The organism is Herbaspirillum frisingense GSF30 (genome assembly GCF_000300975.2).
Classification (GTDB): domain Bacteria; phylum Pseudomonadota; class Gammaproteobacteria; order Burkholderiales; family Burkholderiaceae_D; genus Herbaspirillum; species Herbaspirillum frisingense.
In genome coordinates, this window is the sequence record NZ_AEEC02000002.1 from 55,900 (window position 1) to 112,214 (window position 56,315).

Annotated in this window: 54 protein-coding genes and 1 tRNA gene (2 of these 55 only partly in view); 34 read left to right on the plus strand and 21 right to left on the minus strand. The window is 61.6% G+C overall.

Features of this window, described 5'->3' with window-relative positions; all coding sequences use genetic code 11:
- Positions 1-2,571, minus strand: partial view of an autotransporter outer membrane beta-barrel domain-containing protein gene (locus HFRIS_RS01640; RefSeq protein ID WP_152486610.1) — the 5' portion only. It extends 756 nt beyond the left edge of the window; only the first 2,571 of its 3,327 coding nucleotides appear in the window; its start codon is at positions 2,569-2,571; its stop codon lies beyond the left edge, outside the window.
- 241 nt (positions 2,572-2,812) lie between these two features.
- Between HFRIS_RS01640 and HFRIS_RS01645 the strand changes: the two genes are divergently transcribed.
- The 7 genes from HFRIS_RS01645 to HFRIS_RS01675 all read left to right on the plus strand — a co-directional run bounded on the left by HFRIS_RS01645 (position 2,813) and on the right by HFRIS_RS01675 (position 10,311).
- Positions 2,813-3,508, plus strand: a complete 696-nt coding sequence (locus tag HFRIS_RS01645) for a hypothetical protein (protein ID WP_006461473.1) — start codon at positions 2,813-2,815, stop codon at positions 3,506-3,508.
- Positions 3,509-3,520: 12 nt separating this feature from the next.
- Entirely contained in the window at positions 3,521-4,378 is an 858-nt protein-coding gene (locus HFRIS_RS25775; RefSeq protein ID WP_081626812.1) for an OmpA/MotB family protein, read from the plus strand.
- Positions 4,362-6,125, plus strand: coding sequence for an RNA-directed DNA polymerase (locus HFRIS_RS01655; protein ID WP_081626813.1), 1,764 nt, complete (start codon positions 4,362-4,364; stop codon positions 6,123-6,125). Before HFRIS_RS25775 ends, HFRIS_RS01655 begins: the two co-directional genes overlap by 17 nt.
- A 2-nt stretch (positions 6,126-6,127) precedes the next feature.
- Positions 6,128-6,862, plus strand: coding sequence for a hypothetical protein (locus HFRIS_RS01660; protein ID WP_152486611.1), 735 nt, complete (start codon positions 6,128-6,130; stop codon positions 6,860-6,862).
- A 284-nt stretch (positions 6,863-7,146) separates the two neighbouring features.
- Positions 7,147-7,803, plus strand: a complete 657-nt coding sequence (locus HFRIS_RS01665) for a hypothetical protein (protein ID WP_006461477.1) — start codon at positions 7,147-7,149, stop codon at positions 7,801-7,803.
- Between the two features lie 351 nt (positions 7,804-8,154).
- A complete protein-coding gene (locus tag HFRIS_RS25125) occupies positions 8,155-8,751 on the plus strand; it encodes a hypothetical protein (RefSeq protein ID WP_152486612.1) in 597 nt (198 codons plus the stop codon).
- 135 nt (positions 8,752-8,886) lie between these two features.
- The gene (locus HFRIS_RS01675) at positions 8,887-10,311 is read left to right on the plus strand and encodes a PIN-like domain-containing protein (RefSeq protein WP_006461479.1); all 1,425 of its coding nucleotides are present in this window, start codon (positions 8,887-8,889) and stop codon (positions 10,309-10,311) included.
- Between the two features lie 113 nt (positions 10,312-10,424).
- Here the strand turns inward: HFRIS_RS01675 and HFRIS_RS01680 are convergent.
- A tRNA-Phe gene (locus HFRIS_RS01680) sits at positions 10,425-10,500 on the minus strand.
- A gap of 85 nt (positions 10,501-10,585) precedes the next feature.
- Between HFRIS_RS01680 and HFRIS_RS01685 the strand changes: the two genes are divergently transcribed.
- Entirely contained in the window at positions 10,586-11,818 is a 1,233-nt protein-coding gene (locus tag HFRIS_RS01685) for a UbiH/UbiF family hydroxylase (RefSeq protein WP_006461480.1), read from the plus strand.
- Positions 11,819-12,001: 183 nt separating this feature from the next.
- Positions 12,002-12,769 (plus strand): DsbC family protein, encoded by a 768-nt coding sequence (locus tag HFRIS_RS01690; RefSeq protein ID WP_006461481.1) that lies wholly within the window; start codon positions 12,002-12,004, stop codon positions 12,767-12,769.
- A gap of 69 nt (positions 12,770-12,838) precedes the next feature.
- Here HFRIS_RS01690 and pth read toward each other — a convergent pair whose 3' ends face one another.
- Positions 12,839-13,417 (minus strand): aminoacyl-tRNA hydrolase, encoded by a 579-nt coding sequence (pth, locus tag HFRIS_RS01695; protein ID WP_006461482.1) that lies wholly within the window; start codon positions 13,415-13,417, stop codon positions 12,839-12,841.
- A gap of 222 nt (positions 13,418-13,639) precedes the next feature.
- Between pth and HFRIS_RS01700 the strand changes: the two genes are divergently transcribed.
- From HFRIS_RS01700 to HFRIS_RS01710, 3 genes are all read left to right on the plus strand, one after another.
- Positions 13,640-15,991 (plus strand): Tex family protein, encoded by a 2,352-nt coding sequence (locus HFRIS_RS01700; RefSeq protein WP_006461483.1) that lies wholly within the window; start codon positions 13,640-13,642, stop codon positions 15,989-15,991.
- A gap of 297 nt (positions 15,992-16,288) precedes the next feature.
- Complete coding sequence (locus tag HFRIS_RS01705) at positions 16,289-16,732, plus strand: hypothetical protein (protein WP_006461484.1); 444 nt, start codon at positions 16,289-16,291, stop codon at positions 16,730-16,732.
- A gap of 70 nt (positions 16,733-16,802) precedes the next feature.
- The gene (locus HFRIS_RS01710) at positions 16,803-17,222 is read left to right on the plus strand and encodes a hypothetical protein (protein WP_152486613.1); all 420 of its coding nucleotides are present in this window, start codon (positions 16,803-16,805) and stop codon (positions 17,220-17,222) included.
- 174 nt (positions 17,223-17,396) lie between these two features.
- Here the strand turns inward: HFRIS_RS01710 and HFRIS_RS01715 are convergent, their stop codons facing one another.
- The 8 genes from HFRIS_RS01715 to pilM form a co-directional block, all read right to left on the minus strand.
- On the minus strand, positions 17,397-18,146 hold the full coding sequence (locus HFRIS_RS01715) for a DUF5610 domain-containing protein (RefSeq protein WP_006461486.1): 750 nt from the start codon (positions 18,144-18,146) through the stop codon (positions 17,397-17,399).
- A gap of 470 nt (positions 18,147-18,616) precedes the next feature.
- On the minus strand, positions 18,617-19,768 hold the full coding sequence (locus tag HFRIS_RS01720) for a deoxyguanosinetriphosphate triphosphohydrolase (RefSeq protein WP_006461487.1): 1,152 nt from the start codon (positions 19,766-19,768) through the stop codon (positions 18,617-18,619).
- Between the two features lie 2 nt (positions 19,769-19,770).
- Entirely contained in the window at positions 19,771-21,579 is a 1,809-nt protein-coding gene (gene aroKB, locus HFRIS_RS01725) for a bifunctional shikimate kinase/3-dehydroquinate synthase AroKB (RefSeq protein WP_006461488.1), read from the minus strand.
- A 210-nt stretch (positions 21,580-21,789) separates the two neighbouring features.
- Complete coding sequence (locus HFRIS_RS01730) at positions 21,790-23,835, minus strand: type IV pilus secretin PilQ (protein ID WP_006461489.1); 2,046 nt, start codon at positions 23,833-23,835, stop codon at positions 21,790-21,792.
- Positions 23,832-24,518 (minus strand): hypothetical protein, encoded by a 687-nt coding sequence (locus tag HFRIS_RS01735; protein WP_006461490.1) that lies wholly within the window; start codon positions 24,516-24,518, stop codon positions 23,832-23,834. Before HFRIS_RS01735 ends, HFRIS_RS01730 begins: the two co-directional genes overlap by 4 nt.
- Positions 24,515-25,093: a type 4a pilus biogenesis protein PilO gene (gene pilO / locus HFRIS_RS01740; RefSeq protein ID WP_006461491.1), complete on the minus strand. Its 579-nt coding sequence runs from the start codon at positions 25,091-25,093 to the stop codon at positions 24,515-24,517. Before pilO ends, HFRIS_RS01735 begins: the two co-directional genes overlap by 4 nt.
- Positions 25,090-25,665, minus strand: coding sequence for a PilN domain-containing protein (locus HFRIS_RS01745; RefSeq protein WP_006461492.1), 576 nt, complete (start codon positions 25,663-25,665; stop codon positions 25,090-25,092). Before HFRIS_RS01745 ends, pilO begins: the two co-directional genes overlap by 4 nt.
- Positions 25,662-26,561: a pilus assembly protein PilM gene (gene pilM, locus HFRIS_RS01750; protein ID WP_006461493.1), complete on the minus strand. Its 900-nt coding sequence runs from the start codon at positions 26,559-26,561 to the stop codon at positions 25,662-25,664. The genes HFRIS_RS01745 and pilM overlap by 4 nt, the downstream gene beginning before the upstream one ends.
- Positions 26,562-26,904: 343 nt before the next feature.
- On the opposite strand from pilM, the gene HFRIS_RS01755 reads away from it, so the two are divergent.
- Positions 26,905-29,220: a penicillin-binding protein 1A gene (locus HFRIS_RS01755; protein WP_006461494.1), complete on the plus strand. Its 2,316-nt coding sequence runs from the start codon at positions 26,905-26,907 to the stop codon at positions 29,218-29,220.
- Between the two features lie 124 nt (positions 29,221-29,344).
- On the opposite strand, the gene HFRIS_RS01760 is transcribed toward HFRIS_RS01755, so the two are convergent.
- From HFRIS_RS01760 to HFRIS_RS01775, 4 genes are all read right to left on the minus strand, one after another.
- The gene (locus tag HFRIS_RS01760) at positions 29,345-30,532 is read right to left on the minus strand and encodes a serine hydrolase domain-containing protein (protein WP_006461495.1); all 1,188 of its coding nucleotides are present in this window, start codon (positions 30,530-30,532) and stop codon (positions 29,345-29,347) included.
- Positions 30,533-30,570: 38 nt separating this feature from the next.
- Positions 30,571-31,329: a 7-cyano-7-deazaguanine synthase QueC gene (gene queC, locus HFRIS_RS01765; RefSeq protein WP_006461496.1), complete on the minus strand. Its 759-nt coding sequence runs from the start codon at positions 31,327-31,329 to the stop codon at positions 30,571-30,573.
- A gap of 119 nt (positions 31,330-31,448) precedes the next feature.
- Complete coding sequence (locus HFRIS_RS01770) at positions 31,449-32,219, minus strand: DUF3108 domain-containing protein (RefSeq protein WP_006461497.1); 771 nt, start codon at positions 32,217-32,219, stop codon at positions 31,449-31,451.
- A 196-nt stretch (positions 32,220-32,415) separates the two neighbouring features.
- Positions 32,416-33,558 carry a DUF3108 domain-containing protein gene (locus HFRIS_RS01775; protein WP_006461498.1) on the minus strand — a complete coding sequence of 381 codons (1,143 nt, stop codon included), beginning with the start codon at positions 33,556-33,558 and terminating at the stop codon, positions 32,416-32,418.
- A 123-nt stretch (positions 33,559-33,681) separates the two neighbouring features.
- Here HFRIS_RS01775 and HFRIS_RS01780 point away from each other — a divergent pair, with 123 nt between their 5' ends.
- The 4 genes from HFRIS_RS01780 (at position 33,682) to rfaE2 (ending at position 37,533) form a co-directional block, all read left to right on the plus strand.
- Positions 33,682-34,995: a branched-chain amino acid ABC transporter substrate-binding protein gene (locus tag HFRIS_RS01780; protein WP_039874083.1), complete on the plus strand. Its 1,314-nt coding sequence runs from the start codon at positions 33,682-33,684 to the stop codon at positions 34,993-34,995.
- A gap of 29 nt (positions 34,996-35,024) precedes the next feature.
- The gene (locus HFRIS_RS01785; protein ID WP_006461500.1) at positions 35,025-35,915 is read left to right on the plus strand and encodes a PhaM family polyhydroxyalkanoate granule multifunctional regulatory protein; all 891 of its coding nucleotides are present in this window, start codon (positions 35,025-35,027) and stop codon (positions 35,913-35,915) included.
- A 138-nt stretch (positions 35,916-36,053) separates the two neighbouring features.
- Positions 36,054-36,908, plus strand: coding sequence for a diiron oxygenase (locus HFRIS_RS01790; protein WP_006461501.1), 855 nt, complete (start codon positions 36,054-36,056; stop codon positions 36,906-36,908).
- Between the two features lie 142 nt (positions 36,909-37,050).
- A complete protein-coding gene (gene rfaE2 / locus HFRIS_RS01795) occupies positions 37,051-37,533 on the plus strand; it encodes a D-glycero-beta-D-manno-heptose 1-phosphate adenylyltransferase (RefSeq protein ID WP_006461502.1) in 483 nt (160 codons plus the stop codon).
- Between the two features lie 96 nt (positions 37,534-37,629).
- Here rfaE2 and HFRIS_RS01800 read toward each other — a convergent pair whose 3' ends face one another.
- Positions 37,630-38,145 carry a copper chaperone PCu(A)C gene (locus tag HFRIS_RS01800; protein ID WP_006461503.1) on the minus strand — a complete coding sequence of 172 codons (516 nt, stop codon included), beginning with the start codon at positions 38,143-38,145 and terminating at the stop codon, positions 37,630-37,632.
- Between the two features lie 100 nt (positions 38,146-38,245).
- Positions 38,246-38,533: a DUF2946 family protein gene (locus HFRIS_RS01805; protein ID WP_244436246.1), complete on the minus strand. Its 288-nt coding sequence runs from the start codon at positions 38,531-38,533 to the stop codon at positions 38,246-38,248.
- 346 nt (positions 38,534-38,879) lie between these two features.
- On the opposite strand from HFRIS_RS01805, the gene HFRIS_RS01810 reads away from it, so the two are divergent.
- From HFRIS_RS01810 to HFRIS_RS01825, 4 genes are all read left to right on the plus strand, one after another.
- Entirely contained in the window at positions 38,880-39,860 is a 981-nt protein-coding gene (locus HFRIS_RS01810; RefSeq protein WP_006461505.1) for an ABC transporter substrate-binding protein, read from the plus strand.
- Between the two features lie 130 nt (positions 39,861-39,990).
- On the plus strand, positions 39,991-40,962 hold the full coding sequence (locus tag HFRIS_RS01815; protein ID WP_006461506.1) for an ABC transporter substrate-binding protein: 972 nt from the start codon (positions 39,991-39,993) through the stop codon (positions 40,960-40,962).
- A gap of 129 nt (positions 40,963-41,091) precedes the next feature.
- On the plus strand, positions 41,092-41,985 hold the full coding sequence (locus HFRIS_RS01820) for an ABC transporter permease (protein WP_006461507.1): 894 nt from the start codon (positions 41,092-41,094) through the stop codon (positions 41,983-41,985).
- A gap of 1 nt (position 41,986) precedes the next feature.
- Positions 41,987-42,781 (plus strand): ABC transporter ATP-binding protein, encoded by a 795-nt coding sequence (locus tag HFRIS_RS01825; protein WP_006461508.1) that lies wholly within the window; start codon positions 41,987-41,989, stop codon positions 42,779-42,781.
- A gap of 72 nt (positions 42,782-42,853) precedes the next feature.
- On the opposite strand, the gene HFRIS_RS01830 is transcribed toward HFRIS_RS01825, so the two are convergent.
- Positions 42,854-43,336: a tRNA (cytidine(34)-2'-O)-methyltransferase gene (locus HFRIS_RS01830; RefSeq protein WP_006461509.1), complete on the minus strand. Its 483-nt coding sequence runs from the start codon at positions 43,334-43,336 to the stop codon at positions 42,854-42,856.
- 58 nt (positions 43,337-43,394) lie between these two features.
- Positions 43,395-44,282 (minus strand): ComF family protein, encoded by an 888-nt coding sequence (locus tag HFRIS_RS01835; RefSeq protein WP_039873970.1) that lies wholly within the window; start codon positions 44,280-44,282, stop codon positions 43,395-43,397.
- A 102-nt stretch (positions 44,283-44,384) separates the two neighbouring features.
- Between HFRIS_RS01835 and HFRIS_RS01840 the strand changes: the two genes are divergently transcribed.
- From HFRIS_RS01840 to HFRIS_RS01870, 8 genes are all read left to right on the plus strand, one after another.
- A complete protein-coding gene (locus HFRIS_RS01840; RefSeq protein ID WP_006461511.1) occupies positions 44,385-45,335 on the plus strand; it encodes a methyltransferase domain-containing protein in 951 nt (316 codons plus the stop codon).
- 452 nt (positions 45,336-45,787) lie between these two features.
- Positions 45,788-46,258: a DUF2244 domain-containing protein gene (locus HFRIS_RS01845; protein ID WP_006461512.1), complete on the plus strand. Its 471-nt coding sequence runs from the start codon at positions 45,788-45,790 to the stop codon at positions 46,256-46,258.
- Between the two features lie 22 nt (positions 46,259-46,280).
- Entirely contained in the window at positions 46,281-47,441 is a 1,161-nt protein-coding gene (coxB, locus tag HFRIS_RS01850) for a cytochrome c oxidase subunit II (RefSeq protein ID WP_006461513.1), read from the plus strand.
- An 18-nt stretch (positions 47,442-47,459) separates the two neighbouring features.
- Complete coding sequence (gene ctaD, locus HFRIS_RS01855; protein WP_006461514.1) at positions 47,460-49,088, plus strand: cytochrome c oxidase subunit I; 1,629 nt, start codon at positions 47,460-47,462, stop codon at positions 49,086-49,088.
- Between the two features lie 39 nt (positions 49,089-49,127).
- The gene (locus HFRIS_RS25670; RefSeq protein ID WP_006461515.1) at positions 49,128-49,238 is read left to right on the plus strand and encodes a cytochrome oxidase small assembly protein; all 111 of its coding nucleotides are present in this window, start codon (positions 49,128-49,130) and stop codon (positions 49,236-49,238) included.
- Positions 49,235-49,807 carry a cytochrome c oxidase assembly protein gene (locus tag HFRIS_RS01860; RefSeq protein WP_039873973.1) on the plus strand — a complete coding sequence of 191 codons (573 nt, stop codon included), beginning with the start codon at positions 49,235-49,237 and terminating at the stop codon, positions 49,805-49,807. Before HFRIS_RS25670 ends, HFRIS_RS01860 begins: the two co-directional genes overlap by 4 nt.
- A gap of 28 nt (positions 49,808-49,835) precedes the next feature.
- Positions 49,836-50,066 carry a DUF2970 domain-containing protein gene (locus HFRIS_RS01865; RefSeq protein ID WP_006461517.1) on the plus strand — a complete coding sequence of 77 codons (231 nt, stop codon included), beginning with the start codon at positions 49,836-49,838 and terminating at the stop codon, positions 50,064-50,066.
- 169 nt (positions 50,067-50,235) lie between these two features.
- Entirely contained in the window at positions 50,236-51,096 is an 861-nt protein-coding gene (locus tag HFRIS_RS01870; RefSeq protein ID WP_039873976.1) for a cytochrome c oxidase subunit 3, read from the plus strand.
- Positions 51,097-51,179: 83 nt separating this feature from the next.
- On the opposite strand, the gene HFRIS_RS01875 is transcribed toward HFRIS_RS01870, so the two are convergent.
- The gene (locus HFRIS_RS01875) at positions 51,180-51,380 is read right to left on the minus strand and encodes a twin transmembrane helix small protein (protein ID WP_006461519.1); all 201 of its coding nucleotides are present in this window, start codon (positions 51,378-51,380) and stop codon (positions 51,180-51,182) included.
- Positions 51,381-51,485: 105 nt separating this feature from the next.
- Between HFRIS_RS01875 and HFRIS_RS01880 the strand changes: the two genes are divergently transcribed.
- From HFRIS_RS01880 to HFRIS_RS01900, 5 genes are read left to right on the plus strand one after another with little or no spacing between them, the layout of a single operon-like run.
- Complete coding sequence (locus tag HFRIS_RS01880) at positions 51,486-52,208, plus strand: SURF1 family protein (protein ID WP_006461520.1); 723 nt, start codon at positions 51,486-51,488, stop codon at positions 52,206-52,208.
- Positions 52,195-52,821, plus strand: a complete 627-nt coding sequence (locus tag HFRIS_RS01885) for an SCO family protein (protein WP_006461521.1) — start codon at positions 52,195-52,197, stop codon at positions 52,819-52,821. Before HFRIS_RS01880 ends, HFRIS_RS01885 begins: the two co-directional genes overlap by 14 nt.
- A gap of 41 nt (positions 52,822-52,862) precedes the next feature.
- A complete protein-coding gene (locus HFRIS_RS01890) occupies positions 52,863-53,999 on the plus strand; it encodes a COX15/CtaA family protein (protein ID WP_006461522.1) in 1,137 nt (378 codons plus the stop codon).
- A complete protein-coding gene (gene cyoE / locus HFRIS_RS01895) occupies positions 53,996-54,889 on the plus strand; it encodes a heme o synthase (protein WP_006461523.1) in 894 nt (297 codons plus the stop codon). The genes HFRIS_RS01890 and cyoE overlap by 4 nt, the downstream gene beginning before the upstream one ends.
- A gap of 4 nt (positions 54,890-54,893) precedes the next feature.
- Positions 54,894-55,484: an SCO family protein gene (locus HFRIS_RS01900; RefSeq protein WP_006461524.1), complete on the plus strand. Its 591-nt coding sequence runs from the start codon at positions 54,894-54,896 to the stop codon at positions 55,482-55,484.
- Between the two features lie 90 nt (positions 55,485-55,574).
- On the opposite strand, the gene rpoH is transcribed toward HFRIS_RS01900, so the two are convergent.
- A protein-coding gene (rpoH, locus tag HFRIS_RS01905) for an RNA polymerase sigma factor RpoH (protein ID WP_039873983.1) crosses the window boundary here: on the minus strand, positions 55,575-56,315 show its 3' portion. 159 nt of this gene lie beyond the right edge of the window; the window shows 741 of its 900 coding nt (coding positions 160-900); its start codon lies beyond the right edge, outside the window; the stop codon is at positions 55,575-55,577.

Genomic DNA, 56,315 nt, shown 5'->3' on the forward strand with positions numbered 1-56,315 from the left:
GGCGCCGGCACGCGCATCCTGCCGGCCCCAGGCGCCCAGGCCTTGCAGCCAGACACGGCTGCGGGCAGCCGCTTCACCGGTGGAGATGCCGCTGCCGCGCTTGCCATCCATGCCGGAGGTGCTGGCAACCTGGCTGTCATTGCGGGCGCTATCGATGCGCCCGGACACCGCCGAGAACACGCTGCCCATGGCCACCTGTGCCGCCTGCTGGCTGGCACGATTGGTCTCGGGCTGCAGTTGTCGCACCGCGCTGCGATAGGCGCTTGCAGTGGGCAGCGCATCCAGCGAGGCCAGCAGCGATTGCACCTGCGCGTTGTTGCTGTTGTTGCCCAGTGCATCCAGGGCACGGCCCAGCGGACTGCCGGTGACATCGCTGACGCTGCTGGTGCGCTGTGCGCTGAGGATCAGCTCATTGCCACTGAGCTGCAGGCTGTAGTTCAGCGTGGCCGTGTTGGCCACCTGGAGTTGCGACACATCGGCCGACACACCGCCGGCCGCCGACAGGATGGTCCAGCGGGCGCTGTTGGGGACATAGGTCTTGACCACCGGCTGCACGGTGGCGCCATTGGCCAGCGTGGCGCTGCCGGCGGTGACGATCTGGTCGGCCTGCGGACCGGCCACGCCGACCTGCAGGGTCGCGCCGCTGCCCAGCGAGAAATTGCCGCCGACATTGATGCTGCGAACCGCCGTCCCATCGGCCGCCTGGAACACGCCATTGACGGCCAGGTTGCCGCTGGTGCCGAAGGCGCCATTGACCTGCAGCACGGCGCCCTGGTTGACGGTCATGTTGCTGACCGTGCCCAGGTCATAGTTGAAACGCGTGACGCCATCGCGCACGACGAAGTTCTCGAAGCCCGACAGCACACCCGCCGCGAAGGTCTGGGTGCCGCCAGTGGTGAGCGTGTCGGTACCGGCGCCGCCGTTGATGGTGCCGATCACGGTGCCGCCCAGCAACTGCAGCGAGTCGTCGCCATCGCCCATGTCGATGGCCATGCCGTTCTTGCCTTCGATGCGGCCGTAGTTGATCAGGGTGTCGTTGCCGCCGCCCATCTGCACCGCCGCGCCCGGCGTGGTGCTGCCACCCTGGCCGGTCAGCGTGGCCTGGGCGCCACCGGTGATGACGCCGCTGGCATTGTTGATCAGGGTGTCGTCGTAGTTGCCCACCAGACCGACGGCCACACCCTTGTTGCCGATGATGCTGCCGTCGTTGACGATGTAGGCCTTGCTGCCATTGACGCTGCTGGTGCCGCGCCCGGTGGTGTTGCCGTTGTTGTAGGTGATGAGGGGATTGCTGGCGTCCTTGGACCAGTCATTGCCGTCGTCGATCAGGATGCCGTGCGCATCGCCATAGATCACCGCGCCCGCATGGTTGATCACCGTGCCGCCGCCAGCGGCTACGCCATCGGCGCCATTGGGCTGGCCGGTGGAATCCAGACCACCGGCGCCAGTGCCGCGAATGCTGCCCCAGTTCTCGATATAGGCGGTACCGTCGATGTCCACGCCGTCACCGTCGCCATTGCTGGTGGTGGCACCGTTGCCCAGCACGTCATACACGCGCCCGCTGCCGGCATAGTTGCCGACGATGGTGCCGTAGTTGAAGACCACGCCGTGACTGTCGAAACCGACGCCCGAGCCGTTATTGCCGGTGATGACGCCGCCGGCCTGGTTGATCACCACGTTGTTGCTGATGGTGACATTGCTGCGCGTGCTGCCATCGGCATAGGTGGCATCGAAGCTGATGCCGGTGGTGGTCAGGTGCGGAGTGAGCTGGATGGCATTGGCCAGGTTGCTGTCCGGCGTGGCGGCGACCGGGTCACCACCATCGATGCCATGGCGCGCGCCGGTGATGCTGCCGTAGTTGACCACCACGGCATTCTTGATGCCGTCATCGATGGAGATACCATCGGCCGCCTTCGGCGGCGAACCGCTGGCGCAGGCGCTGAGGTAATCCGGGCAGGACGTGTTGACCGGGCTGGTGGTAAAGATACGCCCATAGTTGGTCAGCAGGATGTTGGAGCCCATCTTGATCGCGGTCGAGCTCGACGAACTGATGGTGGCACTGCTGTTGGTGGCCGAGCCGTTGACGATGGTGTTGCCGGTCGTGGAGTAGTCACCGTTGGCATTGATCGCGTAGTTCTTGCCGTTGTCCGCATTGGTCGGCGTCGGCCCGGTCTGCGAGATGGTGCCGAGGTTGACGATGGAGAAGCTATCGCTGCCCTTGCCGATCAGGATGGTCGGCGTCTTGGACGCGCTCGACGAACTCGTGATCACCCCGCCCAGCGCATTGTTGAGGATCAGGTTGACCTTCTTGTTGTTGATGCTGATGGCCGAGAGACCGCTGGTCTGGCTGATCGTACCGGCGTTGTTGATGGTGACGGTGGAGACGTTGTCGTTGTCCTGCGAGGTCTTGATGCTGGCCGCGCTGCCCGAGGCCAGCGTACCGCCGGCATCGACGGTGATGGCGTCACTGCCGTTCTTGGTCAGCGTCTTGGCCGTGGTGTCGGTGGTGCCGTTGCCGACCGTGTAGTTGGCCGCGTGGGCGGGAGCGTAGATCGCCTGCAGGGCAAGCACCAAGGGAAGCAGACGAAGAGGGAAGGAGGAGCGCGCCATGTGCAAAGAGTTGATAGCAGATTGTAAAGAACTGAAATTTTGCTGACGACTTATGACCGGTTCATTACAGCAGTCTGCTGAAGGCGGCATTTGGTCACTGAGTGTGGTCTTTCTGCTAATCTTCAATCTTTACAGCTGGTAATGAGACAAAAGCGACAGGGGGAAGGGATGAGGGGATGGACGATGCAGACGGAGGCCGGCGATGAATAAATCCGTGCTGGATTTTTTGATGCCGCAATGGAATGGCGCGGTCGATGGCGGCCTGCAGCTCGTGGTGGCGCTGCTATTGCTGGCGCTGGCGATCGGGCTGCCGCTACTGCTGGCGCGCAGCGCCCGCCCGGCGCAATGGGAGGCCCGCCTGGGCGTACTCACCGGCGAGCGCCACGCCCTGCCTGCACCCACCACCCCGGAAGAATTGAGCCAGGCCGTCGCGACCGCGCCGGAACGCTGGGCGCAGGTCGCGCCTGGCATGGTGTTGATGCTGGGCCTGCTCGGCAGCTTCATCGGCCTGGGCCTGGCCCTGGGCGATACGGCTGCGGTACTCGGCCCGCAACAGGCGCCGGGCGCGCTGGCAGCGGTCATCGATGCGCTGGGCGCCAAGTTCAGGATGGCCACCTGGGGCATCCTGGCCTACCTGATCCTGAAGATCTGCATCACCCTCAGCGCGCGCGAACAGGCGCGCCTGGCTTGGAGCGTAAGCACCCTCAGGCGGCTAGATACCGAACAGGCACACGCCCGCGCGCAACTGGAGGCGCAAGACCGGCAGCGCCTGATCGACGCCATCACGCACAGCGGCAACGCGCTGCTGGCGGCACAACAGGCCGAAGCGCAACGCGCCCACCTGCGCCATGCCGAGTTGATAGACGCCCTGCAGCGGCAGACTGCACGCTCTTCCTGACCTGAGGCAGCGATGAAACAGGCAGACAACGAATGGGTGGTCGCCACCGGCCTGATGGCCGCCCTGGCGGCGGTGCTGGTGGTGCTGCTGGCCGTGCATCGCGCAGGCGGGACCGAGGCTGCACAGGCCGCCCTTGCGCAGCAGCGTACAGCGCAGAGCGTGCCGCCTGCCACGGCAATGGTGCCGGCTGCGGCACCATTGCCGACGCCGGCATCACCGCCAGCGTCTACACCAGCAACTACGCCAGCACCGACACCGACCCCACCCCAGCCCACACCCTCGACGGCACCAGCGCCGGCGCAGCCGACAACGACGCCGGCTGCATCGCGTGCCGACACGCCCACGGCGGCTCAGGAACAGCGGGAACAGGATCAGCGGGAGCAAGGCGTGACCGGCGTATTGCGACAGGTGCAGAACGTATTTGCGCAGCAGGGCGCTTCCCGATTGGTTGCCATCGATACCGAGGCGGGCACGATCACCCTGAAGGAAGGCGCCTTCCGCCGCGGCAGCGCCTGCGTGGAACCGGAAGCCCGGGCCGCCTTTGCACAGGTGGAGCAACGCATCGCTGATTACCTGAAGCAAAACCCGGCCGGCCGCATCTATGTGGAAGGCCATACCGATGACAAGCCGGTCAAGGCGCCGGTGACGGATGTCCGCGCTTACTGCACCGTCTATGACGACAACATCACCCTCTCCGCCGCCCGTGCGCGCGAAGCGCGACTGCTGCTGATCGGACGTAGCGCGCCGGAAGCCGCGCGCAGGGTGATCGTGGCGGGGTATGGGGATTCGCAGCCTTTACCGGGGCTGGCTGCCAGTGATGAGCGGAATCGGCGGGTGGAGGTGAGGTTTGTGAATGGGGGGCAGAGGTAGTCCCAAACAGCAATTTGAAGTTGGCAGAAGATCTGATTCGAAGTCTGGTCAATCTTCAACAGGATTAATCCGAAGTTATTCGAATTACCAATACATCAATCATTTTGTTTTTGGGGGCGACGTGGAGCAAAGGCATTTCAAACGTGCTGCGGTGGATGTCGGAGTGAATGGAGACAATGACACACTGCCGTTTGATTTAGACATCCGATTCGTCAAAGAGCGCCAAGATTTGCTTGCGGAGCTTGCGAACAAGTGTTTTTCCTCCTTGGAGTCAATGAACAAGGATGCTGTGCGTCATACGGTCAATTCTCTGGAAGTTTTCTCCGAAAGACTGCTCACCCCAGCGGGGCCAGCTGGTTTCAGAATCACCACCAAAATCCATCCGTTTTGGAATGTTTATATAAATGGGTTGGCCGTTGCCATTGCGGAAAAACTCGAGCCCTCCAGAAGTCCGCGCGCGCACTCATACCGCTTCGTTGGAGATGGGGCGAAGTTATTTGATTTGCGTCGTTCTTGGCGTGCATTCCGGGAGGCATGTGTTGCCGAATGTGAGGCGTCATCAGGAGAGCTTTACGTTGTGCAGACGGACATCTCGAGTTTCTACGAGCATATTTATCATCATCGGATTGAAGGGTTTCTCAACGGGTTATTTCCGGAGACCCCTAAATTAGCAATTCAATTAGATCGATTCTTGAGCAAGCTGGCTTCTGGACGCTCATTTGGCCTGCCTGTAGGGGGGCAATGCTCACGTGTGCTCGCAGAGCTTGTCATGCAAGTTGTGGACACGGCATTGACTGATCATGGAATTAAATGGCACCGATATGTCGACGACTTTGTTCTGATTACGGCAAGCCAAGCGGAGGCGTATCAAGCCGTGGCGACATTGTCCAATGTCCTGGCAGATTTAGGGCTCTCACTGAATAAATCAAAAACCACGATTCTTTCGGGGCGCCATTTTATTGATTATGTGCGCACCCAATTGGGCAGCGATGAAGATTCCGCGACGATCAGCCTCAAAGAGATAGACCTTCGCTTCGATCCATACTCTGACACGGCTTTGGAAGACTATACGGCGTTGCGTGGTTTGGTCGAGCACATTGATTTGCAAAAAATGCTCAAGTTGGAGCTTGAGAAATCGGTGCCTGACACCTTTTTGGTGGCACAAATTGGTCGAACATTGCGATACCAGGAGCCTGCAATCGCGTTGAAGTTGGTGGAAGCTTTGCTGGCCCCTGCAAACCTTCATGCTTTTCGCGCTTCGTGGTCAACCATCATGCGTGGAATTGCGGCAGTCAGAGATGACGAGCAATTCGAGACTATCTTTGAAGGGATCGATAGTCTCTTGGATGAGGTCGCAATCCACTCATCGCATCTTCTGACGGTTGATACCAGCTGCCTGCATTATTTGAGAGCTCTTCGTTATCGTAAAACAGAGAAAAGGGCGCAGTTTGTCTCGTCACTTTATAGGTCGACGCAATCCGTGATAATCAAGCGTGCCTGTATAGATTGCTGGCGGATTTGGAAAGATTTTGCTGCCTTTATGCAGGTGAGAAACAGGTGGCAAATCATTTCTCCGGAAGAGCAAAGAATGTTGTGGCTTTGCTCCAAGAGTTTTGATGACGACGGAAAAAATTTCCGATCTCAAGAGAAGCGAAGCGCTTTACGTTATTGGGCATTGGGCATGACGGTAAATCATGAGCAAGAATTTGCTGAAGCTTTTATCGATTGGGCTCAATCGTGGTCATGAGAGTGAATGCATTTCAGCGCGATCCGAGAACGGTTGCGCGCGAGATTCCAGGTCTTTTTGAGGCAGTTTTTCCGCAATTGTCCTCAAGCGTCGTCATGCATTTAAATCGCATGTCTATCGCCATTGATGAGTTTGAGCCAGTGAGTCATGTTGACGTTATCTGTAGCTCCATTCCACAGCCGATGCTCTTCGAGATTGCGCAGGTGCTTGTTGAGCAGCGGCTGAATGGGGCGGAAAATATTCAAGATGCGTTGTTGGCGGCGTACTCAAGGCAGAGTCGTTATTTCGACGCCCGACTCGTTGAGCGCTTGAGCAGTGTGGCGGAGCGAGTGATCATGAGTGTCGCAGGAAACTTACATCGCATGCTCACTAAGGTCATCTCGGATGAGGGGGGAAGTGCTTCGTTGGAGGTCGCGCCCGTGATACCAGGATTTCAGTGGCTCGCGTCGGGAAAGGGGGATTTCGCGGTGGAGCGGACACTCATTGAGGTGAAATGCGCCAACAAATCATTCTCCTCCGCAGATTACCGTCAGATCATCGTGTACTGGGTACTCAGCTATATTAATTCACTAGAAGGGGGAGGACGAGAGTGGTCTCGGCTAGTGTTATTGAATCCACGACTGAACAAAATGGTGAGACTACGAGTGAAGGACATCCTTGAGTTGACCAGTGCGGGGCGTTCAAAAATTGAGATCGTGGAAATGTTTACGCATTTAATCGCCAAAGAGCATGCTTGATACTACTCAGGAGTGACAGGAACTCAATTCATCTCCTTCAGAATCTGTAGGCCATTTACCTTGTACCCATTGTGGTCTGCGCCTGCGAGATACATGATCAATTCGTGTTTTGGCTCCACGGCAGATTGATTCCATGAACTACTAAATTTGAATCGGTGCCTGGGGCATCATCAATTTCTTCTCCCCAAATTCCAGCGACAAACAGGGCTTGTAATTGACAAAATCGTGCTTAGCCGGCCCTCTTTTCTTTAATCGAAGTGGGCCATTTGGAAAGGGAATAAGCAATGCGAATTCTTAGTGGCCGTTTTGACGAACTTGCTGAGCAGCTTAAACACCTGGAAAGTACCCAGACAAAAAGATATAGCGAATATTCGGGTAACTATCGACATATTGAGCAAGATTTGATGCTCAATTGGAGTGTCAAGGTCAGAAATTTGCTATCAAAAGCCTGTGGCAAAGATTCAGAGCATTACGTGTCATTTTGTCTCGCGGAAGAGCCGCAGTCTTACGAGGATAACGTCGATCGCCTGAATCGTATGAAAGCAGTGTTTTTGGCAGCACAAGAAGATTTTAATGGAGGGTTCCTCAATTCCGTCCATAATCTAATTCAAGCTGAACTGGCAGATGATGAGCTTGATCAGGCGAGAGTACTAATTGATGCAGGCTATATAGCGGCAGCAGCAGTTGTAGCTGGCGTCGTGCTCGAGACAACTCTAAGAACACTTAGCATCCGACGTGGAATACCCATCGGCAGTATAGATAAAATGAACGCCGACCTCGCGAAGGCTGGTCAGTACAATACGCTCGTGCAAAAGCGTGTTACTGCGCTTGCGGCCGTGCGTAATAGCGCAGCCCATGGAAAATCGCAAGAATATAGTGTCGAAGATGTGGCGGCCTTCATCACCGAAGTCGAAAGGTTTGTTGAAGTTCAGTTGTCCTAATTAGGCCTGATAACCGAGACACAGTCGCTTGATATGTGAGTTATCTAATTCTTATTAGATGCGTTTTTTAGAGTGATGTTCGATGGGGGGAGCGTGAGAATTTACCACTACACCAAGGCCGCAACGCTTCCACTAATTTTGCGGAACAAGAAAATTCGCTTTACTCGTGCAGACTGCCTTGACGACACTCGCGAGGTCCCATTTACTAATGCACATATAGATCCAAAGAACTTCTTCATAAGCTCTTGGACGTTACAAGGGCGTGAGCAATCTGGGCAGTGGCACCGATATGGTGACCAAAGTGCCGGAGTACGAATTAGTTTTCAGGGATCTCCGTTTCGATGGTCGAATTTGAACATTGATATTTCTCGTCCGGTCTCTCCTGCAGCCTCTCTTACCCATAAAACGGTAGGGCTGCGTATTGACAATGTAGAGGCGCCCTACCGTTCCGAGGAGGTTTTTGGTGAGGGATACTTGTTACTGCCTGATACTGCGGATTTACGTCGAGAATTCGGCGATAGAGTGACCTACGTTAATGATCCGATTCGGGAAGCTGGTAAGTTTTTTGAAATTGCGGATGCGACCACAACAACGTATGGTCGCGGATCTAACTTGGCGCGCATAAAGGGCAATGCTTGGGCCGATCAAGAGGAGTATCGATACGTACTCTTTGCGAAGAATGGACCTCAATTACGCTACTCAGCGTCTTCCTCTGGATACATTGACGCGATGTTGGACATGCTTGAGGCTGAGTATTTTGGCGACGGGGTTAGGCTTTCCCCAAAACCGACTTTCATTGATCTACCTTTGGATGAGATGGCTTTGGGATCGCTGATTGTCACAATGGGAGCAAAAATTTCTGATGAGAATCGAGAGTTGGTCCTTAACGCATTGAGGCAGTTTGCGCCAACCGCAATTTCAGAGCTGAGTACTTTGACTGTTCGATAATTGTCACGAAAGAACCAAGGGAAGACATAGCTAGCGTGTGCTCGCAACGCTTTGTTCAACCAGATGGGGGCATAACGACGTTGTGGTGTTTGGACATAGCTTTTTACCTCAAAAGCTCTTACTAGGAATTTGCTAATGTTGGAAGTTTTGCTCAGAACTCACAGAGATCCTGATGATATTGATTTTGAGTCAATTTGGGAAAATGGATTGTTTATTTTTGACTCAAATGTGCTTTTGGATCTTTATCGGCTTCCCGAACCTGCTAGCAATGACCTTATTGGTGTATTACGAGATGAGCATTTGCGTCAGCGAATTTGGATAGGATTTCAAGTCATTGTTGAGTTTTTAAATAATCGTCATGAGGCGATTAGTGACCAGAAAAATAAATTTAACACTGTAAGGGTGCTTCTCGAAGAAGCAAGCAGTCAATATGACGAAGTATTTGAGAAGCTGACAGTTGAGCTTGGAAAGCTAAAACTTAAGCAAAGGCATTCGCTAATTGATCCAGATAAATTTCTCACATCAGAAAATATTTCTGAAGGGAAGGCTGTGATCGACAATTTTCTTAATGAGCTCGCTGTATTGGAGAGTAAGCAGTCCGATGTCAATGATCGTGATCAGATCAAGGACATCGTTCTAGAGATTTTCACTGAGAAAGTTGGAGAGGGATTTAGTAAGAAAGAACTTGATGAGATCTATAAGAGTGGCGAAAGACGCTATGAGAATAATGTTCCACCTGGTTATAAGGATAAGTCAAAGCACGGATCTTACGAGGTAGGCGATAGAGAATTGGTTAGAAAATTCGGTGATCTAATTCTATGGAAGGAGATAATAAGAAAGGTGAAAATAGATCAAGTCGCTACCGTTGTCCTCGTTACTGGAGACATTAAAGAAGATTGGTGGCTCGAGAAGCGTGGAAAAAAGCTAGGCCCTCGTAAGGAATTATTGAACGAAATTTACACGGAGGCGCCTTGCGTACAGACTTTCTATATGTACGACACTGCTAGCTTTCTTAAACATGCGAAGTCCCGCTTGAACGCCAATGTGAGGGATTCATCAATAAGCCAAGCTAAGGATCTTATTGCAAAAAGTCGCAAAAGCCGGGTTGTTGCAGAAGAAGGATATGTCTACTTATCAGAGCTAATTAAGACAGTAGCTGCTTCTTGGCCTAAATTGCGGATTGGCATCGGAAGATCGGTCTATAGCTTATCGCCAGCCAATCTTGACGCTACTGTAATGAAGCGATGCCTTGACGAAATCTTTAGCAACGCACTTACTCATGGCATTCATGAATACGTTGGAGTGCAGGCAAAAGTTCGAGCAGATTCACTGGTGCTGAGGTTCAAAAATAAAGTGGAACTTAAGTCAACCTCTGGTTTGGATAGTTCAGGCGATTCGGAATCGACTTTGCATCGCTCATTGGGCCTATCTTATGTGCATGAGTTGATGTCAAAAGAAGGTGTTTTGGTTAATACCGTCTTGGCAGGGAAAAACTTTGCCCTCGAATTGCACATTCCAAAAGAAAAATTTTATCGAGAGCAGACGTCAGATTTTGAATAAGTCTTGCGCTGGGGTAGGACTTTAGGCGGGAATAGACCGGAGCCAAGGATTTTCAGTCCCGGAAATGAAAAACGCCAACCGGTGAGGGCTGGCGTTTTTTCTTGAAACATTCTTGGTGGCCCGGGGCGGAATCGAACCACCGACACAAGGATTTTCAATCCTCTGCTCTACCAACTGAGCTACCAGGCCAAGACGGACAAGTATAGCGGCTTTGAAGAAATATGCAAGTCCTTTTTGAAAAATAGTTTCCGCCACCCCGTTTATAATCGCCGGCATGAATACCAATTCACATTCCCCATCTTCCTCGCCGGCCGCGGCTGGCACTGATATCTGCATCGTCGGCGACGGCGCGGTCGGCAAGACGGCGGCGCTGGGGCTGGCGCAGGCCGGCTTCAAGGTGACCCTGCTGGCGCCACCGCCCAAGTCCGCGGCACCCGACCCGGCCAGCTGGGACGTGCGGGTCTATGCGCTGAACCATACCGCGCATCGGCTGCTGTCCTCGGTCCGCGTCTGGGATGCCATGGATGCCGCGCGCATCGCGCCGGTGGATAACATGACCGTCCACGGCGACGGCCTGCCGGAAAAGGCGCAGCCCGGCCTGCTCAGTTTCGATGCCTACGCTGCCCGCACCGATGCCTTGGCCTGGATCATTGAAGACCGCAATCTCGACCAGGCGCTGGACGCCGCCCTGCGTTTTGCGCCCAATGTGCGCCTGCTGCAGGGCCGCGCCACGGCGCTGGCGGTCAGCGGCGAGACTGCCACGCTGACGCTGGAATCCGGCCAGGCCCTGTCCGCTTCGCTGGTGGTGGGGGCCGATGGCGCCAACTCCTGGGTGCGCGGGCAGTGCGATATCGGGCTGGATTACCGCTCCTATGGCCAGAACGCCATCGTCACCAATTTCACCTGCGAGCTGCCGCATCGCGGCGTGGCCTATCAATGGTTCAGTCCGACCGAGGGCGTGATCGCGTTGCTGCCGCTGCCGGGTAACCGCGTCTCGCTGGTGTGGTCTGCGCCGCAGGCGCTGGCCGAGCAGCTGCTGCGCCTGCCGTTGTCGGCGCTGGCCGAGCGGCTGGCGCAGTGGGCCGCGCCGGTGCTGGGCGCGCTCACGCCGCTGCAGCCGGAAGTGGCCAAGGCTTTCCCGCTGCGCCTGATCAAGCCGCATGCGATGATTGCGCCGCGTGTGGCGCTGATCGGCGATGCCGCCCATGTGGTCCATCCGATGGCCGGGCATGGCATGAACCTGGGCTTCGGCGATGTGGCCGCGCTGATCGATATCCTGCTCAAGCGCGAGCCCCAGTACGATTGCGGTGACGACCGCGTGCTGCGTCGCTATGCCCGCGCCCGCAAGGAAGAAGTATTGCTGATGCAGATCGCCACCGATGGTCTGCATCGGCTCTTCTCCACCGAGGCCGAGCCGGTGCGCCTGGTGCGCAATATCGGCATGAGCCTGGTGAACCGTCTGCCGCTGCTCAAACGCCGGCTGATTGCCCACGCGTTGGGACAGTGAAGCGCGGCGATTTCAGGTAAGGTAGTGGCCTTTGGCGAGACAGCAGGCTTGGTTGGGCCTGCCGTTGCCGGAAAAACTTCCCCGCGATTTTTTTTGAGAGACATCTGCAACCCCAGTCTTTGCAAGGCTTTGCGGCCGATGCGTCAAGGATTGGGTGTGCGTTTGATTTGAATCAGGACGAGTATGAAAAAATTTCTGACCGCCGGTGCGAGCCCATTGCGCCATCTGAGCATGGCCGCATTGCTGCTGGTTTCCACCGTCGTCGGCGTGAGCGCCCATGCGCAGGCCGAGGCGGCTGACAGCACCGAGGCCACCATCAAGAAGCTCATCGAGCCGCGCCTGGGCAAGGATGCCAAGGTCGATGCGGTGACCAAGACGCCGTATTCCGGCCTCTATGAAATCCAGATCGATGGCGACGTGATCTACACCGATGCCAAGGCCCAGTACCTGTTCATCGGCCGCGTGGTGGATGCGCAGAGCTACCGCGACTACACCAAGGAAAAGATCGATTCGCTGAACCAGGTGCCGTTCTCGGGCCTGCCGCTGGACAAGGCGATCAAGACCGTCAAGGGCAATGGCAAGCGCGTCATCGCCATCTTCGAAGATCCCAACTGCATCTACTGCAAGCGCCTGCACAAGACCCTGCAGGAAGTGGACAACATCACCTACTACACCTTCCAGTACAACATCCTTTCGCCGGATTCCATCGTGAAGTCGCGCAACATCTGGTGCGCGCCCAATCCGAGCAAGGCCTGGAACGAGTGGATGGTCAACGGCAAGGAAGCTCCTGCAGCGGCGGCCTCCTGCAATGCGCCGCATGAGGATGTACTGGCACTGGGCAAGAAGCTCAAGGTGACCGGCACGCCGACCATCTTCTTCACCGACGGTTCGCGCATTCCTGGCGCGGTCGATGCCAAGGGCCTGGAACAGAAACTGTCTTCGCTGAAATAAGTCCAGGACGCACGGGAGCGCCTCGCAGGTTGGGGCGCTCCTGTTGCGTTGTGGTTCAGCGCATCAGGCTCATTTCCCCGTATGCAGTTCCATCATGGCGGCCTCGAACTTGCCCTGCACCAGCAGGGGGATGACGTTGAGGCTCTTGTCCAGGGCGTCGTTGATGAGCGCCTGTTCTTCCTTGCGCGGCCGGTGCAGCACGAAGTCTGCGACCGGCTGTTGCAGTCCCAGCGTGCGCGGATGACCGATGCCCAGGCGCAGGCGCCAGTAGTCCTGGGTGCCCAGTGCGGCGGTGATGTCCTTCAAGCCATTGTGGCCGCCGGAAGAACCGCCTTTCTTGATCTTGGCCGCGCCCGGTGGCAAGTCCAGTTCGTCATGCACCACCAGCACTTCGTCCGGATTGATCTTGTAGAAGCGCGCCAGCGCGCCGACCGATTGGCCGGAGCGGTTCATGTAGGTCTGCGGTTCCAGCAACCACACCTCATTGCCGGCGATGCTGGTCTTGCCGGCCAGGGCGTTGAAGCGCTGCTCGCGGCTCAGGCGCACCGGTCCGGCGAGGTTGTCGACCAGCCAGAAGCCGGCGTTGTGGCGGGTTTGTTCGTATTCCGGGCCGGGGTTGCCGAGACCGACGATGAGACGGATGGACATGTTGCAAGAAATGAGGGGCTGCACGAGGCGGAAGCGCCGATTATCCCGGCTTTGGCCGCCGCCGTCCAATCCCCCATGGCCCGGATGCGCCCGCGCCGCCTGCCTTCCCGTGCAATCAGGCAATGTCAAGATTGGCGCGGGTGGCTGAATTGCGTATCATCCAACGCTTGTTTTCTTCACCGCATAACTGCTTAATTGCTTAACTGTTGACTGGGTTTCACCATGCTGCCTTCTATCGAACAACGACTCGCCCTTGAACTTGCCGCCAAGCCGGTTCAGGTCGCTGCCGCCATCGCCTTGCTGGACGAAGGTGCCACCGTCCCCTTCATCGCCCGCTACCGCAAGGAAGTCACCGGCGGCCTGGACGACATCCAGCTGCGCCTGCTGGAAGAGCGCCTGCGTTACCTGCGCGAGCTGGAAAGCCGCCGCGCCGCGATCATCGCGTCCATCGAAGAGCAGGGCAAGATGACGCCGGTGCTGCTGGACGCCATCACCCACGCGGAAGACAAGACCCGCCTGGAAGATCTCTACCTGCCCTACAAGCCCAAGCGTCGCACCAAGGCCCAGATCGCCGCCGAAGCCGGCCTGACCGAACTGGCCGATGCGCTCCTGAACGACCCGAGCCTGAACCCGGAAGAGGAAGCCGCCAAATACATCAAGGCCGCCTTCACCACCGACAACGGCGACAATCCGGGCGTGCCCGATACCAAGGCTGCGCTCGATGGCGCGCGCCAGATCCTCATGGAGCGTTTCTCGGAAGACGCCGAGCTGCTGCAGAGCCTGCGTGAGTACATCACCGAGCACGGCGTGGTCGAATCCAAGGTGATCGATGGCAAGCAGGACGCCGGCGAAAAATTCGCCGACTACTTCGATTACTCCGAGACCTATTCCACCATCCCTTCGCACCGTGCGCTGGCGCTGTTCCGTGGTCGCCGCGAAGAGATGCTCAACGTCGTCTTGCGTCTGGATAGCGAAGAGGAAAAGCCGAAGTGGGATGCGCCTCATAATCCTTGCGAAGGTCGTATCGCCTCGCGTTTCGGCGTCTCCAACAAGGGCCGCGCCGCTGACAAGTGGTTGTCCGACACCGTGCGCTGGGCCTGGCGCGTGAAGGTCTTCATGCACCTGGAAACGGAGCTCATGACCAACCTGCGCGAGAAGGCCGAGGCCGAGGCCATCAACGTCTTCGCCCGCAACCTGAAGGACCTGCTGCTGGCCGCGCCTGCCGGCCCGCGTGCCACCATGGGCCTGGACCCGGGGCTGCGCACCGGCGTCAAGGTCGCCATCGTCGATGCTACCGGCAAGGTGGTCGCCACCGATACCATCTATCCGCACCAGCCGCGCAATGACTGGAATGGCTCACTGCATTCGCTCTCGCAACTGGCCGAGAAGCACAATGTCTCGCTGATCTCGATCGGCAACGGTACCGCCTCGCGTGAAACCGACAAGCTGGCACAGGATCTGATCAAGCTGCGTCCCGAACTGAAGCTGACCAAGATCGTGGTGTCCGAAGCGGGTGCGTCGGTGTATTCCGCCTCGGAATTCGCTTCCAAGGAATTGCCGGATCTGGATGTGTCGCTGCGTGGCGCAGTCTCGATTGCACGTCGTCTGCAGGACCCGCTGGCCGAGCTGGTCAAGATCGATCCCAAGTCCATCGGCGTGGGTCAGTACCAGCACGACGTGAGCCAGTCGCAGCTGGCGCGCTCGCTGGATGCCGTCGTGGAGGATTGCGTGAACGCCGTTGGCGTGGATGTGAACACCGCTTCCGCTCCGCTGCTGGCACGCGTGTCGGGTCTGAACGCCAGCGTGGCACAGAGCATCGTGTCGTATCGGGATATGAAGGGGATGTTCAGCTCGCGTGCTGCCTTGCGCGAAGTGCCGCGCCTGGGTGACAAGACCTTTGAACAGGCGGCCGGCTTCCTGCGTGTGATGAATGGCGAGAACCCGCTGGATGCGTCGGCGGTCCACCCGGAATCCTATCCGCTGGTGGAAAAGATCCTGGCCGACATCAAGAAGGATGTGAAGAGCGTGCTGGGCCAGACCTCGCTGTTGAAGGGCCTGACTCCGGCCAAGTATGCCGACGAGAAGTTCGGCGTGCCCACCGTCACCGACATCCTCAAGGAGCTGGACAAGCCCGGCCGCGACCCGCGTCCGGAATTCACCACCGCCACCTTCAAGGAAGGCGTGGAAGAGATCAAGGACCTGCGTCCGGACATGATCCTGGAAGGCGTGGTCACCAACGTGGCGGCCTTCGGCGCCTTCGTCGATATCGGCGTGCACCAGGATGGTCTGGTACACATCTCGGCGCTGTCCAACACCTACGTCAAGGACCCGCACACCGTGGTCAAGGCCGGCCAGGTGGTCAAGGTCAAGGTGCTGGAAGTGGACGAGAAGCGCAAGCGCATCGCCCTGACCATGCGCCTGAACGACACCGCCCCGGCCCCGGGTGCACGCAACGAGCAACGTGGTGACCGCAACGATGCGCGTCGCCTGTCGCAGCACCAGAACCAGCGTGGTCGTGAGCAGGCACCGAGCAACAATGCCATGGCGGCGGCGTTTGCGAAACTGCGCGGTTGATGTGACGCACTAAGTGACGCGCTGATCGCCTTGCCTCGCAAGGCGCGGTAAAAAGGACAGGCTGTTCCTCTCGGAGGAACAGCCTGTTTTTTATGGGCGATCTGGATTGCAGGTTTGCGATCTCCAAGTATTTTTATTTATCGCGCCTAAAGTGCGCTCTCGCGCTAAAGAGTGTCGCGACTTCATTAACATGGCTGCCCTTCCGGTCCTTGCCTGACGATGAACTGAATGTGCCTCACTTGGCCTCGCATCACTTCCCTGTGGACCGGTTACCCCCGATCCGACAAGGAAAGCAGCATGGAAGCAACGAACGCATTTCGACTGGAATATCCCCGGCTCATGAAAGCCTTGCTCGCCCTCATCACGTTCAGCACGGTGACATCGATGGTTGGCTTGATCGGACCTAGGCTTGACCTTCTGGTCTTCATCAATTTTTTGGTGTTGGTCGTGACGCTCGTCGTTCCGTGGTGGCACTATTCCAGCCCCAGTTGCATCGGTGAGGCATTGGTGAAGATACTGAGCGTAGTGCAGGGCATCGCCGGTGCCTGGTATATGGCTGCGTCGCTCGAGCCCATCCTCTTCGGGGTGCCGGGGCCGGGGAAATGGCTGGCGCTGCTGCTTGCGCAACTGTTCAATCTGGCATTTTCCTGGATGTTCTTCAAGGCCGCGACCGTATGCCGCATTGAAAGTGGAGCGCAGGCGACCATGGAATGGCTGAAAGATCTTCCAAAAGACCGATAGACGTAGGTGGCCGGGCTACCTGGAATTGTTTCAGGACCTGGTTCGGGCTGCCCGCTCAACCGGGACGTCCATGTCCTATCCCTATGTCCCTACCTGCCAGCGAACGCGCTGCCACATCATGAAAATCGTAAAACTGAAGTATCCGAGGCTGCTGGGCTTTGTCATTTTGATGCTGGCGTCGCTCGGGTTAGGCTCATTGCTTGCGACACATGGTTTTTCGTTGCTGCTGGTTGTTCTGGCCGGAATGCTGCTGGTGCATTACTCGCGGCCAAGCCTGGTGGGTTGGGTACTTTTCATCTGCTTCATCGTCGCACCGGTGGTGGTCCTCGGCGTCATTGCATTTAGCTTTTTCGAGTTCAGCCGAGCTCTCCGCGGGTTTCGCGATCCTTACGAAATTATCTTCATATGGGCTGCCGCAGCGACCGGCGTGGCAGTGTTGATCGGCTTTGTCACCCAGGTGCTGAGAGTCGGCAATGAGGACGGCCAATGAGCAGTGGAACCGGCGTGCCAGGACTGCCAAAGTGGTTCGCCTAGCGCGCGAAAGGGATTGCGCCGGATTCGGAATCTGCGATTCCACTGTGCGTCCGGAAGAGCAGAGAAAAGGAGGCGGAGGCGTCCATCGGCATATCGCCGCAACGATACTCCGCCCTATCTGCGGTCAGAGTCAGGCAGTCGTACTGATCCGCGTCTGGCTCACCGATACCGAGATACTGACGGTGGTCTCGCTGGCAACTACGGTGCCGCCCTGGCCATCACCGTTGTCAGTGCTGCCTTCACTATCGCCACCATCCTGCTTGCCACCCTTGACCTTGTTGATGAAGTCATTCAGCGACTTCTGCACGAGGTCATAGGTCTTGTCGATGTTGCTGGCGATGTCGCCCTGCAGGACGCTCAGGCTTTCCAGGATGCCACGTGCTTCCTTGAAGCCCTGGTCGACGCCCTTGAAGATCAGGTTCATGTAGTCGTCGATGTTGGCTGCGTCTTCCTTGTCGGGGTTGTTCTGCTTGTAGAGCTCGAACATGTTGGTGATGAAGGAGACGATGCGTCCGGCCGTGCCTTCCGGCGAGTTGTCCTGGGACGCTGCGTTCTGCACGGCGTTGTCGCCCAGCTGCGGGCGCAGGATGTCGTTGATGTTTTCGATGGCGGTCTTGTAGACCAGCGACAGAGGATCGTTGCCGCTCTGCAGTGACACCTCCAGCGAGGACTGGACGATGGACAGGTTGAACTGTGCCTTGGCGCCTGCTTCGGTCAAGAGGTTCGCCTTTCTGGCTTCGGCGATCTTGTCATTGCTGGTGCCGGACGCACTGCCAGACAAAGCGGTGCTGTCGCCGCTGGTGGCGTTGGCGGTGTTGGAGGAAGTGGTGCTGGGCAGCAGGGTTTTGCTGTCCAGGCCGGTGGTGTTGCCGATGGCCATGACGGTCTCCTGTAGAAAAAGGGGATCCGGGCATCAAGGGGGAAGACGGATCCACTGGAAATGATGGTGCGTCGGATGACGAACCACTCCATTCCTGCATAACGGCCCGGTCGTGACGGACTTGATATTGACAAAAATTAACAGGTGTCAGTTTCCTCGTCCGGGTGGTGCCACTTGCTCCGGTGGATTTGTTCGATCTGACGCTAAGCCTTTTCGGTAAAGGCTTTGCGGCGAGCCGATGCGGGTCGATACGGTGGCTCTCACGATAAAAAATTTTTCAGAAAAAATGTAACGAAATGTCCGACCCGTGGTGGCAGGCGGATTTCATTTGCAGCGATGCAATGAAATCACGATGACATGCTGCCAAGGATGAGCTGAGGGAAAACGCAGCGTATCGAAACGCTGCGTTCAGCGACGATGACGATGTAGATATGGATGTGGGTGCGGATGAACTGGAAAGCCTGCTCAGTTCATTCCATGACGAACAGGCGACGATGTTCGCGGATGGCGTAACGGTCGGTCATGCCGGCGATGTAGTCGGCGACCTTTCTTGCCTGCTTGTCCAGCTGCTGGGTGTCATCATGCATTGCCTTGACCTGATAGTCCGGTGGCAGCAGGCTGGGCTGGCCCATGAAGGCGGAAAACATCTCGGCAATGATGCGCCGCGCCTTGGCGGTCATGCGGTTGACCTGATAGTGACGGTAGAGCTTTTCACGCAGGAATTTCTTCAGCACTGCCGCTTCGCCCGCCATGGCATCGGAGAAGGCAATGAGCGGCGGGGCGTTGCGGACATCCTCGATGTCGCGTGGCGCGAGCTCGGCGATGCGCACGCTCGCGGTCTGGATCAGGTCGACGATCAGCGCGTTGATCATGCGGCGGACCGTCTCGTGGATCACGCGGCGACCGGTGATGCCGGGATAGGTCTGTTCGACTTCGCGCAGATGGCGGGCAAAGAAATCCACTTCGCTCATCAGCTCCATGGTCAGCAGGCCCGAACGCAGGCCGTCGTCGATGTCGTGGTTGTTGTAGGCGATCTCGTCGGCCAGGTTGGCCAGCTGTGCTTCCAGCGAGGGCTGTTTCTTTTCCAGGAAGCGTACGCCGATGTCCCCCAGTTGCCGGGCATTGTGCAGCGAGCAGTGCTTGAGGATGCCTTCGCGGGTTTCGAAGGTGAGGTTCAGGCCATCGAAGGCGCCATAGTGCTGCTCCAGCTCATCGACCACGCGCAGGCTCTGCAGGTTGTGCTCGAAGCCGCCGTGCTGCTTCATGCAGTGGTTCAGCTCATCCTGGCCGGCGTGGCCGAACGGCGTGTGGCCCAGGTCGTGGGCCAGGGAGATGGCTTCGACCAGGTCTTCGTTGAGTTGCAGGTTGCGGGCGCAGGAGCGGGCAATCTGCGCGACTTCGATGCTGTGGGTCAGGCGGGTGCGGAACAGGTCGCCTTCGTGATTGACGAAGACCTGGGTCTTGTATTCGAGACGGCGGAAGGCGGTGGAGTGGACGATGCGATCGCGGTCGCGCTGGAATTCGCTGCGCGAGCCGGGCGGGGTTTCACTGAAGCGCCGGCCCCGCGAGCTTGCCGAGTGGGCGGCATAGGGAGCCAGACGGGGGGGCGCTTCAGCGTGCATGCTTACTCTCCGGTGCAGGCCGCCAGGGTTTGCAAGAGCAATTCCTGCGGCACGTTGGTGATCAGGGGGCTGCCCAGCGGTTTGATCAGGATGAACTTGATCTGGCCGCCTTCGTTTTTCTTGTCCACTTCCATCAGTTCCAGCCAGCGTTCGGTACCGAGGCTGGGGGCCACCGTCGGCAGGCCGGCGGCGGCGGTGACTGCCTGGATGCGGTCCCGCGTGCCGGCATCGATATAGCCCAGGCGGTGCGACAGATCGGCCGCCATGACCATGCCGCAACCGACGGCTTCACCGTGCAGCCATTGTCCGTAGCCCAGGCCGTTTTCGATGGCGTGGCCGAAGGTGTGGCCGAAGTTGAGGATGGCGCGCAGGCCACCTTCGCGTTCATCCTGGCGCACCACGTCGGCCTTGATTTCGCAGGAGCGCTGGATGGCGTAGGCCAGGGCAGCATCGTCCTTGGAGACCAGTTGCGCGATATTGGTTTCGATCCAGTCGAAGAAGGGCGCATCGATGATGGCGCCATGCTTGATGACTTCGGCGATGCCGGCGGCCAGTTCGCGTGCGGGCAGGGTATGCAGGGTGGCGGTGTCGGCGATGACGGCCTGTGGCTGGTAGAAGGCGCCGATCATGTTCTTGCCCAGCGGATGGTTGATGCCGGTCTTGCCGCCCACCGAGGAATCGACCTGCGAGAGCAGGGTGGTCGGCACCTGCACGAAGGGTACGCCGCGCATGTAGGATGCGGCGGCAAAGCCGGTCAGGTCGCCAATCACACCGCCGCCCAGGGCGACCAGGGTGGTCTTGCGATCACACTTGTCGGCCAGCAGGCGGTCGAAGATTTTCATCAGGCTGGCCCAGTTCTTTTCTTCCTCGCCGTCGGGCAGCACGATTTCGCTGACCTGTTTGCCGGCAGCGCGCAGGGCGTTGGCGACCTTGTCCAGGTACAGCGGGCCGACCGTATCGTTGGTGACGATGGCTACGCGCTTGCCCTTGACGTATTGCGGCAGCAGGGACGCATCGTCCAGCAGGCCGCGACCGATGTGGATGGGGTAGCTGCGCTCGCCCAGGTCGACGTTGAGGGTGATCGGGTTGATGGCGGTGGAGGCGGTGTTCTGGTTCATGCGGTGATGGCTGGGTTCGGCGCCGGCAGCGCCATGGAAGGTCTGGGAGAAATGGCTGGTGGCGACCACCGTAGTACCGTCGGCGGTACGGGTGACCAGCGCGCTGCTGCGTTCGATGACGACGGTTTCATCGGCCTGCGTTCCATCAGCCTCCGGCGAGGGCTGCCAGGCACCCTCCTTGGGTGACAGTTCCAGATGGCTGATGATGGTCTGTACCAGGAACTGGACATTGGGCCGGTTGGTCTCGATCACGAAGTCGGCCACCTCGCGGTAGAGCGGGTCACGCTGGCGCGAGAGTTCTTCCAGCTTGCGACGCGGGTCGGCGGTCTGCAGCAGCGGGCGGTTCTTGTCGCGCCCGGTGCGCTGGAGAATCTGGTTGATGCTGGCCCGCAGGTAGACGACGGTGCCGCCCTTCTTGAGGTTTTCACGATTCTCGGCACGCAGGACGGCGCCGCCACCGGTGGCCAGCACGATGTCGGGCTGGGCCGAGAGTTCGCGGATCACCTCCGCTTCGCGGCGGCGGAAGCTTTCCTCGCCCTCGATCTCGAAGATCACCGGGATGGTGGCGCCGGTGCGCGCCTCGATCTCGTGGTCCGAATCGACGAAGCGCTTGTTCAGCTTCTTGGCCAGGGCCCGGCCTATGGTGGTCTTGCCGGCTCCCATCAGGCCGACAAGGAAGATGCTTCCAGTCATATCTAAGAATTCTGCGCTCTGCGCTACTGGCCAATGTCGATGGCGCCGCGCATCTGACGGCACGGTCACCCGCCGCCCGGTGGGCGGTGTCCGGGCCGGCCGCCGGCCGGCTTGCGCCCGGCGGTACGGGCCTGGAACAGCGATTTTACCGTTCTTTGTGCCGCCGCCGGGAAAAATCGGGCTGGACAGCCCGCCGGGGGGCAACGGGCGTCAATACGGGCGCGGCGGTGCGACGATGCGGGGTGTGAGGAAGATCAGCAGTTCGGTCTTGTCGCGCACCCGGCTGTTGCTGCGGAAGAGGGCGCCCAGGATGGGGATGTCGCCCAGCAACGGTACCCGGGTTTCATGGTCGTTGTCGGTCTGGGTATAGATGCCGCCGATGACCACCGTGCCGCCATCTTCGACCTGGACCTTGGTCTTGACGTGCTTGGTGTTGATCGCCAGGCCGCCCGGGGTGACGTTGCCCCGGCTGTCCTTGTTGAGGTCGACGTCGAGGATCACATTGCCGTCGGGGGTGATCTGGGGCGTCACTTCCAGCTTCAGGTTGGCTTTCTTGAATGCGGTGGCGGTGGTGCCATTGCCGGCGGCCTGCTGGTAGGGGATTTCCTCGCCTTGTTCGATCAGGGCCGCCTGCTGGTCGGCGGTGATCAGGCGCGGACTGGAGACGATCTTGCCGCGTCCGTCGGCTTCCAGGGCCGAGAGTTCGACGTTGAGGAAGCGCTGGGCAGCGGCGTTGAAGAGGGTAAAGCCGAAGCTGCCCGGAGTGGCGCCGCTCAATGGCTCGGCGCGCAGGTTCAGGGCTGGTTCGCTCAGGTAGAGACCCGATGTGGGTGGCGTCTGCCGGGTCTGCTCGCCGATGGCTGCATAAGTGTTGCCCACCGCTGCGCCGCGGGTGGTCGCCGCCAGCCCGAGCTTGACGCCGAGGTTGCGGGCGAAGCTGTCGTCAGCTTCGACGATGCGGGCCTCGATGAGGACCTGGCGTGCCGCCACGTCGATGCGCTCGATCAGCTTGCGCACGTTGGCCAGCACGGCCAGGGTGTCGGTCACCAGCAGCTGGTTGGTGTGATGGTCGATCATGGCGCTGCCACGGCGTGACAGCAGGGTGTTGCGGCGCCCGGCCTGGGTGTTGCCGTCCTCGCCGATGCCCAGTGCGCGGCGCAGGGTGTCGGCGCGCTGGTAGTTGAGCTGGAAGCTTTCGGCATGCAGCGGCTCCAGGTCGGCGATCAGGGCTTTCTGTTCCAGTTCCTGGCGTTCGCGCGCCTGCATTTCCTCGCGCGGGGCGATCCACAGTACCTCGCCAGTGCGCCGCATCTCCAGTCGCCCGGCCTGCAGGATCAGGTCCAGCGCCTGATCCCAGGGGACATCCCTCAGGCGCAGGCTCAACTGCCCGACCACGGCGTCGCTGGCCACCAGATTGACGTCGCTGTAATCGGCCAGGACCTGCAGGGCGGTGCGGATGTCGATGTTCTGGAAATTGAGCGATAACCTGTCGCCGCCATCGTGCTTGTCGGTCGGTGTTCCGGAGGAAGCGGGGACGGTGCTGCCGCCGGTGACGGGCAACACGTCGATCACCAGACGGCGACCGCTCTGATAGGCCTGGTAGCGCCATTGGCCCTGCGTTTCGAGCACCACGCGTACGCCTTGTTCGTACGGGTAGGCATGGTATTGCGTCACGGGGGTGGCGAAGCGCCCGACCTCGACCGGCCGCTGCAGGTCCGGTGACAGGATGGCGCCGCCGATGTCCACCACCAGGCGCCGGCCCATTTGGCGGACCTGCAGCGGTTGATCGGCCGCGCCCAGTTCCAGTATCAGTTGTCCCTCGCCGGCGCCGCCGCGGCGAAAGTCGATGTTCTGCAGTGCGCCGGGCTCGGGCGCGGCGCGCTGGTCGAGTTCGACCAGCAGGCGATCATCCTCGACCCGCAGACGATGGCTGACGGCGTGTTTGAGCTGCAATTGCAGCCGCAGCCGGTCGTCGTCGGCGGCCACCAGCACGCGCTTGAGCAGGCCGCTGCCGGCCAGCGCGCGGGGCAGCATGTCGGCAGGCGTGGTCTTTGGCAGGTCCAGTACCAGTTGTGCCGGATCAAGCAGCTGGAATGCGCCTACCTGTGCGGGGTCCAGGGGATGGGACAGTTGCAGGCTCAGCGTGAGCCCTTGCGGGCGGTACTGGATACCGATGCCGTAAAGGCGGTTCTCGGCCAGGGTCGGCCAGGGTGACAGGGACAGCAGACCGGCGAACAAGAGCAGCAGGGTTCTCATTGCCGGCTCCGGGGGCGGATCAGGCGCCGTCCGTTGCTGCGCGGTGACAGGCGCGTGGCACGCGGGTAGGGCGTCACCGTGGCGGGAGAGCCGGTCGCATAATTTTCCATCGAGATGGTCTGGGTCGACCCGGCGTGGTGGAGGGCGATCTGGTCTTCGTGCACCGCCAGCACTTCGCCAAGCGCGCCGGGAAGCTGGTCGCCGACCTGCAGGCGGCGGGTGGCGCCGTCCAGCTCCACCAGTGCGATCCGCTGATCGTTACGACGTAGCGTACCCAGCAGGCGCAGCGCCGGGCGTGCGGGTGTTGTCGGGGCGGAGGATGGCGATGGGGCGGCAACGGCTGTAACAGCTGCAACAGCAAGGTCTTCCTCTTCATCGCTTTCCGTCGCAGGGCTGGCTTTGCCGCGCGCCTGCCGTGACGTGAGCGTTGCTGTCGCCGCTTCATCTTCGAGTTGGAATGGATCGGGAAGGTCGGACGAGGGATGTTCGATTTCTCCCGCAGGCGGGCGCGAGGCCGACGCTGTGGCGGGTGGCAGGCGCAATGACTGTTCACGGCTGAGGGTGATCCACTGCCGGGTTGCCGTGGCCTCGTCAGGGTGTTCCAGTGTCACCAGCGCGGCATAGGCGGTCGCGGCCAGCAACACCGGCGCAAGCATCAGCGAGGCGAGGGAAAGCACGCTCATGGTGGAGACTCCATGGAAGCCGACTTGGCATTGCCGGTGGGGGCGGAGACCGTGGCCTTCATCAGCAAGGCCGCCTGCGTGCCGCGCTCGCTGGTGATCTCCAGGTTCTCGAAGAGCACCGGCATCGGTGGCCGACTGACCTGTTCGACGAAGCGCAGCAGGCCCGCATGCTTGCCACGCAGGCTGATGGTGGCGCTCAGTTTGCCGGGCTGGGGCTGGAACGAGGTCAGTACCAGACCATGCTCTTCGGCGCGGCGCGCCAGCTTGGCATGCAACAGTTCGGGTTGCTGCTGGTCGGGGCGCCATAGCTGAACCTGTTGCGCGACCAGTTGCATCTCCAGCGCGGTCTGGCGCGACTGCAGGCCATCCCGCAGCGCGACCTGGTTCAGGGCGGATTGATACTGCACGCGCAGGTCCTGCTGTTGCCGTTGGGCAGACTGGCGCGATTCGTCCAGTTCTTCGACCGCCAGCAACAGCCCGCTGGCCGCGCACGCCAGCGTTGTCAGCAGGTACAGCGCCAGCCGTGCCGGCCGGGGCCAGTGGGCCGGATGGGTACGCAGGCTTGCACGTTTCATTTTGGCTCCTGGGTGGCGTTCGCGGCGGGTGGCGCCAAGGGGATGACGATGCTGAAGGCGTAACCACGATCTTCGGCGTGCAGATCATTGAGGGTGGCACCGTCCAGGCCGGCACCGGTGAGCGCTGCGGCGTATTCCTGCACCGCTTGCGCGCTTGTCGCATGGCCGCGCAGCTCGGCCCGCCCGGCTTGCTGCATGACCCGCTGCAGACGGGTCTGCGGGTTGCCGGCCTGGGCCGCGCCGCGCAGCAACTGGATGGCCTGCTGGCGCCGTCGGGCCAGTTGTTCTTGCGCACTCAGCTGTGTGTTGAGCGCTTCGATGCGGGCGCGCAGTGCGCTGGACTGTTGCACCAGGGGCGCCATCTTTTGCAGCTCCTGGCTCAGCATGGCATTGGCCTGCTGCAGCGATGCCGTGTGACACCACACCCGCAGGCCGGGTACTGCGGCGATCAGGCAGCCCAGCAGCGCAGCCACTGCCAGCCAGCGATAGAAGCCCAGTTCGCGCTGGCGGCGACGCTGCTGCGGGGTGCGCGAGAAATCGAAACTTGCGAAACTTGCGAAGCTTGGCTTCATGCCATGCCCTCCCACGCCAGGGCCAGGGCCAACTGATAGTCGGCCGGGATTTGCGCAGCGATCGCGGAGGACAGCATCAGCGGTGAGGGGATGGGGGCGAGCTGCGCATCGATGCCGGCATATTTGACGAAGGCGCGCCCGATGGCGCCCAGCTGAGGGTGGTCGCCGCTGAGCAGCAATCTGCGCGGCAGGGGTTTGAGCAGCGGCGCCACGCTGGCCAGCAGGGGCAGCGCTCCGCCTGCGGCAGCCTGCGCCGGCAGGTTGTGGGCCGGGCCCCTGCCGTGCAGCAGCCAGTTGCCGCCGCGGTCCAGCCGCAACACCGCAGTCTGGTCGGCGCGCCGCTCGTCGCGCAACCAGGCGGCCAGGCACAGGTCCTCCGGTGCCAGCGTCGCCAGGGAGCGATTCAGGGCCTCGGCCAGTGTCAGCCGGTCTTCGATGGCCAGCGTCGAGGCGGCCAGCGCCAGCACCTGGACGTCGGCGGGTGAGGCCGGTTGCGGACCGAGTATCCGGTAATCCAGTACCTGCTCTTCGGCCGACGCGCCATGGGCGGCCATTTCGGCGCGCACCTGTGCCAGGCGCTGGACCTCGCTGGAGCCGGTCGGCAGGACCAGGCGACGGCCGGTCAGCGTCGCGGCCGGCAGGGCCAGCGCCAGGGTGGCGCCCTGGCAGACCGGGTTGTCCAGCAGCGAGCGGCAGATCAGCACCAGTGCATCGAAGTCGACCACCTGGCCATCGCGGCACAGGGGCCTGGCCGACAGGCGCTGATCCAGGCGCAGCAGTTGGGCGCGCTGGCCGCAGCGGCGCAGCAAGGCCAGTTGGACCCGGTCAGGACCGATGTCGACTCCGGCGCACAGGCGCGCCGACATCCGGCGGGAAGGAAAGATGGAACTAGCCATGCCGCAGTTCTTTCGCAAGGGAAAAGGGGGAATTGTCTGGCCGGCGGGAAGGCGGGGGAATAGCGGAAACTTGAGGAATGCCTGTCAATTTGCAGTAAATGATGTCAATTGCTTCACTTCCGGCCATCCTGGTCGGAACCGCGCTCCTGTGCTTTGGTCTATTTGCAACACCTGGCCGCGCGGCCCGTCAGGGCGAGCCGCTATAATGCGGGCTTGTTTCTTCCAACCCGGCTCCGGCCTGCTTTAACGCTTATCTCGAATGTCTTCATCTTCCAACGGCGGCGATCAACACCAACCGGCATCGGCGGCGGATAAACCCGCAGGAAAGGCCCCGCGCAAGCGCATGCACTGGTCGCTGCGCATCCTCCTGGGCCTGGTCGGCACGGTGCTGGGCCTGGTCGTGATGGTGGCGCTGGGCGTGACCTTCATTGTCGCGCTGACCTATCCCAAGCTGCCCGACCTCGATACGCTGACCGATTACCGTCCCAAGATCCCGCTGCGCATCTTCTCGGCCGATGGCGTGCTGATCGGCGAATTCGGCGAGGAACGCCGCAACCTGGTGCACTTCAAGGACATCCCGGAGATCATGAAGAAGGCCGTGCTGGCCATCGAGGATGACCGCTTCTACGAGCACGGCGGCGTCGATTACCAGGGCATTGCCCGGGCTACCTTCTCCAATCTCTCCGGCGGTGGCGGTGGTGCTTCCACCATCACCCAGCAGGTGGCGCGCAATTTCTTCCTGACCAGCAACGAGCCGACCTTCCTGCAGAAGGCCACGCGCAAGTTCTTCTATGAAATCCCGCTGGCCTGGAAGATCGAGAACAACCTCACCAAGGACCAGATCCTTGAGGTCTACATGAACCAGATCTATCTGGGCCAGCGCGCCTATGGCTTCGCCTCGGCCGCCCAGATCTATTTTGGCAAGCAACTGAAGGACATCAGCATCGCCGAAGCCGCGATGCTGGCCGGCCTGCCCAAGGCGCCGTCGGCCTACAACCCGGTGGTCAATCCCAAGCGCGCCCATGCGCGCCAGCAGTACATCCTGCTGCGCATGCGCCAGCTGGGTTACATCACCGATGCGCAATACCAGGAAGCCAAGGACGAGGAACTGCGGGTCAAGGGCGACAGTTCCGCCTTCGGCATGCATGCCGAATATGTGGCCGAAATGGCGCGCCAGCTGGTCTACGCGCAATACAAGGACGAGACCTATACCCGCGGCCTGAACGTCTTCACCACCATCACCAAGACCGACCAGGACGCGGCCTACATCGCCCTGCGTCGCGGCATCATCGACTATGAGCGCCGGCATGGCTATCGCGGTCCGGAAGGCTACATGGACCTGCCGGACAACGCCACCAAGGAAGCCGTGGAAGACGCCGTGGAAGTGGAGCTGGCCGATCACCCCGACAGCGATGACATGGTCGCGGCCGTGGTGCTGGATGCCAAGCCCAAGGAAATCACGGCCATGCTCTCCACCGGCGAGGAGATCAGCATTTCCGGCGCCGGCCTGGGCTTCGGCGCCAACCTGCTGTCGGACAAGGCCCCCCCGCAGAAGAAGATCCGTCGCGGCGCCATCATCCGCGTCTTCCAGGACGGCAAGGCCTGGATCATCACCCAGATGCCGGAAGTGGAATCGGCCTTCGTTTCGGTGAACTCGCAGGATGGCGCGATCCGCTCGCTGGTGGGCGGCTTCGACTTCAACCGCAACAAGTTCAACCACGTCACCCAGGCCTGGCGTCAGCCGGGTTCGTCGTTCAAGCCCTTCATCTATTCTTCTTCGCTGGAAAAGGGCCTGTCGCCGGCCACCATCATCAATGATGCGCCGCTGACCTTCACCCAGACCGGTGGCCAGGTGTGGCAGCCGAAGAACTACGGCGGCAAGTTCGAGGGCCCGATCTCGATGCGCCGCGCGCTGCAGAAGTCGATCAACCTTGTGTCCATCCGCATCCTGGAGCGCGTGGGTGTGAAGTATGCGCAGGAGTACATCACCCGCTTCGGCTTCGACGCCGACAAGAACCCGCCCTACCTGACCCTGGCGCTGGGTGCGGGCAACGTCACCCCGCTGCAGATGGTGGGTGCGTATTCGGTGTTCGCCAACGGCGGCTACAAGATCAATCCCTATCTGATCACCAAGGTCACCGACAGCAACGGCGAAGTGCTCTCGCAGGCCAAGCCGGCCACCGCCGAGGATGAGTCGAACCGTGTCATCGATGCCCGCAATGCCTTCATCATGGACAGCATGCTGCGCGACGTGGTGCGTCATGGCACGGCGGTCAAGGCGCTGTCGCTGAAGCGGACCGACCTGGCCGGCAAGACCGGTACCACCAACGACTCCATGGATGCCTGGTTCGCCGGCTACCAGCCCGGCCTGACCGCGATTGCCTGGATCGGCTACGACCAGCCCAAGAGCCTGGGCGACCGTGAAACCGGCGGCGGCCTGGCCCTGCCGGTGTGGATCAGCTACATGTCCAAGGCGCTCAAGGATGTGCCCAACGTGGATCGCAAGGTCCCGGACGGCGTGATCGAATCGGGCGGCGAGTATTACTACGCCGAGTTCCCGCCCAGCGCCATGGTGCGTGACCTGGGCATGGGTGATCGCAGTGGCCTCACGCCTGAAGAAGAAAAGGCCAAGACCCAGATGAAGAACGAGTTGTTCTGAGTCTGCCTGGAAGGAACGATCAGATAATGATTTATATCGTTTAGATTTTCTGCTGATCCCATGCAAAACCGCCGGTCGCGAGAGCGTGACCGGCGGTTTTTTATTGCTGCCGGCAGCGAGGGGCTCAGTCCCGGCCAGCCAGGTAATGACTGATCCTGCGCATGGCCAGCGTGGTCAGGACTTCGTCCTGTTCGGCGCCATAGTCGCTCAACTTGACGATGACGGTGCGGGTCGCCGGATTGACGTAGATGTACTGTCCAAATACGCCGATGGCTGAGAAGTCCTGGTCCTGTGCATTGCCGGGGGGAATCCACCAGCCATCGTGGTATTCGAGAATGTCGCTGCGGTTGTCCGGGCGGCGCGGTTCGTTGGACCATGCGTTGCTGACCACCTGACGCTCGCCGATGCGTCCCTGGTTCAGATAGAGCAGACCCAGGCGGGCGAATTCGCGCGCGGTGGTGTTGAGGCAGCAGAACGCCTTTTCCACGCCGTGCTTGCGGCTGTCCACGCTCCAGCTGGCATCCTGCTCCATGCCCAGCGGTTCCCACAAGGCCTGCTGCGCGTAGTCGGACAGGGGCATGCCGGTCGCGCGCGCCAGTACCCGCGACAGCACCAGGGTATCGACGCTGCGATATTCGAACCGTTCGCCGGGTGCGAAGCGCAAGCCATGGCGCCGGGCCAGGAAACTGTGCAGGTCGGTGCTGACGAACATGCGCACCACCGGTGAGGTCAGCGACCCCGCATAGCGCTCGTCGACGTCGATGCCGGAACGCATGTCCAGCAACTGGCCGATGGTAATGCCGGCGTAGGCGGGTGCCAGTTCATCGCTCTTGAGGTAGTGACCGATGGGCTCGTCCAGCGACTTGATCTTGCCTTGCATCAAGGCCACGCCAGTCAGCGCCGAGACAAAGGATTTGGCCACCGAGAAGGACGTGAAGCGGGAATTGGCATCGAAGCCGTCGATGTAGCGCTCGTAGACGACGCTGCCATCCTGCACCACCACGAAGGCATGGGTGGCGGTGGTCTTGAGGAAATCGGCCATGCTGAGCTGGCCATTCTTCTTCCATGGCACGTTGATTTCCAGCGGCCGCAACGCCACCGGCAGCGCTTGCGGATGACTGGAACGGGCGATGGGATTGGCGTCGAAGACCTTGTAGCTCTGGCTGCGCGGCGTCAGGTCGAACTGCAGGTCGACCAGCGCCGGCAGGCTGGGCAGATCGGCGACACGACGCCCGATCTCGGCGCCGGCCAGCAGGATCAGCAGGGCAGCAGCGCCGCGGGCAAGGCGCTGGGAGGTACGTGGGCTGGGCATGGGGCTCGTTCTTTTTGGAGTGAGCCTATTGTGCCTGATCAGCCGATCTTTTTGCTTGCCGTGTTCTGTACGTCTTGCACGTATTGCTCGTAGCCGCGTGCGCGCAACTGGCAGGCCGGGCAGGTGCCGCAGCCATGGCCCCAGTCATGCAACTGGCCGCGCTCGCCCAGGTAACAGGTGTGGGTGTCGGCGCGGATCAGGTCCACCAGCGCCTGGCCGCCCAGCGATTCGGCCAGCGCCCAGGTCTGGGCCTTGTCGATCCACATCAGCGGTGTCTCGACCTTGAGTTGCGTGGCCATGCCCAGATTGAGCGCCACCTGCAGGGCCTTCATGGTGTCGTCACGGCAATCGGGATAGCCGGAGAAATCGGTTTCGCACATGCCGCCCACCAGAACGTTCAGGCCGCGTCGATAGGCCAGGGTGGCGGCCACCGTCATGAACAGCAGGTTGCGGCCCGGGACAAAGGTATTGGGCAGGCCATTGTCCTGCATGGTGATTTCGACATCGCGGGTGAGCGCGGTGTCGGAAATCTTGCCGATCAGCGACAGGTCGATCATGTGATCCTCGCCCAGACGAACCTGCCAGTCGGCGGAAAAGCCCTTCATCTTCTCCAGCAGGGCCGGACGCACTTCCAGTTCGATGGCGTGGCGCTGGCCATAGTCGAAGCCGATGGTTTCCACGCGCTGGTAGCGCGACAGCGCCCAGGCCAGACAGGTGGTGGAATCCTGACCGCCGGAGAAAAGCACCAGGGCGCTCTGGGTGTTCAGGGTCGGGGCGATGGCGGAGGTGGCGGACATGGAGGACATGGTTTCTGGCTCAGTACTGGCTGGGAGGATGGAAGGATGGGGCGATGGACGCGGGGCCTGGCGGCATCCCTGCCGGCCAGGCCCCGCACCTTGTGTGAACAGGCCCCAGCTTAGTTGGTTTTGCTGACCGAATCCAGCACCTGCTCGATATAGTCGCCATTGGGATCGGTGAATTTCAGGCGCACCGGATACCACTCCATCTTGGGGGCCAGCCAGATATCGAGTTTCTGGGCCTGGTCGTCCGGCGGCGGGTTGCGGAACAGGTGCAGCGCCTCGGTTTCGCCCTGGGCGGTCTTGATCTTTTCGCGACCGATCACCTTGAAGGTCCACTGTTCGGCATCACGCGGGCCGGCCACGAAGAACTTCCACTCCGAACCCGGTTTCATCTTGGCGGCATTGGCGCGCGCGATGGCGACGAACTGCCAGGTGATGCCGGTGCGATCCTGCTCGCCACCCTGCAGCGGGAAACTCTCGCCGGATTCGGTGAAGGTGATCTTGTTCTGCTCGCGGTTGAAGGTGGTGGTGGTGGGTTCGCGACGCAGGCGCTTTTCCACGAAACGGGACGGCGCCAGGCCGTAGGCATCGATGGCGCCTTCGCTACTGGTTTCCAGGATCTTGCCCAGGAGCATCGCCCGGGTCTCGGTGGTGACGCTGTAGGCGGTCTTGCTCTGGGTCCACTTCACCAGGCCCTCACCCTTGAGGTCGAGTCCGCTCTGCTTGGCCTGGATGGCATAGTGCAGCTCGGCCGACGGCGGCAGATTGAAGGGGCGCTTTTCGACCGGGTGCGGGCCGTCGGCGGCCAGCAGCGGGCCACTGGCCAGCAGGCCGGCCAGGGTCAGGGCGGAAAATCGTGTCAGGAGGCGGTGGGGGATACGGTTCATGGCGAGCTCTTCGTAGTGGTCTCTGTGGATGGGTTCGGGCCATCGGGATGGTAGACAGCGGATGGCTTTCGGAGCGGTCGGAAATCCTATGACTACGGATACGACTGCGATCATTGCTGACGGTTCGGCTATCCCGGGGGAGCAATTGTGCGCAATTGTTTCGGATTTTGACAGGACTTCGCGAATGCGGCAGGACTCATGGCGGCAAGGCTTCCATGCCGGAGAGCGACAGGTCGATGAAATCTCCTCCCCGGGAAGGTGGTTCGGTATAGCGCACCCGCACCGGATACCACTCGTGCTGGGGCGCCAGCCAGATGTCGACGCGATCCTCATAAGAGCCGGGTTTGGGCATGCGGACCACATGCCAGGTATGCAACTGCCCGATGGGTAGCGTCACGTCTTCTTCGCCCTGCACCTGCATGCGCCAGACCTCGCCATCGCGCACGCCCGCCACGAACATGTCGATCACCGCACCGGCCCGGAACTGCGCGGGGTCGCCGCGACCGATGGCAGCCAGCTGCCAGATGACACTGCCGCGATCCTGTTCGCCGCCGCGTCGTGGATAGGTGGTGGTCGAGGCAGAAAAGCTGACCACGTTGCGCTCGCGGTTGAAGTGGGTGTTGGTGGCCGACTTGAAGCCGGTCTGTTCGGTGTACAGCTCCGGTGACAGGCCATTTCCATCCAGGTCGCCCTGGCTGGTGAAGTTGAGCACGGTAAACACCAGGACCTTGGCCTTGCCCTCGACGCTGTAATGCGGGCCGTCATTGCGCCAGGCGATGCTGCCACGGCCGTAGCTGGCCCGTCCATCCTTGGTGCCGGTGGCGTCGTAGCGCAGCAGTACGCTTGGTGGTGCGCTGGTCTGGTAGGACTTGCCGGGCGCATCGCTTTGGGCTTGGCCGCCCTCGGCGGCGGCGCCCGCCGTTCCCTGGCCCTTGCCTTCCGAGGTCTTGCCAGTGCCATCGTCCGATGCCGTGGCCGTCGCGGTGGCGGGCGCGGAATGCGGCGCTTCGGGGGCGGGTGTATAGATGGGCTCGACGGTCTCCCGTATCGGTTCATCAGGCGGTTCGATGGAGGGCTCGCTGCGGCGCGCCGGCGCGGCTTGACGACTGGCCGGCTTGGCTGCAAGCGGTTGCGTCGGTCTGGGAACCGGCAGCGCCACCGGTTGCTCGGGTGGTGGCAGGGGGCGCAGTTCCACGGTCATGGCCTGTTCTTGCGTGGCACCCGGCAGGATGATCTGGCGCCGTCCCCAGTCCACCAGCAGGGCGTGCAGCGCCAGGCTCAGTGCAATCAGCAGCAGCAGGCGCGGCCAGCGCCGGGGTGGGGGGGAAACTTCGCTCATGTGCGCCAGTTTATCGGATCACGCCTGCAGCGTCGTGGGGACGGAGATCAAAAGAGCGGTCATTCAAACAACGTACAATGCGCGTTTGCGCCTTTGCTCTGTTGACGCTGTCTCTTTCGAATGATGAACCTGTCCTTGTCCTTCCGTCTGCTCTCCCTCGCGGCGCTGCTCGCCTCCTCGCTTTCACTGTCATTGCCTGCACATGCAGTACAGGGCGTACAGGGCGCGCCTGCCTTGCCACCGGTACGCATCGGCATGATCGATGGCCTTTCCGGCCCCTTTGCCAATGCCGGCGAGGCCGTGGTGCGCAACATCAGCTATGCCATCGAACGGATCAACGCGCGCGGTGGCGTCAGCCTGCCCGATGGCAAGCACCTGCTGCAGCTTTCCACCTTCGACAACAAGCTCGGCGTGGAAGACTCGTTGGTGCAATTGCGCCAGTTGACCGACGAGCGCATCCCCTTCCTGATCGAGGGCAACAGCTCGGCGGTGGCGGCGGCCCTGATCGATGCGGTCAACAAGCACAACCAGCGTGAACCGGATCGCCGCGTGCTGTTCCTCAACTATTCGGCGGTGGACCCGACGCTGACCAATGAGAAGTGCAGCTTCTGGCACTTCCGCTTCGACGCCAGCGCCGACATGCGCATGCAGGCCCTGACCGAGGCCATCAAGGCCGATCCCGCGACCCGCAAGGTCTACCTGATCGGCCAGGACTACAGTTTCGGCCGCCAGGTTGCCAAGGCCGCCCGAGAGCAACTGGCGGCCAAGCGGCCCGACATCGCCATCGTCGGCGATGAGCTGCACCCCATTGGCAAGATCAAGGATTTTGCCCCCTACATCGCCAAGATGCGCAGCGCCGGGGCTGACGCCGTCATCACCGGCAACTGGGGCAATGACCTCACCCTGCTGGTGAAGGCCGCGCGCGATGCCGGCTTCAAGGCCAAGTTCTATACCTTCTATGCCAACAGCCTGGGCGCGCCGGCGGCCATTGGCGAGGCCGGCGTGGGCGTGGTGCGGGCGGTGGCGGAGTGGCACCCCAATGCGGGCGGGAACCCCGGTTCGCCCAGCGATGCCTACTATCAGGAATTCCGCAAACGCTATCCCCAGCCCAAGGATGACTACCTCTACCTGCGCATGCAGGTCATGATCGAGATGCTGGTCAAGGCCATCGAAAAGGCCAGGAGCACCGATCCCAAGGCGGTTGCATATGCCCTGGAAGGCGCGCATTATCAGAACGCTTTCCACCAGGCCACGATGCGGGCCGAGGATCACCAGCTGATCCAGCCGCTGTACCTGATGCAGATGCAGCGTGCCGATAGCGGCGGCATCCGCTTCGACAATGAGGGCAGCGGCTATGGATTCCGCACCGAGCGCTTCATCCCGGCCGAGCAGACCGCACTGCCGAGCTCATGCCGGATGCAGCGCCCGCCGCGCTGATGACCAGAACACGACAACAGGAGCGACCAATGCTGAACCACGACAAGATGCCGGGCGCCGGCTCGGTAGGCGATACCATCGAATTCATGAAGAAGATGTGGAGCAGCATGGGCGCCCCGGCCATGGCCACGCCCTCGCTTTCGGTGGAGGATATCAACAAGAAGATCTCCGACCTCAAGACCGTCGCCTCCTGGCTGGAGCTGAACCTGAACATGCTCAAGGCCACCATCCAGACCTTGGAAGTGCAGAGCGCCACCTTGTCCACCCTGCAGGCCATGAGCGCCATCATGGCCTCGCGCGGAACCCCGGAAGCCGCCGCCGACAGCGATGCCGATGAACTGGCGGCCCCGCCGCCGCCGTTCCCCTTCGGCTTCCCGCTTTGGCCGGGTGCCGCTGCTGATGCTGCTGCTGGCGCCGAGCCTGAGCCCGCAGCCGACGAGCCCGAGGAAGCCCCGGACGAAGCGGAGCCCGAGCTTGCAGCAGGACAAGACCGTCAGCCCGAAGCGGCCACGCCAGGGGAAGAGGGCGGTTTCGCTATCCCGCCCGCGCCCGATTTCCAGTCCGCCATCGCCAATCCCAACGCCTGGTGGAATGTGTTGCAGGAGCAATTCAAGCATGCCGTCGGCAATGTGATGGCCGGCGCCCAGGCCGACCAGGAGCCCTTGTTGAAGCCCGCCAAGGCGCCCAAGCCGGCCAAGCGTAGCGAAAATAAGACAGTGTCACCAAAGTCCAAGGCCAGCCCCAAAGCCAAGCCGGCTGGCGCTCCCAAGGCTGGCAAGGCGGTCAAGGCGGCGCCGAAGAAGCCACCGGTCAAGAAAGCCCCGAAGAGCGCGGCAAATACGAGCGCCCCGGCCCGGACGCCTGTTGTACAATCCCGGCAAAACAAGAAGCCAGCCTCCCGCAAGCCAATCTCCCCCTGATCCTCGCCATGGCACTGCCTGGTCCTGGGCGCAGACGCGTCCGGCCGGCTGTCATATTGCTGAAACCTGAGCGTTTTAGTATGGTTCAGGAAAATCTTGTTAAAATCAAACACTTAACGCATATAGGTCCCTACTGAGATGCTGTACCCAGAATTGTTCAAATCGCTAGAGCAGGTCCGTTGGAATATGGATAAGGATATTCCCTGGGACAAGTTCGACGCTTCCTTGCTCACCGACGAACAGGCGCAGACCATCCGCATGAATGCCATCACGGAATGGTCGGCACTGCCGGCGACCGAGATGTTCCTGCGCGACAATCGCGGGGACAGCGATTTTTCGGCATTCATGTCGGTATGGTTCTTCGAGGAACAGAAGCACTCGCTGGTGCTGATGGAATACCTGCGCCGTTTCCGTCCGGACATGTGCCCGACCGAAGAAGAACTGCACAACGTGCGTTTCGAGTTCGATCCCGCCCCGCCGCTGGAAACCCTGATGCTGCACTTCTGTGGCGAGATCCGCCTGAACCACTGGTACCGCTGCGCCGCCGACTGGCACACCGAACCGGTCATCAAGCAGATCTACAAGATCATCAGCCAGGATGAAGCCCGCCACGGTGGCGCCTATCTGCGCTACATGAAGAAGGCCCTGAACGAAGTGGGCGACAAGGCCCGTGCGGCCTTCGCCAAGATCGGTGTCTTGATGGCATCGGCCCGCCGCACCGAGAAGCCGCTGCACCCGACCAACCTGCACGTGAACCAGGCGCTGTTCCCCAACGACACCGTGCAAAGCCGCCTGCCCGATCCGGAATGGCTGGAACGCTGGCTGGACAACCAGATCAAGTTCGACGGCGAATGGGAAAAGAAGGTCGTGGACCGCATCCTGCACAACATGTCGCTGCTGTTCGAACGTACCTTCAGCAACGTCCAGGAGCTGAACCGCTACCGCAAGGAAGTGACCCAGCGCATCCTGCCGGCGGGCGCTGCCGCAGCCTGAGTGCGGATGCAGCACACCGGGTAGCACAGGCAGTACAATCGCAAGCCGCAACCCAGGTTGCGGCTTTTTTCATGGGATGCGCCGCCTTCCGCTCCACAGCGCGCCCATCTGATCCACCCCACAGCCAACCCAGCTCACCACGATGGCCGATTTCGAATCCAAACTCTGCACCCGCGAAGAACTCAAGGCCCGCGTGGCCCAACTGCCCAAGCCGGTGGTGATGACCAATGGCGTGTTCGACATCCTGCACCGCGGCCATGTGACCTATCTGGCCCAGGCACGTGCCCAGGGCGCCTCGCTGGTCGTGGCGGCCAATACCGATGCCTCGGTCAAGCGGCTGGGCAAGGGGGATGACCGTCCCATCAATAGCTGCGAAGACCGCATGGCGGTGCTGGCGGCGCTGGAATCGGTGGCGCTGGTGGTGCCCTTCGACGAAGACACGGCGCTGGAAGCCGTGCAGGAAGCGCATCCGGATATCTACGTCAAAGGCGGCGACTACGACATGCACGCCATCCCCGAAGGCCAGGCGGTGGCGGCCTATGGCGGCCAGGTACTGGCGATCGCCTTCGAACATGACCGCTCCACCAGCAAGCTGCTGGCCAAGGTGCGCAAGCTGGCCGGCTGAATCCGCCACTGAAGAACGTAAACGACAAGGCCGGCAGGAGCATCGCTCGCTGCCGGCCTTGTCGTTTCAGGCGATGGCCCGCCGGGCCGGGGTGGCTCAGTGGTGCATATGTCCCTTCATGTCCTTCATGTCATCCTTGGCGCCGGCCGCCGCAGGGTCCTCGACATTGACGACGACCTCGATCTTGCCGGCCTTCTCGAAGCTCAGGGTGAGCGGGATCTTTTCGCCTGCCTGGAGCGGCTTGGACAGGCCCATCAGCATGATGTGGTAGCCATTGCCGGGTTGCATGGCGATCTTCTGGCCGGGTTTGATTTCCAGTCCGCCATCGACTTCGCGCATCTTCATCAGATTGCCTTCCATGGCCATGGTGTGGATTTCACCACTCTTGGCGACCGGCGAGGAAACGCCCACCAGGCGGTCCGCAGCGCTGCCCTTGTTCTCGATGCTGATGTAGGCGCCGGCGGCCGGCTGGCCGGGTACCGTGGCCCGCGCATAGGGATGGCCGATTTCCAGTTGGCCCAGCTTGAAGCTATGGGCCTGCGACAGCGGCGTAGCGGCCAGCAGGGCAGCGGTGAGGGCCAGGCCGGCGCAGCGTTGGAAGAAATGTTTCATATTGTTTAGTCCTTTTGTCCTATTTGAATCCTGATCGGGCGGGCCTGACTCGTCGTGATGGCATGGCCCGCGCAAGAAAGCCTGGTACAGCGGAATCCGATCAGGCCGGAGGCGCACGCGCCTGCGGAGTCAGTGACGTCGGACTGGCCGAGCGCCCGGTGGAGGTCAATAGTGCCAGCGGGTAACTGATGCCCGGCACGGCATCAGCGTGGAAGGCGGCGGTCGGTGCGGTCGCCGCATGCTGGCTGCCGCAGCACAGCGGGCAATGGCTGGCAGCCAGATGGGTGGGGCCGTTGCCGGCGTTGCCGCCCACGCTGCAGATGGCCATGGCCGGCGCTTCGCGGGCGGTGCGCGCCATCGCCTGCTGCCACCAGGGAGCGGCAACCATGGTCAGCACCAATGACAGGCAGGCCCATGCCGCGAGCCAGGGGCGGCGCGATGCAGCGGATGCAGTCAATGGAGAAGGGCGCGAAGACATGGGCTGCGATTATAACAACGGTTGATGCACTGCCTGTGCGTCGCCAGGATCGCTCAGGGTGTCCGCATAACGAATGCGAGTGTGTCACTCGCTGGCGCCGATCCTGCCAACAGGCAGGGCCGCCGGCCGCCTCTGGAGCGGGCCAAACATGCGTTTTTTATGCGCCGTTCCAAATTGATTGTTCACATCCGCTAGGCTAGACTTACCGTCTTTCGGGTTTTTGGGTAATCCATCCACATTTTTCTAGGGAGACTGCATGTCCTACAACAACAAGCTGACACTGCGCGCAATGGTCGCCGCCCTGTCCCTGGCTGCCGTCTGCGCAGCTCCGGCCATGGCTGCCGACAAGTCGGTCGCGGTGACCGCCATCGTCGAACACCCGGCCCTGGATGCCGTGCGTGACGGCGTGAAGGACGAGTTGAAGGAAGAAGGCTTCGAAGCCGGCAAGAACCTGAAGTGGGAATACCAGAGTGCCCAGGGCAACACCGGCACCGCCGCCCAGATCGCCCGCAAGTTCGTCGGTGACAAGCCCGATGTCATCGTCGCCATCGCCACCCCGTCGGCCCAGGCCCTGGTGGCCGCCACCAAGAGCATCCCGGTGGTCTATTCCGGCGTGACCGACCCGGTCGCGGCCCAGCTGGTGAAGGACTGGAAGGCTTCCGGCACCAACGTCACGGGCGTGTCCGACCTGCTGGAACTGGACAAGCAGATCGACCTGATCAAGCGCGTAGTGCCCAATGCCAAGCGCGTGGGCATGGTCTACAACCCGGGTGAAGCCAACTCCGCCGTGGTGGTCAAGGCGCTCAAGGAACTGCTGGCCAAGTCCAACATGACCCTGGTGGAAGCCGCTGCACCGCGTTCGGTGGACGTCGGTTCGGCCGCCAAGAGCCTGATCGGCAAGGTCGACGTGATCTATACCAACACCGACAACAACGTGGTCTCGGCCTATGAAGCACTGGTCAAGGTCGGCAACGATGCCAAGATCCCGCTGGTGGCCTCCGACACCGACAGCGTCAAGCGTGGCGCCATCGCTGCCCTGGGCGTGAATTACTACGACCTGGGTCGCCAGACCGGCAAGGTGGTCGGCCGCATCCTCAAGGGTGAAAAGCCGGGTGACATCGCCTCGGCCACCAGCAGCAAGCTGGAGCTGTTCGTCAATACCGCCGCCGCGCAGAAGCAGGGTGTGACCCTCTCGCCGGAACTGGTGAGCTCGGCCAAGACCGTCATCAAGCAATAAAAGTGAACCTGTCGATCCCGCTGCAAGGCGGGATCGGCACATCAGGCGCCCTGCTGCCTGCGACCAGAACGAACAGGATGCCCGGCCACAATCATGCCGAGGCACCGACTACCATCATGAGGAGATGAACATGTTTGCCCTGTCCCAATCCCTGCGCGCCATCGCCGGTGCGCTGGCGCTGAGCGCCGTATGTGCCTCGGCCCTGGCTGCCGAGAAGGTGGTGGCCATCACTTCCTTCGTCGAACACCCGGCGCTGGACGCCGTGCGCGACGGCACCAAGGACGAACTGATCGCCGAAGGCTTCGAGCCCGGCAAGAACCTGAAGTGGGATTTCCAGAGCGCTCAGGCCAATGCGGGCACCGCCGGCCAGATCGCCAAGAAGTTCGTCGGTGACAACCCCGACGTGATCGTCGCCATCGGCACCCCGTCGGCACAACCGATGGTGGCCGCCACCAAGAGCATCCCCATCGTCTATTCGGCCATCGCCGACCCCATGGCCGCCCAGCTGGTCAAGGACTGGAAGCCCTCCGGTACCAACGTGACCGGCCTGTCGCACATGCTGGACCCGGTCAAGCAGGTCGAGGTGATCAAGCGCGTGGTGCCCGAGGCCAAGCGCGTCGGAGTGGTTTACAATCCGGGCGAAGCCAATTCCGTGTCGGCCCTGAACAACCTCAAGGGCGAGCTGCAGAAAGCCGGCTTCACCCTGGTGGAAGCCGCTGCACCGCGCTCGGTGGACGTGGCCCCGGCCGCCAAGAGCCTGATCGGCAAGATCGACGTGATGTACACCACCACCGACAACAACGTGGTCTCGGTCTTCGAGTCGCTGGCCAAGGTCTGCAACGATGCCAAGATCCCGCTGATCGCCTCCGATACCGGCAGTGTCAAGCGCGGCGCCGTGGCGGCGTTGGGCGTGAATTTCTACGATATGGGCCGCCAGACCGGCAAGGTGGTGGCGCGTATCCTGAAGGGCGAGAAGGCCGGCGATATCGCCTCGTCGCCCGTCAAGAACCTGGAGCTGTACGTCAATACCTCGGCGGCGCAAAAGCAGGGCGTGACCCTGTCGCCGGAGTTCCTGAAGTCGGCCACCAAGGTGCTCAACTAAGCTTGTCCTGACGGTCCGGACATGCACCGCCGGCGGCTGCATCACCCTTGCCGCGGCCGGCGTAACGCAGAAGACATTCGGCATGGCGTATCGCGCCGTGCCGAATGTGTTTTTTAAGAAAGCCTTTTTATGTCGCTGTATACCCTCTTGGGCGCCCTGGAGATCGGCCTGATCTTCAGCCTGGTGGCCCTCGGAGTGCTGATTTCCTTCCGCATTCTGGTTTTCCCTGACCTTACCGTCGATGGCTCCTTCCCGCTGGGTGGCGCCGTGGCGGCCACGATGATCGCGGCCGGCTTCAATCCCTTCCTGGCCACCTTCGTGGCGCTGCTGGCCGGCGCCCTGGCCGGCTTCACCACCGCCTGGCTGAACGTGCGCCTGAAGATCATGGACCTGCTGGCCAGTATCCTGATGATGATCGCGCTGTACTCGATCAACCTGCGCGTGATGGGCAAGCCCAACGTTCCGCTCATTTCCGAGCCGACCATCTTCACCATCCTGCAGCCGGAGGCGATCCCCGACTACGTCGCCCGTCCGCTGATCCTGCTGGTGGTGGTGGCCATCGCCAAACTGATGCTGGACTGGTTCTTCTCCTCCGAGATCGGCCTGGCCATGCGTGCCACCGGCGCCAACGCCCGCATGGCGCGCGCCCAGGGCATCGCCACCGGCCGCGCCACGCTGGCCGGCATGGCGCTGGCCAACGCCCTCGTCGCACTGGCGGGCGCGCTGTTCGCCCAGACCCAGGGCGGCTCCGACATCTCCATGGGCATCGGTACCATCGTCATCGGCCTGGCGGCCGTGATCATCGGCGAAAACATCCTGCCGGCGCGCCGCCTGGTGTGGACCACCCTGGCGGTGATCCTGGGCGCCATCCTGTATCGCTTCTTCATCGCCCTGGCGCTCAACAGCGACTTCATCGGCCTGCAGGCGCAGGACCTGAACCTGGTGACGGCCGTGCTGGTGATGCTGGCGCTGGTGCTGCCCATGGGCAAGCGCAAGCTCAAACTGCTGAGAAAGGGAGCCTGAGATGTTGAAAGCCACCGATCTCAAGATCACCTTCAATCCCGGTACGCCCATCGAGAACCCGGCCCTGCGTGGCCTCTCGCTGGAAATCCCGACCGGCCAGTTCGTGGCCGTGATCGGCTCCAACGGTGCCGGCAAGTCGACCTTCCTCAATGCCATCTCCGGTGACCTGCTGGTCGATACAGGCAAGATCGAGATCGACAGTACCGATGTCACCCGCAAGCAGGCATGGGACCGCGCCGGTCTGGTGGCGCGTGTCTTCCAGGACCCGATGGCCGGCACCTGCGAAGCGCTGACCATCGAGGAAAACATGGCCCTGGCCATGGCGCGTGGCCGTCGTCGTGGCTTCAATTTCGCCATTCGCGGCAAGATGCGCGAGCTGTTCCGCGAGAAGCTCTCCATCCTCAACCTGGGGCTGGAGAATCGCCTGACCGACCGCATCGGCCTGCTCTCCGGCGGCCAGCGCCAGGCGGTGAGCCTGCTGATGGCGTCGCTGCAACCCTCGCGCATCCTGCTGCTGGACGAGCACACCGCCGCGCTGGACCCCAAGACCGCTGCCTTCGTCCTGGAGCTGACCGCCAAGATCGTCGCCGAGAGCAAGCTGACCACCATGATGGTGACCCACAGCATGCGCCAGGCGCTGGACTACGGCGACCGCACCGTGATGCTGCACCAGGGTCGCGTGGTGCTGGACGTCTCCGGGCCGGAACGCGCCGGGCTGGACGTGCCGGACCTGCTGAAGATGTTCGAGCAGACGCGCGGAGAGAAACTTTCCGACGATGCCCTGCTGCTGGGGTGATCCTCAGCCAGCTGACGCTGCAAAAAGAAAACGGCTCCCTCGGGAGCCGTTTTTCATGAGCGCAAGCGGTAATCAGCTACCGCCGTCATAGCCATTCTGCCGCCAGGCCTCATAGACCACCACCGCCACCGTATTGGACAGGTTGATGCTGCGATTGCCCGGGCGCATCGGCAGGCGGATGCGTTGCGTCGTGGGGAAGGATTCGCGCCGCTCCGGCGCCAGTCCCCGCGTTTCGGAGCCGAAGACGAAGGTGTCGCCAGGACGGAAGGCCAGCCCCGCGAAAGGCGTCGAGCCATGGGTGGTCATGGCGAACATGCGGGTTTCATCGAACTGCGGGTCTTCACGCCGGTGCGCCAGGAAGCTGTCCCAGTCGGGGTGCACCTGCATGTTGGCGTATTCGTGATAGTCCAGCCCGGCGCGCCGCATCTTGGCGTCGTCCAGCGGAAAGCCGAGCGGCTCGACCAGATGCAGTTGCGCGCCGGTATTGGCGCACAGGCGGATGATGTTGCCGGTATTGGGAGGGATCTCCGGCTCGACCAGGACGACGTGGAACAAAAGACTCTCCTGCGGGAAATGGGACAAGCAATAAAGGGAATAAGGGGCCGGCCTGCGCTCAGGTCGGCAGGGTGCGGGCAAAGACCAGGTTGGTCACCCGGCGCGCGCCGTGCCGCTTGAGCACGATCGCCACTTCATTCAAGGTGGCGCCGGTGGTCATGACATCATCGACGATGCCCACGTGCAGGCCGCGTACCTGGTCCATCGCTGCGAAGGGCAGGGCGAAGGCCGAGCGTACGTTGCGGGCCCGTGCGCCTACCGGTAGCGCTGATTGCGCCTGGGTTTCCTTCTTGCGTTCCAGCAGGCGGCCATTGAGGGGGATCTCCAGCATCCGTGAAAGGGGCTTGGCAATCTCCAGCGCCTGGTTGAAGCCGCGCTCCTGCAACCGTGCCAGTCCCAGCGGTACCGGTGCCAGCAGCGTCGGCATGGCCAGCTGCACATCACTGCCGGGGACCGGGTTGCGACGCGAGGCGTCAAAGATCAGGCGGGCCAGCAAGGGGGCCAGGCGCAGGTCTGCGCCGAATTTCAGGGCCAGCGCCAGCTGGTCGGACGGCGCGAAGTAATCGGTGGCGACAATGGTGGCGTCGAAGGCCGGGCGATCCTTGAGACAGGCGCCGCAGCGCAGTTCCTTGCCGGTGACCGGCATCGGCAGGGCGCACTGGATGCAGCGCCGGTGCTGGCGGGTATAGAAGCGCTTGTGACAGGGCGCGCACAGCGTCTCGCGCCCGGCCGCGCCGCACAGCGCGCAGGACGAGGGCAGCAACTGCGGCATGTGCGCCAGCAGCCGCTGCAGCCAGCCGGGACCGGCTGGCTTGCCCGAATTCGACGGTTTCGACGACGTGGACGACTTCGACGACGTCGGCGGCTTGCCAGTGACGGCGCGATAAGCGCCGGCGGGCTTGGCCTGGGCCGGTTTGGCAGGGGAAGTTGGCGGTTTGGGGTCCATGCGTGCGGCGCCCGGGAAAAATGGATTTCGACTAAACTACGCGCATTATCGCATCAGCCCTCCCGGATCTGCTGCCCCTCTGTTTCCCTACACCCGATCCCGATGTCCCTGCCGCCGCCTACAGCCAGCGCCAAGCTGAGCGCTCCCATCGATCTGCCCCTGGTACGTCGCCGTTTTGGCCAGCCGCAACGGGTGGCCGAGTCCGATTTCCTGCGTCGCGAAGTGTCGGCGCGCATGCAGGAGCGCCTGGCCCTGGTGAAGATAGAACCGCGCGAGGTGCTCGACGCCGGTTGCGGCGAAGGTGCCGACCTGCCGGTGCTGCAGAAGCGTTACCCCGAGGCCAGCGTGATCGGCCTGGATGGTGCCTACGGCATGCTGGCCCGCGCCGCCGAGCACCAGCGCGGCGCGCAGACGGCCATGAACCGGCTCTTCGGCTCCATCAACAAATGGCTGGGCGCTGGCCCTGATGCCGGTGCCAACGGTCCGCAACTGGCCTGCGCCGATTTCGCCCAGCTGCCGCTGGCCGCCAATGCGCTGGACCTGGTCTGGTCCAACCTGGCCCTGCACTGGCACCCCCAGCCCGACCGGGTATTTGCCGAGTGGCGCCGGGTGCTGCGGGTGGAAGGGCTGCTGATGTTTTCCTGTTTCGGTCCCGATACCCTGCGCGAGGTCCGCAGCGCCTTCGAGAGCATCGATCTTGCACCGCACACCTTGCCCTTCGTCGACATGCACGACTTTGGCGACATGCTGGTCAATGCCGGCTTCTCCACGCCCGTCATGGACATGGAGACCATCACCGTGACCTATGAAACCCCTCAGCGCCTGCTGGAAGACGTGCGTGCCTGGGGCGGCAATCCCCTCGAATCGCGGCGCCGCAGCATGATGAGCCGCCATCAGTACCAGCGCCTGCTGGCGGCCTTCGACGCCATGCGCAAGCCCGACGGCAAGATCCCGCTGACCTTCGAGATCATCTATGGCCACGCCTTCCGTCCGGTCCCCAAGACCACGGCGGCCGGGGAGAGCATCATCCGTTTCGAACGGCCCCCGCGATAGGCGCTTGGTCCGCCACTTTATCCGTTGCTTCATATAAGGCTTAGTCGCACAGCACTATCTGGCTGTGCGCATAGTTGCTGTATCGTGACGCCCGGCCTCACCCCTGCACACCCTGTAGTCGCCCGCCAAGCCAGACCCATGGCCGCTGTGCGGGGGGCGGCGGGGTGTGCTGGTGCGGCCGCCGGCGCTGCCGTTGTCAATGCGGCGGTGCGTGCTTGATCCATGGCGACGTTAGCCCTTATACTCAAATGGGTAAAAAAATTCACACAAAGAAATTCCAGCACGAACAAATAGCAAGAATAAATAAAGACCGCAAAACGGATAGCCACGGATAGCGCCAAGACCAGGCAGGCCACCCAGCAAGACCGGGCCGCCCCCGCCATCCAGTGAGTGATCCTGCAGCGGATCGAAACAGAGACACGCTCGACCGACAATCATGCTGGCGAGGTGCTATGGAGACGCGGGAATGGATATTGAAGCGCAATTGTTCGATTGCGCCACGTCAGCTGGCGTGGGTCTTCGCAATCCTTTGTACGGTTTCACTCACGGTCGCGCTGGGCTTCACGCTCCACGGCGCCTGGACCATCCTGTTTTTTTCAGTCATTGAATTATTGGCGGTGGGCGCGGCCATGCTGGTCTACGCCCGTCACGCCACGGATCGCGAAGTAGTGATGCTGGTCGATGATGGCCTGGTGGTCGAACTCTTCCAGGGCAGTCATCGGCATCGCAGCAAATTGCAGTTGCATGGCATGCGCATCGCTTTTCCAGCAGGACGCCAGGCACTGGTGGCTCTGGAGAGCCGGGGGCAGCGCGTGGAAGTGGGACGGTTCATGAGCGAGTGGAAGCGATACGAATTCGCGCAGGAGCTGGAGCGCGCACTCTCCGCCAGGGCCGGCGGGACGGCTGCACTCTCATTCTTATAATTTTGGGCTTTTGAGGAAATCCATGAAACTTGCGAAGCGCCTTCAATCCCTGACCCTCGGTGCCTCGCTGCTGGCAGCCGGCTTGCCGGCCTGGGCAGTGGTGGACAGTCCGGGGGGGCCGGCCGTGCTGCAGATGAACTTCCAGCCGCCGGTGACCAAGATCGCCGAGCAGATCTACGACCTGCACATCCTGATGCTGATCATCTGCCTGGTGATCTTCGTGGCGGTGTTCGGGGTGATGTTCTATTCCATCATCAAGCACCGCAAATCGGTCGGCCACAAGGCCGCCACCTTCCACGAAAGCACGACCGTGGAAATCGCCTGGACCGTGGTGCCATTCCTGATCGTGATCGGCATGGCCCTGCCGGCCACCAAGACGGTGGTCGCCATGAAGGACACCTCCAATGCCGACCTCACCATCAAGGTCACCGGCATGCAATGGAAGTGGGGCTACGACTACCTCAAGGGCGAAGGGGAAGGCATTTCCTTCCTCTCCAACCTGGCCACGCCGCGCGAGCAGATCACCGATCCCTCGCTGAAGAAGAACGACAACTACCTCATTGAGGTGGACAACCCCGTCGTGGTGCCGGTCAACAAGAAGGTGCGCATCGTCACCACCGCCAACGACGTGATCCACTCCTGGACCATTCCCGCCTTCGGCGTGAAGCAGGATGCCATCCCCGGCTTCGTGCGCGATACCTGGTTCCGCGCCGAGAAGATCGGCACCTATCGCGGCCAGTGCGTGGAACTGTGCGGCAAGGACCACGCCTTCATGCCCATCGTGGTCAACGTGGTCAGCGATGACGACTACAAGAAGTGGGTCGACGAAAAGAAGAAGGAAATGGCCGCCAAGGCTGATGACCCCACCAAGACCTGGACCGTGGACGAGTTGAAGCAGCGTGGCGAAAAGGTCTATGCCGCCAACTGCGTGACCTGCCACCAGGCCAACGGCAAGGGTCTGCCGGGCGCCTTCCCGGCGCTCGATGGCAGCCCGGTGGTCAATGGCCCCAAGGCTGACCAGATCCACCTGGTGCTCAACGGCAAGAACGCCATGCCGCCCTGGAAGGGCTCGCTCAACGACACCGAGATCGCCGCCGTCATCACCTACACGCGCAACGCCTGGTCCAACAAGGCCGCGGAAAACATCGTGCAGCCGGCCGAAGTGCTGGCCGCCCGCAAGTAATCGTTTGGAGAACCGGACATGACTACCACTGTCGACCACGCCCCCGACCATTCCCACGATCACGGGCATGGGCATGCTCACGACGATCACCACGATCATTCGCACGATCACCCCCACGGCTGGCGGCGCTGGCTCTTCGCCACCAACCACAAGGACATCGGCACGCTCTATCTGTGGTTCTCGTTCACCATGCTGCTCTCCGGCGGGGTGCTGGCGCTGTTGATCCGGGCCGAGCTGTTCCATCCCGGTCTGCAATTCTTCCGTCCCGAATTCTTCAACCAGTTGACCACCATGCACGGCCTGGTGATGGTGTTCGGCGCGATCATGCCGGCCTTCGTGGGCTTCGCCAACTGGATGATCCCGCTGCAGATCGGCGCCTCCGACATGGCCTTTGCGCGGATGAACAATTTCTCCTTCTGGCTGCTGCCTCCGGCCGCGCTGCTGCTGGCGGGTTCCTTCCTGGTGCCGGGTGGCGCCACCGCTGCCGGCTGGACGCTGTATGCGCCGCTGTCGACCCAGATGGGGCCGGGCATGGACATGGGCATCTTCGCCATGCACATCATGGGTGCCTCTTCCATCATGGGCTCGATCAACATCATCGTCACCATCCTCAACATGCGCGCGCCCGGCATGACGCTGATGAAGATGCCCATGTTCTGCTGGACCTGGCTGATCACCGCCTACCTGCTCATCGCCGTCATGCCGGTGCTGGCCGGTGCCATCACCATGACGCTGACCGACCGTCACTTCGGTACCTCCTTCTTCAACGCCGCCGGCGGTGGTGACCCGGTGATGTACCAGCACATCTTCTGGTTCTTCGGTCACCCCGAGGTCTACATCATGATCCTGCCGGCCTTCGGCATCGTCTCGCAGATCATCCCGGCCTTCGCCCGCAAGCCGCTGTTCGGCTATGCCTCCATGGTGTATGCGACCGCCTCGATCGCGATCCTGTCCTTCATCGTCTGGGCGCACCACATGTTCACCACCGGCATGCCGGTGACCGCGCAGCTGTTCTTCATGTACGCCACCATGTTGATCGCCGTGCCCACCGGCGTGAAGATCTTCAACTGGATCGCCACCATGTGGCGCGGCTCCATGACCTTCGAGACGCCGATGCTGTTCTCGGTGGGCTTCATCTTCGTCTTCACCATGGGCGGCTTCACCGGCCTGATCCTGGCGGTTACGCCCATCGACATCCAGATGCAGGACACCTATTACGTGGTGGCCCACTTCCACTACGTGCTGGTGGCCGGTTCCCTGTTTGCGCTCTTCGCCGGTTACTACTACTGGGGTCCTAAGTGGACCGGCTACATGTACAACGAATGGCGCGGCAAGTTCCACTTCTGGGCCTCGCTGATCACCTTCAACATCACTTTCTTCCCGATGCACTTCCTGGGTCTGGCCGGCATGCCGCGTCGCTATGCCGACTACCCGGCGCAGTTCACCGATTTCAACATGGTCGCCTCCATCGGCGCCTTCGGTTTCGGCCTGTCGCAGGTGTACTTCCTGTTCTTCGTGGTGATCCCGTCCATCAAGGGCGGCCAGAAGGCCGAAGCCAAGCCCTGGGATGGCGCCGAAGGCCTGGAGTGGACCGTGCCCAGCCCGGCGCCCTTCCACACCTTTGAAGAACCGCCGGTGGTGAAGTAAGCGCCTGTGGACAAGACAACCTACGTCAACGGAGCCGCCATGAGCGAACGCAAGAAGCCCAACAACCTGCGCACCGGCCTGCTGCTGGGGCTCGTGGCGCTGGCCTTCTTCGTGGGGATTTTCATCAACCGTATCTGGTTCGCCAAATGACTCGTCCATCGGATCAGGAGCAACAAGCAGAAGAGCGTGGCCTGAACCGCACAATGCTCAGGAAGCTGGTCGTGGTGGCGGTACTGATGTTCGGTTTCGGTTACGCGCTGATCCCGGTCTATCGCAAGATCTGCGAAGTGACCGGGGTGAATTTCCTCACCCCCAAGGACGTGACGGTAGAGGCGCCGGCCAATACGCAGATCGACAAGACGCGCACGATCACGGTGGAGTTCGATGGCAATGCCCAGGGGCCGTGGCGTTTCCGGCCCACGGTGACCAGCATGCAGGTGCATCCGGGCGAGATGACGCAAGTCACCTACGAGGTGGTCAATACCCAGGCGCGCAATGTCGACGCCCAGGCCATCCCCAGCTATGCGCCGCAGCAATCGGCGGCCTTCTTCAAGAAGGTGGAGTGCTTCTGCTTCACCCAGCAGACGCTGGGGCCCAACCAGGCCAAGCAGATGCCGGTGGTGTTCTATATCGATCCGAAGTTGCCCAAGGAGGTGACCACGATCACGCTGTCCTATACCTTCTTCGAGATCAACGGCAAGGACAAGACGGCAGGCTGAAGCAGGGCTGGCCCTGCGAGGAGACGGTTTGGACGATGAGCTGAAACAGGCAGCGCAGCGCAAGGCCTCGTTCGGCGCGACGATGAAGGCGGTGTTCTGGTCCTTCTTCGGCGTGCGCAAGCGCAAGGATTACGAATCGGATGCCGCCAGGCTCAATCCGGTGCACGTGATCATCGCCGGCATCCTCGGCGCGGCCATCTTCATTGCCATCCTGGTGACCATCGTCAAGCTGGTGGTGGCCAGTGCGGCGGGTGGCTAGGTGGGTGGGGAGGCGCATGGGACGTGGGTGGCCATTGAGCGGGCCGGCAGAGGCAGCGATGGATTTGAGCATTAAGAAAAAGTGAACCTGGAAGGCAATGGCATTCACCACAGATGAATGCAGCACCAGACCAGGCAACCGTAATCGGATTTCGTACCGGGAGAAGAACATGAGTTCTCAGCAAGCCAAGGCGCCCCATTATTTCGTTCCAGGCCCGTCGCGCTGGCCGATGATGGCAGGCATTTCCATGCTCATCACCATGATCGGGGCCTCGGCCTGGGTCAACGGGGTGTCGTGGGCGCCCTATGTCAATATCCTCGGTATCCTGATGGTGTTGGTGGTGCTGTATTACTGGTTCGGCGACGCCATCGGCGAATCCGAGTCCGGTCTCTACAGCGAGCGCATCGACCTCTCCTATCGCTGGAGCATGAGCTGGTTCATCTTCTCGGAGGTGATGTTCTTTGCCGCCTTCTTCGGTGCGCTGTTCTATGCCCGCAGCATCACCATGCCCTGGCTGGCTGACCTCGATCACAAGCTGATCTGGCCCGACTTCGCAGGTCAGTGGGGCAACGTCGGCCCGGCAGGAACGGTAGAGAACTTCACCACCATGGGACCGTTCCCCATTCCCACCATCAACACCTTGCTGCTGCTGACCTCCGGCGTGACGCTGACCATTTCGCACCATGCGCTGCGCGCCGGTCATCGTACGCAGACGGCGGTGTGGCTCTTCCTCACCATCCTGCTGGGTGCGGTCTTCATGGGCTTCCAGGCCTACGAATACATCCACGCCTACCATGAGCTGAACCTGAAGCTGACCTCGGGCATCTACGGTTCCACCTTCTTCATGCTGACCGGCTTCCACGGCTTCCACGTGACCATGGGCGCGATCATGCTGTCGGTGGTGCTGTATCGCCTGCTGCGGGGGCACTTCACGCCGACCCACCATTTTGCCTTCGAGGGTGCGGCCTGGTATTGGCACTTCGTGGACGTGGTGTGGCTGGGACTGTACGTGGTGGTGTACTGGCTGTAAGCCTGGTGAATTCCTGGCAATCCAGACAGTCCAGTCAGGTGAGGGCCGCACTTCGGTGCGGCCTTTTCATGTGAGGGAAGGTTTCAGCGGATGCCGGTCGGCTGTATCCAGCCCAGCTTGTAGCTCAGCAGGATGAACAGGAACAGCGCCACCGAAAAGCCCACCCGCAAGGTCAGCGCCTGGACCGTGCGATTGCTCTTGCCCTTGTCGCGCATGAGGAAGATCAGTGCCGAGGCCAGGCTGGCCAGGATCAGGATGAAGGCGATGGCGACGATGATTTTCATGGCGGTAGAATTCCTGTCTCGGTCCGCTGGCTTGCGGTATGCTGCGTTGGTTTACTTAGTTTTTGCATCCCGCTTCTGAGGCCATTGTAAGGCCAAACCTCCCCGATGCCGACCAGATTCCGCTTTCGCCTCATCCCCTTCTGCGCCACGTTGATCGTGGCCGCCGCCGGTATCGCGCTGGGCCAGTGGCAGAGTCATCGGGCGGCGGAGAAAACCGCCCTGCAGCAGCGCATGCAGGCGCGTGCGAGCGAAACGCCATTGCTGACCTTGCCTGCGGACGCGGTCACCAGCGATATGGAATTCCGCCATATCAAGCTGCGTGGCGAGTTCATTCCGCAGTGGACGCTCTATCTGGAAAATCGTCCCTACAATGGCGCCGTCGGGTTTCACGTGCTCACGCTGTTCAAGCCGGAAGGCAGCCCGCAGGCCGTGGTCGTGGCGCGCGGCTGGGCGCCGCGTGATGCGGCCGATCGCACGCGGGTACCGCAGGTGGCACCACCTGCGGGTGTGACGGAAGTTGAGGGCGTGCTGCGCCATGATGCCGGCCACGTGCTGCAGCTGGGCCAGGCCGATGCGCCCCGGCCACAGGCCATCCTGCAGAATCTGGACATCCCCGCACTGGCGCAGGCCAGCGGCATGGCGCTTTCGCCGCTGGTGATAGAGCAGGGCGGTAAGCCCGGCGATGCGCTGGTACGCGACTGGCCCGCACCTTCGCTGGGCATCGACCGCCATCGCGGTTACGCGGTGCAGTGGTATGCACTGGCCGCCATGGCACTGATTTTTTTCATCGTGACAGGATACAAACGTGGTCGTCATGACAAAGCCTGAAGTCCCTGCCAAGCCGGCGTCCCTGGAAGATGCGCGCCGTCGCCGCCTCGGTCGCTGGAAGATGCTGGCCATCGTGGCGGTCTGTGCTGCGCCGCTGATCGCCTCCTATTTCACCTACTACGTGGTCAAGCCGCAGAGCCGCAACAACTACGGCGCCTTGATCGAGCCGCGCCAGTATCCGATTCCCGACCTGGGCAGCAGCGCCATCGATGGCAGCCCTGCCAGGCTTGAGGATTACAAGGGCAAGTGGGTGATGTTGCAGGTGGATCGCGGCGAATGCGGCGCGCCCTGCCAGCAGAAACTGCTGACCATGCGCCAGCTGCGGCTGATGCAGGGCAAGGAGATGGAGCGCGTCGAACGCGTCTGGCTGGTGACCGATCGCGCACCCATCCAGACCCTGCTCCTGCGCGAATACGACGGAACCGATATCCTTCGGGTGGACGCCGGCAAATTGCAGTCCTGGTTGCCGGTCGATGCCGGTACCTCGCTCGAAGACCACATCTACCTGATCGACCCGCTGGGCAATCTGATGATGCGCTTCCCCAAGGACCCCGATCCCGGCAAGATGAAGAAGGACATTTCCAAGCTGCTGCGCGCTTCGGCCATCGGGTGATGCCCGGGCCGGCACGCATGCTGACGCAAGTTTGAATCAAGATGAATGCAACGACGCTGATACAACTGGGCCTGACCGGGCTCGTGGTCGCCCTGATCCCCCTGGCGCTGGTTTCGCGCGCACAGGGCGTGGCCAACAAATACCGCAAGCTGGTGTGGGTGACGCTGTTCTTTACCTTCGACCTGATCATGTTCGGCGCCTTCACGCGCCTGACCGATTCCGGCCTCGGTTGCCCCGACTGGCCGGGTTGCTACAGCCACGCCAATCCGCTGCTGGCGCATGAACACATCAATGCCGCCCAGGAAGCCATGCCCTTCGGCCCGGTCACCTGGGCCAAGGCCTGGATCGAGATGATCCACCGTTATTTCGCCATGGCGGTGGGCTTCCTGATCATCGTGCTGATGGTGACGGCGTGGCGGCGCTGGATCAGATCGGGGAGGACCGAGCTGCAGTTCCGACCCTGGTTCCCCACGGCCCTGCTGGGCTTCGTCTGCCTGCAGGGGGCCTTCGGTGCCTGGACCGTGACCATGAAGCTGCAACCTGTCATCGTCACGATTCACCTGCTGCTGGGCCTGACATTGCTGGCCATGCTGGCCTGGCTGGGCGCGCGGCAGGAGACCCATGTGCCGGTTTCTGCGGCCGGGCGCGCCTTGATCGTGCCAGCCACCATCGGCGCCGCCCTGCTGGCGCTGCAGATCGCGCTGGGGGGCTGGGTGAGTACCAACTATGCGGCGCTGGCCTGTTCCGATTTCCCGCTCTGCAACGGCCAGTTGGTGCCGCAGATGGACATCGAGCACGGCTTTACCCTGTGGCGCCACCTGGGCATGACCTCGGCTGGCGACTACCTGCCGGTCGAAGCGCTGACCGCAATCCACTGGGTGCACCGCAGTTTTGCCTTTGTCGTGATCTTGTATGTTGTATGGCTGGCACACCGCGCCCTGCGTGACGAGGGCTTGCGCAAGACCGCCCGCTGGATGCTGATCGTGCTGGGTTTGCAGCTCTGTACCGGTCTGGCGACCATCTATCTGAACTGGCCGCTGGCCATTGCCGTGGTCCATAACGGCGGGGCGGCGCTGCTGGTCATCCTCATGGTCATGTTAAACTACAAGGTCCGTTACGCACCCTCCGGCCTGGCCGTCGCTGCTCCACCAGCATCCGCCCGGCCCGTCACGCCATGACCACACTGACCGCCCAACCCAACCGCATCGCCCAGTACTGGGCACTGACCAAGCCGCGTGTGACGCAGCTGGCCGTGTTCTGTGCCGTGATCGGCATGTTCCTCTCCACGCCCGATCTGCCGGATTGGCACAAGGTCATCTTCGGCACGGTCGGCATCTGGCTCCTGGCCGGGGCCGCCTTCGCCATCAATTGCCTGGTCGAGCGCGAGATCGATTCGCGCATGGCCCGCACCGCCCGCCGGCCACTGGCGCGCGGCGAAATCACGGTGCCGCAGACGCTGGTGTTCTCGGGCGTACTCGGCGGCCTGGGCATGTGGGTGCTGTACAACCTGGTCAATCCGCTGACCATGTGGCTGACCTTCGCCACCTTCGTCGGCTACGCCATCATCTACACCATCATCCTCAAGCCGGCCACCTCGCAGAACATCGTCATCGGCGGCCTGGCCGGCGCCATGCCACCCGCCCTCGGCTGGGCTGCGATCGCCAACGACGTACCGATGCAGGCTTGGGTGCTGGTGATGATCATCTTCATCTGGACGCCACCACACTTCTGGGCGCTGGCCATGTACCGCCGTGACGACTACGCCAAGTCTGGCCTGCCCATGTTGCCCATCACGCACGGCATGGATGTGACCAAGTTGCACATCCTGATGTACACCATCGCGCTGTTCGCCGTGAGCCTGCTGCCCTTTGCCATTGGCATGAGCGGCCTGATCTATCTGGCCACGGCGGTCGTGCTGGGCGCGATCTTCTTCTGGTATTCCTGGCAGATCTATCGCCGCTACACCGACCTGATCGCGCGCAAGGCCTTCGCCTATTCCATCGTCTACCTGTCCATCCTGTTCGCGGTACTGCTGGTGGATCACTATTTCCTGTTCCGCGGTTTCTGAGCCCATGAAAAGATTTTTCTCGGCGCTGCTGCTGGCCGGCTGCGCAACGTTGCTGGCGGCCTGCGGCCCGTCCAAGCCTGAGCTGAAGTTCAACAATACCGATGTCACCGGCCTCGATTACGCCAAGGACTTCGCCCTGACCGACCACAACGGCAAGCCGCGCACCCTGGCCGATTTCAAGGGCAAGGTGGTGGTCATGTTCTTCGGCTACACCCAATGCCCGGACGTCTGCCCGACCACCATGATCGAGATGGCCAATGTCATGAAGGGACTGGGGCCTGAGGCGGACAAGGTGCAAGTGCTCTTCGTCACCGTTGATCCCGAGCGCGATACACAGGAAGTGCTGTCGCAATACGTGCCGGCCTTCGACAAGCGTTTCCTGGGCCTGCGCGGTGACCTGCCGCAGACCGAGAAGGTCGCCAAGGAATTCAAGGTGTTCTACCAGAAGGTACCGGGCAAGCAGCCCGGCAGCTACACCATGGATCACACGGCCGGCAGCTATGTGTTCGATACCCAGGGCCACATCCGCCTGTTCGTCAAGCACGGCCAGGGACCGCAGACCCTGACGCATGACATCAAGCTGCTGTTGAACTGAGCCGCAGAGGCCAACCAGAGCTGGAAAAAAGAAAGGCGCCCGAGGGCGCCTTTCTTGTTGCTGCGATGCTGATCAGTCGGATCAGTCGGATCAGGAATAGGCCTCAAGTGAGGTCTTCATCTTCTTCAATGCCACCGCTTCGATCTGGCGAATACGTTCGGCAGACACACCGAACTCATCGGCCAGCTCATGCAGGGTGGCACCCGAACCATCGTCATTGGCCAGCCAGCGGGCTTCGACGATACGGCGCGAGCGGTCATCCAGCTTGGACAGTGCGGCTTCCAGGCCTTCCGATTGCAGGCGATCGTACTGCTTGGCCTCGATGACACGGGTCGGCTCCGAATTGTCGGAAGACAGGTACGCGATGGGCGCGAACTTGTCATCTTCATCATCGGTGGGCGACTCCAGGGCGATATCGCGACCGGACAGACGGGTTTCCATCTCGATCACTTCTTCGCGCTTGACGTCCAGGGTCTTGGCCAGCGCCTCGACCTGGGCCGGGGTCATCGCGTCCAGACCTTCCTTGTGGCTGCGCAGGTTGAAGAACAGCTTGCGCTGGGCCTTGGTGGTAGCAACCTTCACCAGACGCCAGTTCTTCAGGATGTACTCGTGGATCTCGGCCTTGATCCAGTGCATGGCGTAGGACACCAGACGCACGTTCTGCGCCGGATCGAAACGCTTGACGGCCTTCATCAGGCCGATGTTGCCTTCCTGGATCAGGTCGGCGTGCGGCAGGCCATAGCCCAGGTAACCACGGGCGATCGAGACGACCAGGCGCAGGTGCGACAACACCATCTTCTGGGCGGCGCCCAGATCATTCTTTTCGCGCAG

Bases quoted from the DNA above. Each gene is read 5' to 3' on its own strand.
- HFRIS_RS01710 (WP_152486613.1), top strand. From the start codon at position 16,803: ATGTCCTATCCCTATGTCCCTACCTGCCAGCGAACGCGCTGCCACATC.
- HFRIS_RS01870 (WP_039873976.1), top strand. From the start codon at position 50,236: ATGAGTTCTCAGCAAGCCAAGGCGCCCCATTATTTCGTTCCAGGCCCG.
- HFRIS_RS01785 (WP_006461500.1), top strand. From the start codon at position 35,025: ATGCTGAACCACGACAAGATGCCGGGCGCCGGCTCGGTAGGCGATACC.
- coxB (WP_006461513.1), top strand. From the start codon at position 46,281: ATGAAACTTGCGAAGCGCCTTCAATCCCTGACCCTCGGTGCCTCGCTG.
- HFRIS_RS01880 (WP_006461520.1), top strand. From the start codon at position 51,486: ATGCCGACCAGATTCCGCTTTCGCCTCATCCCCTTCTGCGCCACGTTG.
- HFRIS_RS01805 (WP_244436246.1), bottom strand. From the start codon at position 38,533: ATGGTTGCCGCTCCCTGGTGGCAGCAGGCGATGGCGCGCACCGCCCGC.
- HFRIS_RS01705 (WP_006461484.1), top strand. From the start codon at position 16,289: ATGGAAGCAACGAACGCATTTCGACTGGAATATCCCCGGCTCATGAAA.
- HFRIS_RS01780 (WP_039874083.1), top strand. From the start codon at position 33,682: ATGAACCTGTCCTTGTCCTTCCGTCTGCTCTCCCTCGCGGCGCTGCTC.
- cyoE (WP_006461523.1), top strand. From the start codon at position 53,996: ATGACCACACTGACCGCCCAACCCAACCGCATCGCCCAGTACTGGGCA.
- HFRIS_RS01730 (WP_006461489.1), bottom strand. From the start codon at position 23,835: ATGAGAACCCTGCTGCTCTTGTTCGCCGGTCTGCTGTCCCTGTCACCC.
- queC (WP_006461496.1), bottom strand. From the start codon at position 31,329: ATGTCCGCCACCTCCGCCATCGCCCCGACCCTGAACACCCAGAGCGCC.
- HFRIS_RS01875 (WP_006461519.1), bottom strand. From the start codon at position 51,380: ATGAAAATCATCGTCGCCATCGCCTTCATCCTGATCCTGGCCAGCCTG.
- pilM (WP_006461493.1), bottom strand. From the start codon at position 26,561: ATGGCTAGTTCCATCTTTCCTTCCCGCCGGATGTCGGCGCGCCTGTGC.
- HFRIS_RS01885 (WP_006461521.1), top strand. From the start codon at position 52,195: ATGACAAAGCCTGAAGTCCCTGCCAAGCCGGCGTCCCTGGAAGATGCG.
- rfaE2 (WP_006461502.1), top strand. From the start codon at position 37,051: ATGGCCGATTTCGAATCCAAACTCTGCACCCGCGAAGAACTCAAGGCC.
- HFRIS_RS01820 (WP_006461507.1), top strand. From the start codon at position 41,092: ATGTCGCTGTATACCCTCTTGGGCGCCCTGGAGATCGGCCTGATCTTC.
- HFRIS_RS01800 (WP_006461503.1), bottom strand. From the start codon at position 38,145: ATGAAACATTTCTTCCAACGCTGCGCCGGCCTGGCCCTCACCGCTGCC.
- pth (WP_006461482.1), bottom strand. From the start codon at position 13,417: ATGTCCATCCGTCTCATCGTCGGTCTCGGCAACCCCGGCCCGGAATAC.
- HFRIS_RS25775 (WP_081626812.1), top strand. From the start codon at position 3,521: ATGAAACAGGCAGACAACGAATGGGTGGTCGCCACCGGCCTGATGGCC.
- HFRIS_RS01645 (WP_006461473.1), top strand. From the start codon at position 2,813: ATGAATAAATCCGTGCTGGATTTTTTGATGCCGCAATGGAATGGCGCG.
- HFRIS_RS01715 (WP_006461486.1), bottom strand. From the start codon at position 18,146: ATGGCCATCGGCAACACCACCGGCCTGGACAGCAAAACCCTGCTGCCC.
- HFRIS_RS01835 (WP_039873970.1), bottom strand. From the start codon at position 44,282: ATGGACCCCAAACCGCCAACTTCCCCTGCCAAACCGGCCCAGGCCAAG.
- HFRIS_RS01735 (WP_006461490.1), bottom strand. From the start codon at position 24,518: ATGAGCGTGCTTTCCCTCGCCTCGCTGATGCTTGCGCCGGTGTTGCTG.
- HFRIS_RS01745 (WP_006461492.1), bottom strand. From the start codon at position 25,665: ATGAAGCCAAGCTTCGCAAGTTTCGCAAGTTTCGATTTCTCGCGCACC.
- HFRIS_RS01790 (WP_006461501.1), top strand. From the start codon at position 36,054: ATGCTGTACCCAGAATTGTTCAAATCGCTAGAGCAGGTCCGTTGGAAT.
- HFRIS_RS01675 (WP_006461479.1), top strand. From the start codon at position 8,887: ATGTTGGAAGTTTTGCTCAGAACTCACAGAGATCCTGATGATATTGAT.
- HFRIS_RS01890 (WP_006461522.1), top strand. From the start codon at position 52,863: ATGAATGCAACGACGCTGATACAACTGGGCCTGACCGGGCTCGTGGTC.
- HFRIS_RS01700 (WP_006461483.1), top strand. From the start codon at position 13,640: ATGCTGCCTTCTATCGAACAACGACTCGCCCTTGAACTTGCCGCCAAG.
- HFRIS_RS01665 (WP_006461477.1), top strand. From the start codon at position 7,147: ATGCGAATTCTTAGTGGCCGTTTTGACGAACTTGCTGAGCAGCTTAAA.
- pilO (WP_006461491.1), bottom strand. From the start codon at position 25,093: ATGAAACGTGCAAGCCTGCGTACCCATCCGGCCCACTGGCCCCGGCCG.
- HFRIS_RS01900 (WP_006461524.1), top strand. From the start codon at position 54,894: ATGAAAAGATTTTTCTCGGCGCTGCTGCTGGCCGGCTGCGCAACGTTG.
- ctaD (WP_006461514.1), top strand. From the start codon at position 47,460: ATGACTACCACTGTCGACCACGCCCCCGACCATTCCCACGATCACGGG.
- HFRIS_RS01685 (WP_006461480.1), top strand. From the start codon at position 10,586: ATGAATACCAATTCACATTCCCCATCTTCCTCGCCGGCCGCGGCTGGC.
- HFRIS_RS01770 (WP_006461497.1), bottom strand. From the start codon at position 32,219: ATGAACCGTATCCCCCACCGCCTCCTGACACGATTTTCCGCCCTGACC.
- HFRIS_RS01755 (WP_006461494.1), top strand. From the start codon at position 26,905: ATGCACTGGTCGCTGCGCATCCTCCTGGGCCTGGTCGGCACGGTGCTG.
- HFRIS_RS01860 (WP_039873973.1), top strand. From the start codon at position 49,235: ATGACTCGTCCATCGGATCAGGAGCAACAAGCAGAAGAGCGTGGCCTG.
- HFRIS_RS01775 (WP_006461498.1), bottom strand. From the start codon at position 33,558: ATGAGCGAAGTTTCCCCCCCACCCCGGCGCTGGCCGCGCCTGCTGCTG.
- aroKB (WP_006461488.1), bottom strand. From the start codon at position 21,579: ATGACTGGAAGCATCTTCCTTGTCGGCCTGATGGGAGCCGGCAAGACC.
- HFRIS_RS01815 (WP_006461506.1), top strand. From the start codon at position 39,991: ATGTTTGCCCTGTCCCAATCCCTGCGCGCCATCGCCGGTGCGCTGGCG.
- HFRIS_RS01690 (WP_006461481.1), top strand. From the start codon at position 12,002: ATGAAAAAATTTCTGACCGCCGGTGCGAGCCCATTGCGCCATCTGAGC.
- HFRIS_RS25670 (WP_006461515.1), top strand. From the start codon at position 49,128: ATGAGCGAACGCAAGAAGCCCAACAACCTGCGCACCGGCCTGCTGCTG.
- HFRIS_RS01825 (WP_006461508.1), top strand. From the start codon at position 41,987: ATGTTGAAAGCCACCGATCTCAAGATCACCTTCAATCCCGGTACGCCC.
- HFRIS_RS01840 (WP_006461511.1), top strand. From the start codon at position 44,385: ATGTCCCTGCCGCCGCCTACAGCCAGCGCCAAGCTGAGCGCTCCCATC.
- HFRIS_RS01760 (WP_006461495.1), bottom strand. From the start codon at position 30,532: ATGCCCAGCCCACGTACCTCCCAGCGCCTTGCCCGCGGCGCTGCTGCC.
- HFRIS_RS01720 (WP_006461487.1), bottom strand. From the start codon at position 19,768: ATGCACGCTGAAGCGCCCCCCCGTCTGGCTCCCTATGCCGCCCACTCG.
- HFRIS_RS01810 (WP_006461505.1), top strand. From the start codon at position 38,880: ATGTCCTACAACAACAAGCTGACACTGCGCGCAATGGTCGCCGCCCTG.
- HFRIS_RS01655 (WP_081626813.1), top strand. From the start codon at position 4,362: ATGGGGGGCAGAGGTAGTCCCAAACAGCAATTTGAAGTTGGCAGAAGA.
- HFRIS_RS01845 (WP_006461512.1), top strand. From the start codon at position 45,788: ATGGAGACGCGGGAATGGATATTGAAGCGCAATTGTTCGATTGCGCCA.